39 protein-coding genes and 2 pseudogenes (1 of these 41 only partly in view) are annotated in these 49,331 nt (G+C 61.9%); 23 read left to right on the forward strand and 18 right to left on the reverse strand.

Annotated features, from left to right (window positions below; genetic code table 11):
• The 3 genes and pseudogenes from mapR to ACK59H_RS02700 all read left to right on the forward strand — a co-directional run.
• Positions 1–682, forward strand: a pseudogene (gene mapR, locus ACK59H_RS02690) (GntR family transcriptional regulator MpaR); it begins 728 nt to the left of the window's first position.
• A gap of 55 nt (positions 683–737) precedes the next feature.
• On the forward strand, positions 738–2,330 hold the full coding sequence (locus ACK59H_RS02695; protein WP_060476631.1) for an ATP-binding protein: 1,593 nt from the start codon (positions 738–740) through the stop codon (positions 2,328–2,330).
• 63 nt (positions 2,331–2,393) lie between these two features.
• The gene (locus tag ACK59H_RS02700; RefSeq protein WP_060476617.1) at positions 2,394–4,457 is read left to right on the forward strand and encodes a PAS domain-containing protein; all 2,064 of its coding nucleotides are present in this window, start codon (positions 2,394–2,396) and stop codon (positions 4,455–4,457) included.
• A gap of 9 nt (positions 4,458–4,466) precedes the next feature.
• Here ACK59H_RS02700 and ACK59H_RS02705 read toward each other — a convergent pair whose 3' ends face one another.
• From ACK59H_RS02705 to ACK59H_RS02720, 4 genes are all read right to left on the reverse strand, one after another.
• Entirely contained in the window at positions 4,467–5,213 is a 747-nt protein-coding gene (locus tag ACK59H_RS02705; RefSeq protein ID WP_207868986.1) for an SDR family oxidoreductase, read from the reverse strand.
• 627 nt (positions 5,214–5,840) lie between these two features.
• Positions 5,841–7,376, reverse strand: coding sequence for a DHA2 family efflux MFS transporter permease subunit (locus ACK59H_RS02710; protein ID WP_060479099.1), 1,536 nt, complete (start codon positions 7,374–7,376; stop codon positions 5,841–5,843).
• A complete protein-coding gene (locus ACK59H_RS02715; RefSeq protein ID WP_060479100.1) occupies positions 7,373–8,566 on the reverse strand; it encodes an HlyD family efflux transporter periplasmic adaptor subunit in 1,194 nt (397 codons plus the stop codon). The genes ACK59H_RS02710 and ACK59H_RS02715 overlap by 4 nt, the downstream gene beginning before the upstream one ends.
• Positions 8,567–8,596: 30 nt before the next feature.
• On the reverse strand, positions 8,597–9,070 hold the full coding sequence (locus ACK59H_RS02720; protein WP_409264235.1) for a MarR family winged helix-turn-helix transcriptional regulator: 474 nt from the start codon (positions 9,068–9,070) through the stop codon (positions 8,597–8,599).
• Between the two features lie 243 nt (positions 9,071–9,313).
• Between ACK59H_RS02720 and ACK59H_RS02725 the strand changes: the two genes are divergently transcribed.
• Positions 9,314–10,321: a FecR family protein gene (locus ACK59H_RS02725; RefSeq protein WP_060479102.1), complete on the forward strand. Its 1,008-nt coding sequence runs from the start codon at positions 9,314–9,316 to the stop codon at positions 10,319–10,321.
• Positions 10,322–10,325: 4 nt separating this feature from the next.
• Here the strand turns inward: ACK59H_RS02725 and ACK59H_RS02730 are convergent, their stop codons facing one another.
• A complete protein-coding gene (locus tag ACK59H_RS02730) occupies positions 10,326–11,645 on the reverse strand; it encodes a Na+/H+ antiporter NhaC family protein (RefSeq protein ID WP_060479103.1) in 1,320 nt (439 codons plus the stop codon).
• A 589-nt stretch (positions 11,646–12,234) separates the two neighbouring features.
• Between ACK59H_RS02730 and ACK59H_RS02735 the strand changes: the two are divergent.
• Positions 12,235–13,200 (forward strand): annotated as a pseudogene (locus ACK59H_RS02735) (HAMP domain-containing protein); the annotation flags it as partial.
• Between the two features lie 102 nt (positions 13,201–13,302).
• Entirely contained in the window at positions 13,303–14,058 is a 756-nt protein-coding gene (locus ACK59H_RS02740; RefSeq protein WP_371326779.1) for a methyl-accepting chemotaxis protein, read from the forward strand.
• Here ACK59H_RS02740 and ACK59H_RS02745 read toward each other — a convergent pair.
• Positions 14,055–15,995 carry a S8 family serine peptidase gene (locus tag ACK59H_RS02745; protein WP_409264236.1) on the reverse strand — a complete coding sequence of 647 codons (1,941 nt, stop codon included), beginning with the start codon at positions 15,993–15,995 and terminating at the stop codon, positions 14,055–14,057. The two genes, ACK59H_RS02740 and ACK59H_RS02745, sit on opposite strands and share 4 nt — an antisense overlap.
• A 161-nt stretch (positions 15,996–16,156) precedes the next feature.
• Between ACK59H_RS02745 and ACK59H_RS02750 the strand changes: the two genes are divergently transcribed.
• The 3 genes from ACK59H_RS02750 to msuE all read left to right on the forward strand — a co-directional run bounded on the left by ACK59H_RS02750 (position 16,157) and on the right by msuE (position 18,877).
• The gene (locus ACK59H_RS02750) at positions 16,157–17,173 is read left to right on the forward strand and encodes an ABC transporter substrate-binding protein (RefSeq protein ID WP_060479106.1); all 1,017 of its coding nucleotides are present in this window, start codon (positions 16,157–16,159) and stop codon (positions 17,171–17,173) included.
• On the forward strand, positions 17,170–18,018 hold the full coding sequence (locus ACK59H_RS02755; protein ID WP_060479107.1) for a proline/glycine betaine ABC transporter permease: 849 nt from the start codon (positions 17,170–17,172) through the stop codon (positions 18,016–18,018). The genes ACK59H_RS02750 and ACK59H_RS02755 overlap by 4 nt, the downstream gene beginning before the upstream one ends.
• A gap of 298 nt (positions 18,019–18,316) precedes the next feature.
• A complete protein-coding gene (gene msuE / locus ACK59H_RS02760; protein WP_060479108.1) occupies positions 18,317–18,877 on the forward strand; it encodes an FMN reductase in 561 nt (186 codons plus the stop codon).
• A gap of 239 nt (positions 18,878–19,116) precedes the next feature.
• Here the strand turns inward: msuE and katG are convergent, their stop codons facing one another.
• Complete coding sequence (gene katG, locus ACK59H_RS02765) at positions 19,117–21,372, reverse strand: catalase/peroxidase HPI (protein WP_261745399.1); 2,256 nt, start codon at positions 21,370–21,372, stop codon at positions 19,117–19,119.
• A gap of 300 nt (positions 21,373–21,672) precedes the next feature.
• Here katG and ACK59H_RS02770 point away from each other — a divergent pair, with 300 nt between their 5' ends.
• The 8 genes from ACK59H_RS02770 to ACK59H_RS02805 all read left to right on the forward strand — a co-directional run bounded on the left by ACK59H_RS02770 (position 21,673) and on the right by ACK59H_RS02805 (position 29,673).
• Positions 21,673–22,581, forward strand: coding sequence for a LysR family transcriptional regulator (locus tag ACK59H_RS02770; protein WP_060479110.1), 909 nt, complete (start codon positions 21,673–21,675; stop codon positions 22,579–22,581).
• 101 nt (positions 22,582–22,682) lie between these two features.
• Positions 22,683–23,282, forward strand: a complete 600-nt coding sequence (locus tag ACK59H_RS02775; protein WP_060479111.1) for a hypothetical protein — start codon at positions 22,683–22,685, stop codon at positions 23,280–23,282.
• 100 nt (positions 23,283–23,382) lie between these two features.
• The gene (locus ACK59H_RS02780) at positions 23,383–23,700 is read left to right on the forward strand and encodes a DUF2388 domain-containing protein (protein WP_060479112.1); all 318 of its coding nucleotides are present in this window, start codon (positions 23,383–23,385) and stop codon (positions 23,698–23,700) included.
• Positions 23,701–23,901: 201 nt separating this feature from the next.
• On the forward strand, positions 23,902–25,401 hold the full coding sequence (gene glcD, locus ACK59H_RS02785; protein ID WP_060479113.1) for a glycolate oxidase subunit GlcD: 1,500 nt from the start codon (positions 23,902–23,904) through the stop codon (positions 25,399–25,401).
• Entirely contained in the window at positions 25,401–26,453 is a 1,053-nt protein-coding gene (gene glcE, locus ACK59H_RS02790; protein WP_060479114.1) for a glycolate oxidase subunit GlcE, read from the forward strand. Before glcD ends, glcE begins: the two co-directional genes overlap by 1 nt.
• A 10-nt stretch (positions 26,454–26,463) precedes the next feature.
• On the forward strand, positions 26,464–27,699 hold the full coding sequence (gene glcF, locus ACK59H_RS02795; RefSeq protein WP_060479115.1) for a glycolate oxidase subunit GlcF: 1,236 nt from the start codon (positions 26,464–26,466) through the stop codon (positions 27,697–27,699).
• 163 nt (positions 27,700–27,862) lie between these two features.
• The gene (locus ACK59H_RS02800) at positions 27,863–28,201 is read left to right on the forward strand and encodes a hypothetical protein (RefSeq protein ID WP_060479116.1); all 339 of its coding nucleotides are present in this window, start codon (positions 27,863–27,865) and stop codon (positions 28,199–28,201) included.
• Between the two features lie 38 nt (positions 28,202–28,239).
• Positions 28,240–29,673, forward strand: a complete 1,434-nt coding sequence (locus tag ACK59H_RS02805) for a PLP-dependent aminotransferase family protein (protein ID WP_409264237.1) — start codon at positions 28,240–28,242, stop codon at positions 29,671–29,673.
• Position 29,674: 1 nt separating this feature from the next.
• Here the strand turns inward: ACK59H_RS02805 and ACK59H_RS02810 are convergent, their stop codons facing one another.
• Positions 29,675–30,862 carry a CynX/NimT family MFS transporter gene (locus ACK59H_RS02810; RefSeq protein ID WP_060479117.1) on the reverse strand — a complete coding sequence of 396 codons (1,188 nt, stop codon included), beginning with the start codon at positions 30,860–30,862 and terminating at the stop codon, positions 29,675–29,677.
• Positions 30,863–31,058: 196 nt separating this feature from the next.
• Here ACK59H_RS02810 and ACK59H_RS02815 point away from each other — a divergent pair, with 196 nt between their 5' ends.
• Positions 31,059–31,496, forward strand: a complete 438-nt coding sequence (locus tag ACK59H_RS02815) for a carboxymuconolactone decarboxylase family protein (RefSeq protein ID WP_060479118.1) — start codon at positions 31,059–31,061, stop codon at positions 31,494–31,496.
• A 63-nt stretch (positions 31,497–31,559) separates the two neighbouring features.
• On the opposite strand, the gene ACK59H_RS02820 is transcribed toward ACK59H_RS02815, so the two are convergent.
• From ACK59H_RS02820 to tam, 5 genes are all read right to left on the reverse strand, one after another.
• On the reverse strand, positions 31,560–32,285 hold the full coding sequence (locus ACK59H_RS02820; RefSeq protein WP_060479119.1) for a hypothetical protein: 726 nt from the start codon (positions 32,283–32,285) through the stop codon (positions 31,560–31,562).
• A gap of 185 nt (positions 32,286–32,470) precedes the next feature.
• Positions 32,471–34,867 carry a TonB-dependent receptor gene (locus tag ACK59H_RS02825; RefSeq protein WP_060479120.1) on the reverse strand — a complete coding sequence of 799 codons (2,397 nt, stop codon included), beginning with the start codon at positions 34,865–34,867 and terminating at the stop codon, positions 32,471–32,473.
• Positions 34,868–34,930: 63 nt separating this feature from the next.
• On the reverse strand, positions 34,931–35,875 hold the full coding sequence (locus ACK59H_RS02830; RefSeq protein WP_060479121.1) for a FecR domain-containing protein: 945 nt from the start codon (positions 35,873–35,875) through the stop codon (positions 34,931–34,933).
• On the reverse strand, positions 35,875–36,384 hold the full coding sequence (locus ACK59H_RS02835) for a sigma-70 family RNA polymerase sigma factor (protein WP_060479122.1): 510 nt from the start codon (positions 36,382–36,384) through the stop codon (positions 35,875–35,877). The genes ACK59H_RS02830 and ACK59H_RS02835 overlap by 1 nt, the downstream gene beginning before the upstream one ends.
• A gap of 90 nt (positions 36,385–36,474) precedes the next feature.
• On the reverse strand, positions 36,475–37,251 hold the full coding sequence (gene tam, locus ACK59H_RS02840; RefSeq protein WP_409264238.1) for a trans-aconitate 2-methyltransferase: 777 nt from the start codon (positions 37,249–37,251) through the stop codon (positions 36,475–36,477).
• A 95-nt stretch (positions 37,252–37,346) separates the two neighbouring features.
• Between tam and ACK59H_RS02845 the strand changes: the two genes are divergently transcribed.
• Positions 37,347–37,526 carry a hypothetical protein gene (locus ACK59H_RS02845; protein ID WP_060479124.1) on the forward strand — a complete coding sequence of 60 codons (180 nt, stop codon included), beginning with the start codon at positions 37,347–37,349 and terminating at the stop codon, positions 37,524–37,526.
• Positions 37,527–37,529: 3 nt separating this feature from the next.
• On the opposite strand, the gene ACK59H_RS02850 is transcribed toward ACK59H_RS02845, so the two are convergent.
• Positions 37,530–38,942, reverse strand: a complete 1,413-nt coding sequence (locus tag ACK59H_RS02850) for an amino acid permease (protein WP_060479125.1) — start codon at positions 38,940–38,942, stop codon at positions 37,530–37,532.
• 323 nt (positions 38,943–39,265) lie between these two features.
• Here ACK59H_RS02850 and ACK59H_RS02855 point away from each other — a divergent pair, with 323 nt between their 5' ends.
• On the forward strand, positions 39,266–40,693 hold the full coding sequence (locus tag ACK59H_RS02855) for a PLP-dependent aminotransferase family protein (RefSeq protein ID WP_060479126.1): 1,428 nt from the start codon (positions 39,266–39,268) through the stop codon (positions 40,691–40,693).
• Between the two features lie 115 nt (positions 40,694–40,808).
• Here ACK59H_RS02855 and ACK59H_RS02860 read toward each other — a convergent pair whose 3' ends face one another.
• From ACK59H_RS02860 to ACK59H_RS02870, 3 genes are read right to left on the reverse strand one after another with little or no spacing between them, the layout of a single operon-like run.
• Complete coding sequence (locus ACK59H_RS02860; RefSeq protein WP_060479127.1) at positions 40,809–41,831, reverse strand: histone deacetylase family protein; 1,023 nt, start codon at positions 41,829–41,831, stop codon at positions 40,809–40,811.
• On the reverse strand, positions 41,831–43,072 hold the full coding sequence (locus ACK59H_RS02865; RefSeq protein WP_060479128.1) for a Zn-dependent hydrolase: 1,242 nt from the start codon (positions 43,070–43,072) through the stop codon (positions 41,831–41,833). The genes ACK59H_RS02860 and ACK59H_RS02865 overlap by 1 nt, the downstream gene beginning before the upstream one ends.
• Before the next feature lie 30 nt (positions 43,073–43,102).
• Positions 43,103–44,407: an MFS transporter gene (locus ACK59H_RS02870; protein WP_060479129.1), complete on the reverse strand. Its 1,305-nt coding sequence runs from the start codon at positions 44,405–44,407 to the stop codon at positions 43,103–43,105.
• 260 nt (positions 44,408–44,667) lie between these two features.
• On the opposite strand from ACK59H_RS02870, the gene ACK59H_RS02875 reads away from it, so the two are divergent.
• From ACK59H_RS02875 to ACK59H_RS02885, 3 genes are all read left to right on the forward strand, one after another.
• On the forward strand, positions 44,668–45,588 hold the full coding sequence (locus ACK59H_RS02875; protein ID WP_060479130.1) for a LysR family transcriptional regulator: 921 nt from the start codon (positions 44,668–44,670) through the stop codon (positions 45,586–45,588).
• Positions 45,589–45,719: 131 nt separating this feature from the next.
• Positions 45,720–46,262 carry a WYL domain-containing protein gene (locus ACK59H_RS02880; RefSeq protein ID WP_060479131.1) on the forward strand — a complete coding sequence of 181 codons (543 nt, stop codon included), beginning with the start codon at positions 45,720–45,722 and terminating at the stop codon, positions 46,260–46,262.
• A 144-nt stretch (positions 46,263–46,406) separates the two neighbouring features.
• Positions 46,407–47,930: a catalase gene (locus ACK59H_RS02885; RefSeq protein WP_081016672.1), complete on the forward strand. Its 1,524-nt coding sequence runs from the start codon at positions 46,407–46,409 to the stop codon at positions 47,928–47,930.
• Here the strand turns inward: ACK59H_RS02885 and ACK59H_RS02890 are convergent.
• Complete coding sequence (locus ACK59H_RS02890) at positions 47,899–48,945, reverse strand: AraC family transcriptional regulator (RefSeq protein WP_060479132.1); 1,047 nt, start codon at positions 48,943–48,945, stop codon at positions 47,899–47,901. The genes ACK59H_RS02885 and ACK59H_RS02890 overlap by 32 nt on opposite strands.
• Positions 48,946–49,331: the final 386 nt, after the last annotated feature.

Genomic DNA, 49,331 nt, shown 5'->3' on the forward strand with positions numbered 1-49,331 from the left:
GGCGGTGTGGTGCATGACCAACTTCCAAAACCCAGTGGGCGCAAGCATGCCTGAGGCGAAGAAACAGGCATTGGTCGAACTGCTCAATCGCCATCAGGTACCTCTGATCGAGGACGATGTCTACGCCGAACTGTACTACTCACAGCAAGCCCCCAAACCTGCCAAGGCATTCGACACCCAAGGCCTGGTCATGCACTGCGGCTCTTTCGCCAAAAGCCTGGCACCCGGTTATCGGATCGGCTGAGTAGCCGCTGGCCGCTTCGCTCAGAAGATCGAGCGGCTGAAGCTGATGACCTCACTCTGCGCCTCGATGCCGGCCCAGGCAGCCATCGCAGACTACCTGCAACACGGAGGCTACGATCGCCACTTGCGCAAGTTGCGCTACGCCCTGGAGGGCCAGCAGGCCAGCATGCTGGCCGCCATTGTCCGTCACTTTCCGTCGCAGACCCGTGTCAGCCAACCTTGCGGCGGCTACTTCCTGTGGCTGGAGCTGCCTGAACAAATCGATGCCTTGAAGTTATTTCACATGGCTCTGGCTCAAGGTATCAGCATCGCTCCGGGGCCGATCTTTTCGCCGACCCGGCGTTTTGGCAACTGCATAAGGCTGAACTATGGCTCACCTTGGAACGAGGCGGCTGAGAACGCAATGGTCACGCTAGGCCAGATCATTCGATCATTTTGAACCTGCATCCAGCTATGGGTGGCTATAGTTGTTGGACGAACAGCGAGCCAGCACCATGCCATCTGATGATCCGACCTCCTGCACCGCCACACAAGGTGCACGCCAATGCAGCGACTCCTCCCAGGCCACCAGCAAGCTGCTAGCGGAGTTGATCGACCACAGCTTGGCCAATGTATTCGCCTTTGACCGCGATTTCCGACTGTTGGCAATCAACCGCACGGCCCAGCAAACCTTCCAGCGAGTACGCAGTATGGTGCCGCAGGTCGGGGATAACCTCCTGCAGTGGATCACGCGACACCCTGACCTTGCCGCTTTGATGCAGCCCTTCATACCCCGCATGGTGGCGGGTCAGCCATTTACCGAGAGCATCGCACTCGGCCCTGCCGATGACCTGCGCCATTACCAGATCATCTATAACGCATTGAGTGATCCTGAGCATGGAATGCTGGGCGGGTCGCTGTTTGCCTATGACATCAGTGAGCGCGTTGCCGAGCAGGCGCGTATGCGCAAGATCGAAGAAGCGCTATATCAGTCGCAAAAGATGGAAGCGGTCGGCCAATTGACTGGCGGTATCGCTCACGATTTCAACAATCTGCTCGGCGGAATTCTCGGTGCTCTGGAAATGGCCGAGCAGCACCAAGACGAGCAACGTTACCTGGATACCACCCGGCTGCTGGGCGTCGCCCGGCAGAACGCGCTACGCGCGGCTTCTCTGGTGCAACGCCTGCTGGCGTTCTCGCGCCAGCAGACCCTTGCACCTCAGCTGGTGAACGTACACCAACTGGTCGCCGGCATGCATGAGCTGATTGCCAGCTCGCTGGGAACACGCATCACGTTCATCGACCAGACCCAGCAGGAGCATTGGCCGGTCCTGATAGATCCCAATCAACTGGAGAACACGCTGCTCAATTTGTGCATCAATGCTCGCGATGCCATGCCATCTGGGGGCACTGTGCTTCTGGCCAGTGATAACACCTTGCTCGATCAGGCGCAGGCTCAGGCGCTGGAACTGCCAAGCGGCTCGTATCTTCACGTTAGCGTCAGCGACAGTGGTACCGGCATGCCTGCAGAGGTCTTGCAACGAGCATTCGACCCCTTCTTCACCACCAAACCTGCTGGCCAGGGCTCTGGCCTTGGGCTGTCGATCGTCTATGGATTCGTCCGTCAATCCGGGGGGCAAGTACGTATCACTAGCAACCCCGAGCAGGGCACCTGCGTTCACCTGTACCTACCACGGGCTGCCAGCCAGGCAAGCGCGCACACCGATGGGCAGCCACAAACGGTCATGGTCGTCGAGGGCCAGGCCGTGCAGCGGATGCTGATCTGTGAAGTATTGGAGGAGCAAGGGCATCAGGTGCACAGCTTCAGCGATGGCTATAGCGCACTGCAAGCGCTACGCGGCGGCTTGCGTCCTGACCTGTTGATCACCGACATCAGCCTGCCCGGCGGTATCGATGGTTACCAGGTTGCAGCGGCCTGCCAAAAAAGGCCTGAGTGTGTACTGGTGCTGTTCATCACCAGCTCTGCCAGCAGTCGAGTCAACGTACGCCCCGATCCCTACTGTGACGTGCTTTATAAACCGTTCGAACTGGCTGCGCTGAGCCAGCATGTTGAAAAGTTGCTGAAAAAACGATACCTGCCCCGGTAGGTTGCTAGGCGGCTGCCCACTAGGCAGGTAAAGTCTACTCACTTTCATCTGTCGGACGTCGACATGCCTCACCGCGACTTGATCGCTCTGCGCCAAGAAATCGAAACCCTGAGCCTGCGTAACCAGCAATTGGAAAGTCAGCTGCGACAACATCAGGATCACGATCTTGCCATCTATCGGTTTCTGTTCGACACCATGGATGAAGGGTTTTGCATCATCGAGTTCTTCGATGGCCCCCATGGCCCGCTGAGCGATTACGTCCACGTGATGGCAAACGCCGCTTATGCCAAGCATGCCGGCATTCCCAATGTGGTCGGGCAGAAACTGCGCGAGATGGTTCCCGAAGAGGCCGATGACTGGGTCGCCCGCTACGGTGCGGTACTGCGCACAGGCCAGCCTTTGCAGTTCGAACAGGAACTGGTGGCCACCGGGCGTGTGCTGTCGATCACCACGTTTCGCGTGGAGCCGGCCCAGCGGCGCCAGGTTGCGGTGCTGTTCAAGGACGTGACCGAGCGCCGCAAGGCGGAGCTTGCACTGCGCCAGCTCAACGATGAGCTTGAGCAACGGATCAGCGCAGCACTGGCTGAACGCCGCCTGTTCGCCGAATTGATAGACCACGGCACCATCAATGTCTATGTGATCGATATGCAGATGCGCTGGCTGGCGATCAACCGCCAGGCCCGGCAGGATTTTCAAACGATGTACGGCAGTGTGCCTGAAGTTGGCGATTCGCTGCCGGCTTTCTTGAATGACCACCCGGACGAACGCGACTTGGTGCTGCCGCTATGGCAGAGGGCGTTGGCTGGTGAGCAATTCATCGAAACCGGCACTTTCGCTCAACGCCCCTACGAACTGCATTTCAACGCATTGCGTGACCATGACGGTAACGTGCAGGGCGCCTACCTGTTCGCCTATGACATCACTGAGCGGGTCAAGGAGCAGCAACGCTTGGCCAATGCAGAGCAGGCATTGCGGCAGGCGCAGAAAATGGAAGCCGTAGGCCAGCTCAGCGGCGGCATCGCACATGACTTCAACAACCTGCTTGGCGGCATCATCAACGCCCAGGAGCTGATGCAGCGGCGCCTCGATCAGCAACGCTACGCAGCCCTAACGCCCCTGCTAGAACTTTCCTGCCAGTCGGCACAACGTGCGTCTGCGCTGGTGCACCGATTGCTGGCTTTCTCTCGCCAGCAGACCTTGCAACCGCTTGCGACCGACATTGCCGTTCTGGTCAATAGCATGCAAGCGTTGGTGCGGCCGGTTATCAGCCATGCGATCTCCTTGCGCAGTGAATTCGTCGACGATTTGTGGCCGACCTATATCGACCCCCCACAACTGGAAAGCGCTTTACTGAACCTTTGCATCAACGCCCGCGACGCCATGCCAGCGGGCGGGACCATTGATATTCGCGGCGATAACATCAGTCTGGACAGCGAGCAGGCTCAACCGCTGGGGATGCCCGCTGGCGATTACGTGCGGCTTAGCGTGGCCGACACCGGTCACGGGATGAGCGAAGCGGTAGCAGCGCGTGCAATCGACCCGTTCTTCTCCACCAAACCACCAGGCCGGGGCACCGGCCTTGGGTTGTCGATGACCTATGGGTTCGTGCGTCAATCGGGTGGCCAGTTACGCCTGCTCTCCTCCCCCGGCCAGGGCACGCGTGTCGAATTGTATCTACCGCGCCACCACGAGCAGCCAGCAGCGCCTGTCCGACCGAATCCTGGCAAGACGGCGGCCAACAGCCACCCTAGCGGCCAACGGATCGTGCTGGTAGAGGACCAGGCGGCATTGCGCTTGGTCGTCGGGGAAGCGCTGAAGGAGTTGGGTTATGAGGTCGAAGCCTTCGAAAATGGCGCTGCCGCGCTGGCGCATATGCACAAGTGCGAGCAACCTGACCTGCTGCTTAGCGATATCGGCCTGCCCGAAGGCCTCAATGGCCACCAGGTTGCCGAGCGCTGCCGGCAAATCTTTCCGCAACTCAAGGTGCTTTTCATCACCGGCTACGATGAAAGTGCAGCGCTGGGTGACGGCCAACTGCTGCCGGGCACCAGCATACTGACCAAGCCTTTCGAGCTTCATGCGCTAGCTGAGCGTGTGGGCGATTTGCTGGAAAACGGAGTGTGCTGACGGTGGCAATCAACGCCCGCCGCCCAGGTCGATAAAACTGCCGGTGGAATAAGAGGCCTTGTCCGACAGCAACCAGAGGATTGCCTCGGCGACTTCCTCAGCGCGGCCGCCGCGCCCCATGGGCAGGCTCGCTTCAAGCTTGCTGACGCGCTCAGCATCACCGGACAATGCGTGAAAGCCGGTATGGATGTAACCCGGCCGCACGCCATTGACGCGCACGCCCTCGCCCGCCACTTCCTTGGCCAGGCCCAAGGTGAAGGTGTCCAGCGCGCCTTTGGAGGCAGCATAATCGACATACTCGTTGGGTGAGCCCAGGCGCGCGGCAACCGACGACACATTGACGATGGCACCGCCGTGCCCGCCGTGGCGCCGGGCCATGCGCAACAAGGCGTGCTTGGCACACAGCATCGGCCCGACGACATTGGTCTTCATCACCTCAAGCAGCCTGAACTCGGACATGCCTTCAAGCCGGCTCTGCTGGCCGATGGTGCCAGCATTGTTGACCAACGCGGTCACAGGCCCCAGTGCTTGGTCGACGCGCTGGAACAGATGCACCACTTCGTCCTCGACGCAGGCGTTGGCGCGCACGGCGATGGCCACGGCCCCCAGTGCGCGCACCTGAGCGAGGGTATGTTCGGCAGCCTTTTCGTCAGCATGGTAGTTGATGCAGACGCGATAGCCCTCGCGGGCGGCTTGCAAGGCAGTGGCGGCGCCGATGCCGCGACTGGCACCGGTGATGACGATGACGTTGTGCATAGTGGTTTGGAGTGGTTCAAGAACGGTGATTCGACAATAGGTCAAAAGCCGCGCCAATGGAATGAGCGATCCGGTTAGACAAACCATTGCGCGCAGTTGTGGGTTTGATTGCGAACAGGTGCTGGGATGCTTTGCGCAAGGTATTCAACCTAGGGTGTAGGCCTGGATTGAATTAACGAACCTCATTGCACCAGCGACAGCCGGATGATCAGGCCCACAAAGCCGCGCTGCCTGACGCTTTGCACCACAACATTCATCTCTTGCTCTTGCTCTTGCTCTTGCTCTTGCTCTTGCTCTTGCTCTTGCTCTAGCTCTTGCTTTGGCTTCTAAGCGCGCGATAGCTCAGGCAACGCGAAAGGCGACTTCAGGAGGCCGAGCGCAGGCGTCTGGAGGGCCAGGGTGCGTAGCACCCCTTCGGCTACGCCGAAGGGGTGCTACGCACCCTGGCCCTCCAGACGCCTGCGTTCGGCCTCCTGAAGTCGCACTCTGTGTCGCCTGAACTATCGCGCGCTTAGAAGCCAAAGCAAAAGCAACAGCAACAGCAACAGCAACAGCAACAGCAACAGCAACAGCAACAGCAACAGCAAAATCAACAACGAGCGCTAGAGCGAGAGGACAGCTACCTCATCAATGCCCCGCCGAAGCCGGCCCTGCCTTGGCCGTAAACGGCGGCTTGGCCAGCCATACCAGCAAGATCAACCCAGCAAACACCCACGTCATCAAGGTGAAATAATCCACCGTCGACATCATGTATGCCTGGGCATTGACGATCTGCTCAAGCTGCGCGTAGTTCTGCGTGCTGGCCCCGCCCAGTTGCTCAAGCGTATGCCTCGTCGCCGGGTCAAACTGGCTGATGTGCTCGCTCAGGTAGGCATGATGCTGATCCGCCCGGCGAATCCAGATCCAAGTCGTCAACGACGCAGCAAAGCTGCCGCCCAACGTACGCAGGAAGGTCGCCAGTCCCGACCCATCGGCAATCTGCTGCGGCGGCAGGTCCGACAGCAGGATGCTCAAGGTCGGCATGAAAAACAGCGCCACACCAATACCCATGAACAACTGCACCAGGGCAATGTGCTGGAAGTCCACCTCGCTGGTGAACCCCGCCCGCATGAAGCAACTGGTGCCAATGGCCAGAAACGCCAGCCCTGCCAGTACCCGCAGGTCGAAGCGGTGCGCATACTTGCCTACGAAAGGCGACATGATCACCGGCAGCACACCAATCGGCGCCACCGCCAACCCCGCCCAGGTTGCTGTATAGCCCATCTGTGTCTGCAGCCACTGAGGCAAAATCAGGTTGATACCGAAAAAACCCGCGTAGCCCCCCACCAGTACGATGGTGCCGACCCGAAAGTTGCGGTGCACGAACAGGCGCAGATTGACCACCGGGTGACGGTCGGTGAGCTCCCAAATGACGAAAATCGCCAGAAAGACCACCGAAATCAGGCTGCCAATAATGATGAACGACGACTCGAACCAGTCCAGGTCATTACCCTTGTCCAGCACCACTTGCAGCGCGCCCACACCCACGATCAACGTCAACAGGCCGATGTAGTCCATCGGCTGGCGGCTGGTGACCACTGGCCGGGCGCGCATCTGCTGGCGCACCACGGCAGCTGCGAACAGGCCGATCGGTACGTTGATGAAGAAGATCCACGGCCAGCTGTAACTGTCGGTGATCCAGCCGCCCAATATGGGACCCGCGATCGGCGCCACCACCGTAACCATCGCCAGCAATGCCAGGGCCATACCGCGCTTGGCGGGTGGGTAAACCGCAATCAGCAGAGTCTGGGTCATGGGATACAAGGGCCCTGCCACAACACCTTGCAACACCCGAAAGCCCACCAGCTCCGGCATCGACTGGGCGATGCCGCACAGAAACGAGGCCAGCACGAATAACAACGTCGCCCAGATGAACAGCTTGACCTCGCCAAAGCGCCGACTCAGCCAACCAGTCAGCGGCAAGGCGATGGCATTACTGACTGCAAACGAAGTGATGACCCAGGTGCCCTGCTCGTAGCTCACACCCAAGTTGCCGGAAATGGTCGGCAGCGCCACGTTGGCAATGGTGGTATCGAGCACCTGCATGAAGGTCGCCAGCGACAGGCCAATGGTGGTCAGCAGCAGGCTCGGCGGGGTGAACTGGGCCGGCGCGTCGTTGCTCATCGCTCGACCGTCTTGCCGGCGGCACTGTTCTGGTGAATCAGCCTGGCAATCAGCTGGTCTGCCTCGTCCAACTGGCGGTCATACACCTGCGTGGTGTAGCTGGCCTGCTGTGGAGGCTGCTGAGCCAGGGTCGGGCCACTCTGATCATGCAGGTCCACGTCGACGACGGTGGACAGGCCAATGCGCAGCGGGTGGTCCTTGAGTTGGTCGGGGCTCAGGTGAATGCGCACCGGCACCCGCTGGACGATCTTGATCCAGTTGCCGGTGGCGTTCTGCGCAGGCAGCAGCGCGAAGGCGCTCCCGGTGCCGGCGCCTAGGCTGTCGACCGTACCGCTGTACTTGACCGAGCTGCCGTACAAGTCAGCGCTGACCTCGACCGGCTGACCGATGCGCATGTCGCGCAACTGCGTTTCCTTGAAGTTGGCGTCGATCCACACCTCATCCAGCGGGATCACTGCCATGGTAGCGGTCCCCGGCTGCAGGCGCTGGCCAAGCTGCACGGTACGCTTGGCGACATAGCCGGTTACCGGCGCAACCAAGGTGGTGCGGGCGTGATCGAGGTAGGCCTGGCGCAAATCAGCGGCAGCCGCCATCACTTCAGGGTGCGAGGACACCACGGTGTCGTCGACCAGTGCGCTGCTGGTGTTCAGTTGCTGGCGCGCACTGTTGACTGCGGCCTGGGCGACGGTCAGGTCGTCACGGGCATGGGACAGCTCTTCCGCTGCGATCGCGCCACTGGCGGCCAATACCTTGCGCCGGTTGAAGTCCTGCTGAGCTTTCTGCAACTCGGCCTGTCGCGTTTGCAGCTGAGCTTTGAGCGAGTCGACATTGCTGTACAAACCACGGACCTGTCGCACTGTCCGCGCGAGCTTGGCCTCGGCAGCCTGCTGCGCCACTTCACTGTCCGAAGGGTCGAACTGCAACAGCACCTGGCCAGCATGCACCAGGTCGCCATCGTCGGCGCCAATGCTGATCACGGTACCGGTCACCAATGGCGTGATCTCCACCACGTTGCCGTTGACGTAGGCGTCGTCGGTGCTCTCATACCAGCGCCCGACCAGGCTGTACCAAGCCCAGGTACCGGCGCCGACCAGCAGCACCAACACCAACAGGCCGAGCAGCCAGGCCTTGCGTTTACCCGGCGCTGGCGCGTCGGTCGGAGGGTTTGCAGTGTCTGCGGAAGTGGCCATGACAGTACCTTGAAATATTCGAAACAGGGATCAACGATCAGCGAAGCGGCGGATCGTCAGAGGGTCGCCGGCACTGAGCAGTACCTTGGCCAACAGGCTTTCCAGAGCCTTGAGCTCGTCTGCTTGCAGCGCGCCGACCAATTCGTTCATTGCCGCCGCGCCGATCTCTGGCAGGCGGTCGGCCAGGCGCTGCCCCTCGCTGGTCAACGCCAGGCGCACCTGGCGGCGATCATCGGCGCAGCGGTTGCGCATGATCAGGCCCTTGTGCTCAAGGCGGTCGAGCATGCGGGTCATAGAGCCACTGTCCAGCCCCAGGTAACGGCACAGTTCAGCGGGGGTATCCACCTCGTACTGGGTCACGATGATCAACACCTTGAACTGCGCTGCCGTCACACCCTCAGATTCCAGGTGCCAATCGAGAATACGGTCCTTGAGGATCGCTGCGCGGCCCAACAACATGCCGATGGCACAGGTCTGGAAATTTTCCGGCGTGAAATAGGACATGGGTATCGGCTCGAGCATTTGTTTAAAAATATTACTGCCTAGGCAGTAAATGTCAAAGCCTTCGTTAGCTGCCTATGTAAATAGCGACGAAGGGTTCGCCTACAGCGCTTGCCGCGAAGCATTCTCAAACATCGGAAATTCGTCACGAAATCCAGGAAAACCCGCACAACTGATAGTCATTCGCCATTAGCTCGTTTTCGGCCCCCCCTGTGCAGGGTAGAATGGGCAAAACCCGGAGCCCTGATGAACCAAGACCGCCTCTACCCTAGCCCAGACGACGCCATCACCGACGCTGCCGCGCATTGGTGCATGCGCCTGCACGCCGAAGATTGCACAGCGCTCGAGCATGAAACGTTCGCCCGCTGGCTGGCGGCTGACCCGCGGCATGAAGAGGAATACCGGGCGATGCTGGAGATTTGGCAAACTGCCGATCACCTCCCGCGCACAGCCACGGTCATCGACTTCAACCAAACGGTGCAGCAAGCGCCACAGGTACGCAACTGGCGGCCGCTGGCGTCGGCGGCGGCGCTGGCCCTGCTGGCCTTGCCGCTGGCAGCATGGCTAGGTTGGACCCAGGGCTGGCTGCCCAATGACTATCAGCACTTTGAAACCGGCGATCAACGGCGCACCGTGCAGTTGAGCGACGGCAGCCAGGTCGAACTCAACCTGCACAGCGAACTGACCTACCTCAACTACAAGGACCAGCGCCAGGTCACGCTCAAACGCGGCGAGGCTTACTTCACGGTGCAGCACGACAGCAAGCACCCGTTCATCGTCCGCGCCGGCAGTGGTCAGGCACGGGTCACCGGCACGCAATTCAATGTTTGGAAGTACCAGGACCAGGTCAAGGTCACCCTGGTGCAGGGGTCGGTGCTGGTCAGCAGCGAGGGCAGCACCGGCGGCTACCGCCTTGGCCCTGGCATGCAGGCCAGCTACCACAGCGGTGACTTCGAGCCACAACTGGCCGAAAGCGACGACTATGGCAACAGCCTGGCCTGGCGCCAGGGCAAATTGGTGCTCGACAACCTGAGCCTTGAGCAGGCGCTGCCAGTGATCAACCGCTACCTCGATGCGCCGCTGCAGTTGGCTGACCCTGCAACCGGGCGCATCCGCATCAGCGGCATCTACAGCACCCGCGAAGTCAGGCGATTGGTCGACAGCCTGCCCAAGGTGCTGCCGATCTACCTGACCCGCAGCAAGGACGGCAGCACCGTCATCAACAGCATCCTGCCGCCGCCGAACAAGGGCTGAGGCTTTACAGCGTCATCGCCGCCAACCAACCGAACGCCAGTAACGGTAGGTTGTAGTGAAGGAAGGTCGGCACAACAGTGTCCCAGATATGATGATGCTGTCCGTCCACGTTCAGGCCTGAAGTCGGCCCAAGGGTCGAGTCCGAGGCCGGCGAGCCAGCGTCACCCAACGCGCCTGCGGTACCGACGATGCACACGGTCGCCAGTGGGTCGAAGCCCAGCTGCATGCACAATGGCACGAAGATCGCTGCCAGGATCGGCACCGTGGAGAACGATGAGCCGATGCCCATGGTCACCAGCAGCCCCACCAGCAGCATCAGCAAGGCGCCGACGCCTTTGCTGTGATCGATCCACTGCGCCGACGCCTCGACCAAGGTGTTGACCTCACCGGTTGCTTTCATCACCTCGGCAAATCCGGAGGCTGCGATCATGATGAAGCCGATCATGGCCATCATCTTCATGCCCTCGGTGAACAGCCCGTCGGTTTCCTTCCAGCGAACGATGCCCGACAGCGAGAAGATCAAAAAGCCCACCATGGCGCCGATGATCATCGACTCCAGCCACAACTGCACAATGAACGCCGCAGCGATTGCCAGCGCGGCAACCAGCAAGGTGAGCGGGTTGTACTGCACGCTGACCTGCTCGACCTGCTCGATGCGTGCCAGGTCGTAGTCGCGCTTGTTGCGGTAGCTGACGAACACAGCCAACAAAAGGCCGACGAACATGCCCGCCGCAGGGATAGCCATGGCGTGGGTCACATTGACCCCGCTGACGTCGACCCCTGCCCGCGCGACATTGGCCAGCAGAATCTCGTTCAGAAAGATGTTGCCAAAGCCAATCGGCAGAAACATGTAAGGGGTGATCAGGCCGAAGGTGATCACACAGGCGACCAACCGACGATCGATGCGCAGCCGCGTCAGCACATACAGCAGCGGCGGCACCAGTAGCGGGATGAAGGCGATGTGAATGGGCAGAATATTCTGCGATGACACCGCTACCACCAGCATGAGCCCGATCAGCAGCCATTTGACCTTGCCACCACTGGCGTGGCCCTGGCGGTCGATCATGCTGAGCGCGCGGTCGGCCAGGGCGTGAGCCAGGCCAGACTTGGCAATAGCCACCGCGAACGCACCGAGCAACGCGTAGGACAGTGCCACCGTGGCGCCGCCTCCCAGGCCACCATTGAAAGCCTTGAGCGTACCCTCGACCCCCAGCCCCCCGATCAAACCACCGGCCAAAGCGCCGATGATCAGGGCGATGACCACGTGCACGCGGGACAGGCTCAATATCAGCATGATGCCCACCGCGGCGATCACTGCATTCATGGTTTGGCTTTCCTCTACCAACAGACAAAAAGCGCGCACTCTGAAGCAGTGCAAGGCAGATGTCAAAAGCGCCATGACAGGACGTAATCGTCCAGCACTTTAAATTGAATGTTTGAATAAAGAAAAAACCCAGCGGGTCGATAAAGCGGGAGGCTGGAGGGCGAATTGCGCCTACCGACACTTGCGAAGCCGAGCGGTGGCGCCCTTCGAGGCAACTTCCTCCTGCCCTACTACCAAAACCCTTACTGCTAAAAAGGGATTGCACCCCATGCCTTTGCGACAACTTTCCATCCAGTGGAAAATCACCCTGCTCGCCGGCCTGTGCCTTGCCAGCATCGTCACCCTGCTCGTCGGCCTATCGCTGTACCGCATGGACCACAGCTCGGACCTGGTCAAGGCCAGCAGCATGCAGATGCTTACCGAGGCTGCCCAGGCGCGTATCGAGTCGCAAGGTGAAGTTCAGGCGCTGAACATTCGCCGCCAGTTCATGGACGCCTATCAGTACGGCGCAGGCTTCTCGCGCCAGGTGCTGTTCCTGCGTGAGCAGGCGGAAAAACGTTTTCTGGACGCTTTCGACCTGCGCGAAGACATGACCCGCCAGGTGCATGCCGCACTGCAGGCCAACCCTGACCTGCTCGGCCTCTCGCTGGTGTTCGAGCCCAATGCGCTGGACAACAAGGACAGCCTGTTTGCCGGCAAAGCCGAGCTGGGCAGCAACGAAACCGGGCGCTTCGCCTTGTACTGGTCGCAGCCCCGGGCCGGTCAGCTGACCGCAATGGCTTTGCCCGAACATGATATGACCAACACCGAGATAGGCCCCAGTGGACAGCCAGCCAATACGTGGTGGACCTGCCCGCGCAGCACCGGCAAGGTCTGCGTGGTGGAACCCTACTTCTATGATATCGATGGTCAGCGCGTGTTGATGACCAGCATCGTCTTCCCGCTGACGGTCAACGGTAAGATCATTGCTACGCTCTCGATCGACATCAACCTCAATAGCTTGCAGGCCCTGAGCCAGGATGCCAGCCGCAACCTGTACGAAGGCCGCGCCACGGTTGGCATCCTCAGCCCGGTCGGCCTGCTGGCCGGCTATAGCGCTGATGCCAGCAAGCTGGCTCAGCGCTTCGACCAGGTCGACCCTCGCCAAGGCGCGGAGCTGGTACGCAAGATGGCCAGCGGCAAACTCAGCATCCTCCACGACCAGGCGCGCCTGAAAGTGCTCGCGGCGTTCGAGCCAATCCCAGGTGCCAAACCCTGGGGGGTGATGCTGGATGTCCCGGAAAACGCCCTGACCGGCCCTGCCGAAGCCCTCAAGCAAGAGCTCGACACCCTCAACACCAGCGGTACGCTGTTGGAGCTGGGCCTGGGCTTAGGTGCCGCAGTCGCCGGCTTGCTGCTGGTGTGGCTGATGGCCCGAGGTGTGACCAAGCCGATCCTTGGCGTGGCGGCGATGCTTGAGGACATCGCCAGCGGTGAAGGCGACTTGACCCGCCGTCTGACCTACGACAAGCGTGACGAACTCGGCGAGCTGGCCGGCTGGTTCAACCGCTTCCTGGACAAGCTGCAACCGACCATCGCCGAGGTCAAGCGCTCGGTGCAGGCTGCCCGTGGCACCGCGGACCAATCCTCGTCCATCGCGACCCAAACCAGCGCTGGCATGGAGCAGCAGTACCGCCAGGTGGACCAAGTGGCCACCGCCTCCCATGAAATGAGTGCCACCGCCCAGGACGTCGCCCGCAGCGCCGCCCAGGCCGCGCAGGCTGCCCGTGACGCAGACCAAGCCACCCGCGAAGGCCTGGCAGTGATCGACCGCACCACCAGCAGCATCGACGCCTTGGCAGACAACATGAGCCAGGCCATGGCCGAAGTCCAAGGGCTGGCCCAGAACAGCGAGAAAATCGGTTCGGTACTGGAGGTGATCCGCTCGATCGCCGAACAGACCAATCTGCTCGCCCTCAATGCTGCCATTGAGGCGGCCCGTGCCGGTGAAGCCGGCCGCGGATTTGCCGTGGTCGCCGACGAAGTGCGCAACCTGGCGCAGCGTACTCAGCAGTCGGTGGAAGAGACCCGCCAGGTTATCGAAGACCTGCAGACCGGCACGCGCGATGTGGTCGGCAGTATGGACCACAGCCATCGCCAGGCCCAGGGCGGCGTCGAGCAGGTGAGCCAGGCGGTGACTGCGTTGCAGCGCATCGGCCAGGCGGTGAGCGTGATCACTGACATGAACCTGCAAATCGCTTCGGCCGCCGAAGAGCAAAGTGCGGTGGCCGAGGAGATCAATAGCAACGTTGCGACCATCCGCGATGTGACCGAATCGCTCTCGGGCCAGGCCAATGAATCGGCGCGGGTCAGCCAGTCGCTGAACAGCCTGGCCAACCAGCAACAGGCGCTGATGGATCAGTTCCGCGTCTAGCCCTGGGCCGTGCAGTCATCGGTGCTGCAGTAGCCCTGGTCTGGCAGGTAGAAGCGCCCTGCCTGGACGATGCGATCGAGCAACGCCATGGCGCCCAGCACGTTCGGGCGGGCGCCCATTGGCAGCGTATCGGTCAGAGGCAGCGTGGCATCCTTGTACCCCGACTCCATGATCAGCAGATGCATCTGGTCGGCATTGAGGTAGAGGTGATGCTCTTCGATGGCGTAGGCCTGGATAAGCGCCAAGGCCCCGGTTACCAGGGGTGTAGCACTGGAGGTGCCGCTGTAGCTGTCGGTGTAATCCCGGTCGTGCTCATTCCTATCCTGCAGATCGCCGTAGCCCGTGGTGGCTACGCTGTCGCCCCAGGCATTGAGCATGCGGTAGCGATAGTTGTAGTTTGAATACTGATGCGGCTTGCCATCCCATGAATGGCTGGCGCCTACCAGAATCGCATCAGCATCGCCAAAATCCTCGAAATAGCTGAACCGTGCCAGGTCAACACCATAACCTTTAGTGGTAGCTATCCTGGGGTCACCCTGCCAAGTGCCATTGCACGCCGCATTGAGTACCACTGCGCCTCGCTCTGTCAGCGCGCGGGTGACGTCCCACCAAGCCTGATCATGCAGCGACGGCAGGAACGTACCCAGCGCATTGATATTGGCTGTCTGCCGATTGACCGCAACGATGTCTCCCGGATTCACATAGGCCAGCATTTTTTTCAGGGTCTGGGAAAGACCCTCGGCGTCCTTGGCCCGGTTGTCGTAAACGAACAGCTCTGCGCCGTGGCAGATGCCTGTCATGCCAAAGCCGTTGTCGCGGGCAACCAGGATGCCCACCGAAGCGGTGCCGTGCTTCTGATCGCTGTTATCGGCCGGCGGTATCAGTTTGAGTTTTGGGTTGTCGCGCAGGTCCTCATGGTTGAAATACAGGCCTGCGTCCGAGAAATGCACGCGCGCGCCCCTGCCATTGACACCCGCCTCCCAGGCTTTACGAATGTTCAGCCCCTTCTGCTGGGCGTCCGGTGCGTTCAGGTAGCGCTGCAGTGCGGTGAAGTCCGGAGTCGGCTGCGCCTCGCTGTGCGCCCTGTTGCCGGCGACGAAGGCGGCGCCCGTCAGTAAGGTGGCGAACACCGCCGAAGCCCCCAGAGCAAACAAATTACCAGGCACTACCTGCGGTGGCACAAAGGCTGCCTGCTCCACGTAATCCAATGCCTCCAGGCTCTGGATCAGTGCGACGAAGGTGGCGTTGGACATGCTCGCAGGCTGTTCCAGCCAATAATGGTTGGCCAGCACCGCAAAGCGCTCATCGTTGCGCTCTTGTGCGTTCAAGAAGGGTTGTACATCGATCATCCGGGCAAGCCCCGGCCAGTGGCGTTGCAGAAGCGACGCCGAGTCAGGCTGCAGGTCGGCCATCAAACGGGCGAAACCTCCCTGCTGAAAAACCAGGAGCAACGGCGGGTAGCGCTGGCCCTCTGGCTGGTAAGGGAACCTGACCGGCATAGGGTCAGACACTTGGCGCTTGCGACGCCCTGCCTGAGCAGGCAATGGCACGCGATCAAGGATGCGCCGGGTCAACTCACTCTCGGCAACCTGCACGACGAACGACGCCAGGCGCAAGATACCGTTGTCCAGCAGTGCAGGGTCCAGTTCCAGCGCCGCGCTATCGATCAAACGCACTTTGGGGGTTATCAGGTAGTGGCCGGCACGCACATCGCAGCTCAGAGTCGCAGGGCAGCCATAGTTGGCGACTTTGGCGCTAGTGGTTTGGGAAGGCACGGTAACGCCGTCCAGGTGAACGATGTTGCCCTCAGGGGTTTTGCGCTCCAGCAGATAGTGGATGGACTTGACCTTGGGCAAGTCGTCACCGATGCAGCGCATGTGAAACTTCCCATCGAAGGTGAAATTACGGTAGTACACGAAATCCAGCTCAAGGCTCATGAGTAGCTCCTGTAGACCACGGCCCGGTTGGGCGCGGCTTGCCAGTCTCATGAATCTGCAGCCGAGCACGCAGGCTGAAGTCGTTCCAGCGCTTGGCCTGGGCAACACGAGGGCGTTGGCTACACTTGCCCGATCCGCACGGCAATACTTGAGAGGTTCGAATGAGGAAGTTTCCAGCGTTGCTGGCCAGCCTGATGCTTGCCATGGGCCTGGCCAGCACGGGCAGCGCCGCAACGGCAGAGCCGGTAAAACCTATCCACTTTGGCGCCATCGGCTGGGAAAGCGGCGCTTTGACCACGGAAATACTGCGCCATATCGTCGAGCACGGTTTCGGCTACCCCACCGACACCCTGCCCGGCAGCACCGTGAGTATGGAAGTGGCCCTGGCGCGCAACGACCTGCAAGTGATCGCCGAAGAATGGGCCGGGCGCAGCCCTGCTTGGGTCAAAGCCGAACAGGCCGGGCAGGTCTTTGCCTTGGGCGACACAGTAAAAAACGCCGAAGAAGGCTGGTGGGTACCGGCCTATGTGATCAAGGGCGACCCGGCCCGTGGTTTGAAGCCACTGGCACCGACTTTGCGCAGCGTCGAAGACCTCAAAGACTACCCGCAAGTGTTCCGCGACCCTGAAATGCCAGACAAAGGCCGCTTTCTCAACAGCCCTAGCGGCTGGACCTCGGAAACGGTCAACTCGCAGAAGCTCAAGGCCTATGGTCTGGATGGGCTGTATAACAATTTCCGCAGCGGCTCGGGCGCAGCGCTGGACGCGGAAATCAATTCGGCCATCCGCCGTGGGCAACCGGTGTTGTTCTATTACTGGAGCCCGACGCCGTTGATTGGCCGCTACGACCTGGTGCGCCTGCAGGAGCCAGCTTTCAATGCGGCGGCTTGGGCGACCCTGACGGACGCCAAGAACCCTGATCCCAAAGGTAGCCAGTCATTGCCGGCCAAGTTGTCGATCGGTGTTTCCAAGGCATTTCGCGACAGCTACCCGGATTTGGTAGCGGTTTTCGAGAAAGTCGACCTGCCGATCGACCGGCTGAACAAGGCACTGGCCGAAATGAGCGACAAACGCCAGAAGCCCACCGATGCTGCGATCGCTTTCCTGCGCGCCAACCCTGATGTGTGGAAGCCCTGGCTGCCCGCCGATGCCGCCAGCAAGGTCGAGGCCAGCCTATGAGCGCAGGCTTCCCCGAAGCCCTTCAGGTGTCGTTCGCCGACGCAATCAACCGCCTGGTCGACTGGCTCGTGGTGCACTATGGCGACCAGTTACGCAGCATTTCAGATCAGCTGCTGCAGCTTTTGGTGGGGCTTGAGAACCTGCTGCGCCTGATTCCCTGGTGGCTGCTGCTGGTATTGGTCGGCCTTATGGCCTGGCATGCCAGCCGCAGCTTGCTGCGCAGCGTAGTGATGGTCGGGTTACTAGCGTTCATCGGCATGCTCGGGTTGTGGGACAAGCTGCTGCAGACCCTGGCCTTGGTGCTGGTCAGTACCGGCCTGTGCGTGCTGGTTGGTGTGCCGCTGGGCATCTTGCTGGCCACCCGCCCGCTGGCCAGGCGGCTGTTGATGCCGGTACTGGATGTGATGCAAACGCTACCCGCTTTCGTCTACCTGATCCCGGTCCTGATGTTGTTCGGCCTAGGCAAGGTGCCAGCGATATTCGCCACGCTCGTCTATGCTTTGCCGCCGCTGGTACGCCTGACAGAACTGGGTTTGAGCCAAATCGACCCGTCGTTGCTGCAGGCCGCGCATGGTTTGGGGGCTAGCCGCTGGCAGCGCTTGCGACGGATTGCCCTGCCACTGGCCTTGCCCAGCATCATGGCCGGCCTCAATCAATCAGTGATGATGGCGTTGTCGATGGTGGTGGTGGCGTCGATGATCGGCGCCCGGGGGCTGGGTGAGGACGTGCTGGCAGGCATTCAAACGCTCAATGTCGGCCAGGGCATCGAAGCCGGGTTGGCCATTGTTGCGCTGGCGATGGTCATCGACCGGATCAGCCAGGCGTATGGTCGCAAAGCACGATAACGTTGGTGATTGGCGCGCAGTTGCCACGCAGACGAAACGAAAAAACAGGAAGGAATAAGAATATGAATTCTTATTTCTTCTTAACGCTGCCTAGCCGCGTTATAACGTCGACCAACTGCGCAGCTGCCTCATGGGCCAACTGCCCGCAGCGCAATACCTCATCAACCGTGATCACGCACTCATAACACCCAGTCCCGGCTACTGAAGGCCAAGCGGTTGATGCTCATAGTTTTATACCCCGGTACGACGATTGCTCGAGCAAAGTCCCCCACACTCTAACCGAACTGGAGACATGCCGATGAGCACCCCACTGAACGTCGTCGCCCTTTCCGGCGGCACCAGCCGCCCTTCACGCACGCTGGCCCTCACGGAGGCCATCCTTGAGGAGTTGGGCCAGCACTTGCACATCAAGCCCCATCTCATCGAGCTAGGCGACATCGCTCGACCGCTGGGTGCCGCATTATGGCGTAGTGAATTGCCGGATACTGTCGAGCAACAGTTGCGCCAGGTGGAAAGGGCCGATTTGCTGGTAGTTGCCACACCGGTCTACCGTGGGAGCTTCCCAGGCCATTTCAAGCATTTGTTCGACCTGATCGGCCAAGACGCTCTGATCGACACCCCAGTGCTGCTCGCCGCGACCGGCGGCAGCGAACGTCACGCACTGGTGCTCGACCACCAACTACGCCCGCTGTTCAGCTTCCTTCAGGCCTTGACCCTGCCGATTGGCGTCTACGCAAGCCAAGCTGAGCTTGCCGAATACAAGGTGGCCAGCGACGCACTTGGGGCACGTATCCGGTTGGCTGCCGAGCGCGCTGTACCGCTATTCGCGAGTCACCACGCACTGCGTCGCAGCGCCTGAGAAGCCGCCTTGCAGGCACCTTGAACGGACTTGGCAGGCACTGTCAGTGGACCTTGCCGTACAGCCAGCTCAGTGCAGTGGACCGTGACCGATACGGCGCTAGGCCCGATACCGAACGCGGCGCTCTGCGCAGCAGCGGCTTGATATAGCTGCTGACTCTATGGGCACTTGGCGCCAAGCGCCCTGCCCCGTCGTGATCCCCTCAAAAAGCAGATGGGGCGCAAGCGCCCCACTGGTGTTTACTTCAGGTCGAATCGATCGAGCTCCATCACCTTCACCCAGGCCGCAACGAAGTCGCTGACGAACTTGTCATTCCCGTCGCTACTGCCATACACCTCACTCAAAGCCCGCAACTGCGCATGGGACCCGAATACCAGGTCAACGCGGCTAGCGGTCCATTTCACTTGCCCGCTCTTGCGGTCACGGCCCTCGAAGCTTTCGTTGTCCGCCGAAGTTGGCTTCCACTCCACGCCCATATCCAGCAGGTTGCGGAAAAAGTCGTTACTCAAAGTGCCAGGCTTGTCAGTGAATACCCCTTGCTTGTTATCGCCATGGTTGGCACCGAGCACCCGAAGGCCACCGATCAAAACCGTCAGCTCAGGGGCCGTGAGCGTCAGTAGCTGGGCTTTATCCAGCAGCAGCTTTTCGGCCTTGACGCTATAACGGGCCTTGGTGAAGTTACGCAAACCGTCGGCCAAAGGCTCCAGCACAGCGAACGACTCGACATCGGTCTGCGCCTGGGAGGCATCGACCCTGCCTGGGCGAAATGCCACAGTGCCGCTGAACCCAGCATCCTTGGCTGCCTTCTCGACCGCCGCAGTGCCCGCCAGCACGATCAGGTCGGCCAAGGACACCTTCTTGCCGCCGCTGTTGAACGCGCTCTGGATTTGCTCCAGCACCCCCAGCACCTTCGCCGTACCCGCATTCGCCGCCCAGTCTTTTTGCGGCGCAAGGCGCAGGCGCCCGCCGTTTGCACCACCGCGCTTGTCCGAACCGCGGAATGTCGAGGCTGCCGCCCAGGCGGTGGAAACCAGCTCGCCAACGCTCAGGCCCGAAGCCAGTACCTTGGCCTTGAGGCCGGCGACATCCTGCTCGTCCACCAGAGGGTGGTCGACTTTTGGCAGCGGGTCTTGCCAGAGCAGCTCCTCGTTGGGCATTTCAGGGCCCAAGTAACGTGACAACGGGCCCATGTCACGGTGAATCAGCTTGTACCAGGCGCGGGCGAAGGCATCGGCCAGCTGGTCGGGGTTATCTTTGAAACGCCGGGCGATCGGCTCGTAGATCGGGTCAAAGCGCAAGGCTAGGTCGGAGGTGAGCATGGACGGGGCGTGTTTCTTGGCCGGGTCATGGGCATCCGGCACGGTCCCAGCGCCCCCTCCGTCTTTGGGTCGCCATTGATGGGCACCGGCCGGGCTTTTGGTCAGCTCCCACTCGAAGTTGAACAGGTTGTTGAGGTATTCATTGCTCCACTTGGTAGGCGTGGACGTCCAGGTTACTTCCAGGCCGCTGGTGATGGTATCTGCGCCTTTGCCGCTGCCGAACTTGTTGGCCCAGCCCAGCCCCTGAAGCTCCAGCGCTGCTGCTTCCGGTTCGGGGCCGACGTTATCGGCCGGGCCTGCACCGTGCGTCTTACCGAACGCGTGGCCGCCTGCGATCAGCGCCACCGTTTCTTCATCGTTCATGGCCATGCGGCCAAATGTCTCGCGGATATCCTTGCCGGACTTGACCGGGTCAGGCTCGCCTTCCGGGCCTTCCGGATTGACATAGATCAGGCCCATCTGCACAGCGGCCAAGGGGTTTTCAAGGTTGCGCTCTGCCGACAGATCACGGCTTTGTTCTTCAGCATGTTTGGCAGGTTCGGCCACCAGGTCACCTTGGCCGGGTGGCTGCGCCTTGACCTGCTCTTTGCCATAGCGCGTATCACCGCCCAGCCAGACTTTTTCCGACCCCCAATACACGTCTTCGTCCGGCTCCCATACATCGGCGCGCCCGCCGGAAAAACCGAAGGTCTTAAAGCCCATGGACTCCAGGGCGACGTTACCGGTCAGAACAATCAGGTCAGCCCAGGAGATCTTGTTGCCATATTTCTGCTTGATTGGCCACAACAGGCGCCGAGCCTTGTCGAGGCTAACGTTGTCCGGCCAGCTGTTGAGCGGGGCGAAGCGCTGTTGGCCAGACCCGGCACCGCCACGGCCATCACCGATGCGGTAGGTACCGGCGCTGTGCCAGGCCATGCGCACGAACAGCGGGCCATAGTGGCCGAAGTCGGCTGGCCACCAGTCCTGGGAGTCGGTCATCAAAGCCCTGAGGTCGGCTTTGAGGGCTTGGAAATCAAGGCTCTTGAAGGCCTTGGCATAGTCGAAGTCCGGGTCAGGGCTGGACTTGGACGAGTGCTGATGAAGAATCCTGAGGTTGAGCTGGTCAGGCCACCAGTCACGGTTGGTGGTGCCGCCACCTGCGGTTTGATGGAACGGGCATTTCGATTCGTTCGACATCTGCTGTTACCTTTGGGTCGGTTATCCAGATTTACCGGTGTAGGCGAGGCAGTGTTGGAGTCCTGCTCAAGGCTTTTTGCCTACCCCTCATCAGGTCAGGTCGGCCACGCGCCGAGACGGCTTGCGAAGTGCTCAATCGGTGATTTCGCAGGGCCAGAACAAAGACTAGCCGAGCTTGGGCAGAGGTCTAATAGAGTGGCTCTAGCAGGCTGATAGCCGCGACGCATTCATCTTCTGCACAACGGCCGCCGACGTGCTTCAATACACAGCCAACCCCTCTGCCCCGGTGAGCCAAGCCCCATGAACCGCAACGACCTGCGCCGTGTCGACATGAACCTGCTGGTGCTGTTCGAAGCCTTGATGATCGAGCGCAACCTGACCCGCGTCGGCGAAAAGCTGTTCATTACGCAATCCACCGTCAGCGCTGCGCTGGCCCGGCTGCGCGAACTGTTCGACGACCCGCTATTGATCCGCAGCGGCCGCGCCATGGAGCCGACGCCGCGGGCCCTGCAAATTTTCGCTGAATTGGGGCCAGCGATGGATGTGATTTCTTCTGCCATCAGCCGCGCCCGCGACTTCGACCCGCGCAGCAGCTGCAATCAGTTCCGTCTGGGCCTGTCGGATGACGCCGAGTTCGGCCTGTTCCCCGCCCTGCTGCAAGCCTTGCGCGAAGAGGCACCGGGCATCAGTGTGGTAGTGCGCCGCGCCAACTTTCTGTTGATGCCAGGCCTGTTGGCCAGCGGCGAGATTTCGGTGGGCATCAGCTACACCACCGATCTGCCGGCCACTGCCAAACGGCGCAAATTGCGCGATATCGGCGTGAGAGTACTGCGTGCTGACGACCGCCCCGGCCCATTGACGCTCGACGAGTACTGCGCCCGCCCCCACGTGATGGTGTCGTTCTCCGGTGACATGAGTGGCAACATCGACCTGGATTTGGCGCGGATAGGCCGCTGCCGCAAGGTAGTGCTGGCTGTGCCGCAGTTCGGCAGCCTGCGCGCCCTGCTGTGCAATACCGAAATGATCGCCACCGTGCCCGACTACGCCGCCTGCGCACTGGCCGACGATGGCAATCTGCGGGCAGACCCCGCCCCGTTCGAGATCTCCGAGGCCGAGTTGTCGATGGTGTGGAGTGGTGCCCAAGACAACGACCCTGCCGAGCGCTGGCTGCGCGAGCGCATCCTGCAATATATGGCCAGCCCAAGCTGATCCATCGACCTCGTCGATAGCCACCATGAATGCCATCGAGTTCCGCTGCTGGGACGACCGGCGCAAGATGGCGGCATCCACGGATCGATGAGACGCTACCCATGAAAACCGGCATGCTGGCTGCCTTGCTCGCTTTGTTCGCTGCCCTGGCGGGGTGCACCACCTCGGCCAGCCCTTCGGGCGCCGAGCCTGAAGGGCATTTCTATTCAGCCACCGCCCTTTCCAGCCTCGCCTTGGCGCCAGGGCAACATGTGGCCGTGCTGTTGGGGCGCGACACGCAAACTACCCTTGGCTATCTGCAACAGCACCGAGGGCAGGCGCAGACTGCAGCGCCGCCGCGCAGTATTGCAGTGGCCACCCTGCGCGGGGGTAGCCAAGCCTACGACTGGCTAGCGCATTCGCTGGCGCAACAGTTCGCCGAGGTTAGGTTCTATGAAGACCTCGACAGCCTGCTGGCTGACCAGCCGGACGTGATCGTGCTGCTGGACAGCGAAAGCCGCCTGGCCACAGCCGACGTCGAGAGCCGTGTGGTGGCGCGCTTTTTCGACAGCCAACTGACCTACATCGGCCGCGCCGAAGGGCGAGCACGCAAAAATGTCGACAGCACGGCACGGCTACTGGAAAACGAAGCAGCGGCCAAAGCCGACGCCCTGCGCGATTTCGATCAGTCCCTGCAACGTTTGCTGAGCGGCAAGGTGTAACGACAACCGGGGTCCTGCACAGGGAACTCCCGCCAGTGCGGCGCTATCCTATGGGTGAGTGGTTTCTTCCCTAATGCTTGCTGCTACTGGAGAACTCGACATGCGCCACCTACTCATTGCCCCTGCGCTGCTGCTTCTGTTGCCTGCCGGTGCTGCCCTGGCCCGCGTTGATGCGGGCGACGTGGCAACTTCGGCAGGTGTTTCCGCATCGCTGTATTCCACCTTCAAAGACGATAAACGCATCATCCCTGCACGCGACGAGCTTTCTGCGTTCGTGGCCAGCGGTGGTAGCATCCGTGGCGCCTATGTCGAGTCCGCGCTGGAGCAGGTGCGTAAGGACAACCCAGGCTTGCAAGCCAGTGATGAAGAGTTGGCTAAAGCCATTCTTTCCCAGGATGACCCACTGGCCCATCACTGATATTCATCCGTACGCCTGACCCTCGACATCTTGGTTGCCAAACGATAAGCACCCAAGGTGTCGAGCCTTCCCTGCAGCGCCTGCGCTAATTCAAACCGGTCTTCTATACTCAGTCGTTCGCCCCGCTCTGCCCTGCAGCGCGCAACCTTGGCAGGGACTGGTCGGCTTGCCAATAAAAACAAAAGCCATCGAGTGAAGCCCATGAACATCCTCTACGACCCGCGTGTCGATGGAGCGTTGCCCAACGTTGATCAGCACGCGTTGCTGCAAGCTTTGCGTGATGCCTTGCCCGACCTGCATATCCTGCACCGCACTGAAGAACTCAAACCCTACGAATGTGATGGCCTTTCGGCTTACCGAACCGTGCCGCTGCTGGTGGTGCTGCCCGAGCGCTTCGAACAGGTGCAGGTCTTGCTCAAGCTTTGTCATCAGCGTGGCGTGCCGGTGGTGGCACGCGGCGCCGGCACCGGTCTGTCAGGCGGTGCACTGCCGCTGGCTCAAGGGATTCTGCTGGTGATGGCACGGTTGAACCGCATCCTTGAAGTCAACCCAGAAGGCCGCTTCGCCCGTGTGCAGCCTGGGGTACGCAACCTCGCCATCTCGCAAGCCGCTGCGCCCCATGGCCTGTACTACGCACCCGATCCGTCGTCGCAGATCGCTTGCTCGATCGGCGGTAACGTCGCGGAGAATGCAGGCGGTGTGCACTGCTTGAAATACGGCTTGACCGTGCACAATCTGCTCAAGGTCGAGGTGCTCACCATCGAAGGCGAACGCCTGACGCTAGGCAGTGACGCCCTGGACAGCCCGGGTTTCGATTTACTGGCACTGTTCACCGGCTCCGAGGGCATGCTCGGCATCGTCACCGAAGTCACCGTCAAGCTACTGCCCAGGCCTCAGGTGGCCCGGGTGCTGCTTGCCAGCTTCGATTGCGTCGAGGACGCGGGCCGCGCGGTGGCTCAAATCATTGCTGCCGGCATCATCCCCGGGGGCTTGGAGATGATGGACAACCTGGCGATCCGCGCGGCCGAAGCATTCATCCATGCCGGTTACCCCGTGGAGGCAGCCGCCATTCTGTTGTGCGAACTCGACGGCGTGGAAGCCGACGTGCAGGAGGACTGCGAGCGCGTGGGCGAGGTACTCAAGCAAGCCGGCGCCCGGGATGTGCGCCTGGCCTGCGACGAAGAGGAACGTGTGCGCTTCTGGGCCGGTCGCAAGAATGCTTTCCCAGCGGTGGGACGGCTTGCGCCGGATTACTACTGCATGGACGGCACCATCCCGCGCCGGGAACTGCCGCGAGTACTCAAAGGCATCAGTGAACTTAGCGAAACCTACGGCTTGCGTGTGGCCAACGTGTTCCATGCCGGCGACGGCAACATGCATCCGTTGATCCTGTTCGATGCCAATCAGCCGGGGGAACTGGAGCGCGCCGAGGCAATCGGCGGGCGCATCCTGGAGCTGTGCGTGGCGGTAGGCGGCAGCATCACCGGTGAGCATGGGGTCGGTCGCGAGAAGATCAACCAGATGTGCGCGCAGTTCAACAGCGACGAGATCACCCTGTTTCACGCCGTGAAAGCGGCTTTCGACCCACAAGGGCTGCTCAATCCAGGCAAAAACATCCCCACGTTGCAGCGCTGCGCTGAATTTGGCGCTTTGCATGTGCACCACGGGCAATTGCCCTTCCCCGATCTGGAGCGTTTCTGATGAGCATGGACTGCGATGTCAGCCAGGACTGGCTGGATCAGGTCAATCAGGCCCTCAAGCACGGCACGGCGCTGCGCATCCAGGGGGGCAACAGTAAAGCCATGCTTGGCCGTAGGGTGGAGGGCGAGGTGCTCGATACCCGCTGCCACCGCGGCCTGGTCAGTTACGACCCGACCGAATTGGTGCTCACCGCCCGAGCCGGCACCCCGCTGGTGGAAATCGAAGCAGCGCTGCACGAGGCTGGGCAGATGCTGCCGTGCGAGCCACCCCACCTGAGCGATGAGGCGACCCTTGGCGGCATGGTCGCGGCCGGGTTGTCCGGGCCGCGCCGCCCTTGGGCAGGAGCGGTAAGAGACTACGTACTCGGTACACGGGTGATCACCGGCCACGGCAAACTCCTGCGCTTTGGCGGCGAGGTGATGAAAAACGTAGCAGGCTATGACGTGTCACGCTTGCTGGCTGGCAGCTTCGGCTGCTTGGGGCTGGTCACGGAGGTATCGTTGAAAGTGCTGCCGCGCCCGCGCCAATGCTTGAGCCTGCGCATGCCGATGAGCCGCCATCAGGCGCTGGCCGAGCTGGCCACGTGGGGCCAGCAACCATTGCCGATCAGCGCCGCCTGCCATGAAGGCGAAACCTTGTATCTACGCCTGGAGGGGGGTGAAGGTTCAGTGCAGTCGGCCTATCGGCGCCTGGGTGGCGAGCTGCTCGATAGCCTGTTCTGGAGCGATCTGCGGGAGCAGCGCCTGGCATTCTTTGATGACCCCGCCCCCCTATGGCGGCTGTCGCTGCCGACCGCCACCGCAGAAGTCGACCTGCCAGGGCCGCAACTGATCGACTGGGGCGGCGCACAACGCTGGCTCAAGTCCAGCGCGCCAGCCGAGCTGATTCGTCAGCAGCTCGCCACGGTCGGTGGTCACGCCACCGGCTATTTCCCAGGTGATGACAGCACGGCACCGCTGCCCGCAGCACTGATGCGCTACCACCGCGCCCTCAAGCAGCAACTCGACCCCCAGGGTGTATTCAACCCTGGCCGTTTGTACCCCGATTTGTGAGCAGCCACCCATGCAAACCCACCTGAGCGATAGCGCCAAGCAGCTGGCCCGTGGCGACGAGGCCGAAAGCATTCTGCGCTCGTGCGTACACTGCGGCTTCTGCACGGCCACCTGCCCGACCTATCAACTGCTCGGCGACGAGCTCGATGGCCCGCGGGGGCGTATCTATCTGATCAAACAAGTACTGGAGGGTGAACCAGCCACCGCCAGTACCCAACTGCATCTGGACCGCTGCCTGAGCTGTCGCAGCTGTGAAACCACCTGCCCATCAGGGGTGCAGTATCACCACTTGCTGGATATCGGCCGCGCCGTGCTGATGCAAAAAGTGCCGCGCCCGCTCGGTCAGCGCCTGCTGCGCTTGGGCCTGCGCGCAGTCGTGCCGCATCCTGCGCTGTTCAAAGCGCTGACCCGCACTGGCCAAGCCTTGCGGCCGCTGCTGCCGGCCAGCCTCAGGTGCAAGCTGCCAGCTCGGGTAGCACCTGCCGGCGAACGGCCAGCGCCCCGTCACGCCCGGCGTGTGCTGTTGCTCGAAGGCTGCGTACAGGCGGCCTTCTCACCCAACACCAATGCCGCCACCGCGCGGCTGCTGGATCGCTTGGGCATCAGCGTGGAGCCAGCCTACCAAGCCGGTTGCTGCGGCGCCGTGGACTACCACCTCGATGCCCACCAACAAGGCCTGCAACGCGCTCGGCGCAACATCGATGCGTGGTGGCCGGCAGTCGAGGCCGGGGCTGAGGCCATCGTGCAAACTGCCAGCGGCTGCGGTGCGTTCGTGCGCGATTATGGCCACCTGCTCAAACAAGACCCGCACTACGCGGCCAAGGCTGCACGGGTCAGCGCACTGTCACGGGACCTGGTCGAAGTGCTTGGCAACGAGCCGCTCGAAAGGCTCGGCCTGTGCCCCGAGCAGCGCGTGGCCTTTCACTGCCCATGCACCCTGCAGCATGCCCTCAAGCTTGGCGGCCAAGTAGAAAGCCTGCTGTCACGCTTGGGCTTCACGCTCACTCCCGTAGCCGATGGGCACTTGTGCTGTGGCTCGGCCGGTACCTACTCGCTGACCCAGCCTGAGCTGTCGCGACAACTTCGCGACAACCGGCTCAATGCGTTGCAAAGCGGCAGACCCCAGGTCATCGTCACCGCCAACATCGGTTGCCAGATCCACCTGCACGCGGCCGCGCGCACGCCGGTCCAGCACTGGATAGAAGTCGTCGAGGCTGCCCTGCAACCGGACATCGATCCCGCTTAGCCAGGCGGTGATCGTCCGCAGGCACCGCGCAGGCTGGATCGCTCGGCCCTCCTCCAACGCCCATCGCCCTCAGAACTTTCCTACAGAAGATGCGGATGTGCCTTACTTGCGGCTGTCAGCCAGTAAAAACATGCTTCAGCCATCGAACCCGAGGAGGCTGCGCATGCACCCAGACACCCGCACCACCGCCGAACTGCGCAGTGCCCTGCGCGAATTGCTGGCTCACGACATCAGCAACCCCGACGACGACCCTCACCTCTCAGGCGTGCTGTTTTTCTGCGCCACCGACGAGCGCACTCGGCAATTGGTCGAACGCATCGAACTACTGGCCAGCGAGATCTTCTTCGACCCCTGCGGGCGGGCCGTCAGCTTCCAGATGCGCGCTGTTGGGGTCAAAGGAGTGTGCATCAAGCAAAAACGCAAGGTCCTGGCAGATGAGACGGTGATACGCATCGCGCTGGGCGCCAAAGGGTACATCACGGTAAGCACCACACGCTTGTGATCCGCTATTCTGAGCGCTCTTGCGCTTGGAAACCGATCATGGAATTGCATATCCGCCTGGACGGCCGCAAAGGCCTGGCCGACCAGCTCTACCAACAGCTACGCGCCGGCATCGATAGCGGCCATCTGGCCGCAGGCACACAACTGCCGCCGACCCGGCTGCTGGCAGCGCAACTGGGAGTGTCGCGCAAAACCGTGGCTGAAGCCTATTCCAGGCTGACCTACGACAACCTGCTCAGCGGTGTGGTCGGCCGCGGCACGTTCATCACGCCTCGCGTACCGCTGCCAAGCGGCGAAGCACGCACGGTGCCACTTGCGGCAGCGGCGACGCTGCAACGCTGGCAGCAACGGGCCACGGTGCTCGCCGGGCGTGGGCAGGAGGCGCCGTCGCGCTACGACTTCGTCGGTGGCGCTTCAAGTAAAGCGCAGTTTCCCTTCGACCAATGGCGTAGCTGCCTGAATTACGCCCTGCGCCGCAGCCAGCGCCATCCTGAGCGGCAGTTCGCTGCCCAGGGTTTGCCCGAACTGCGTGAGGCCATCGCCCACCATATCGCCTATGCGCGCGGAGTACATTGCAGTGCGGCAGACATATTGGTCAGCAATGGCGCACAGCAGGCCCTGGACCTGATTGCCCGTGTGCTGGTCGAGCCAGGTTGCCAAGTGGCCATGGAAGACCCTGGCTACCCACCGGCGCGGCAACTGTTCCTGGCGCAGGGCGCGAAGGTGCAATCCGTACCCGTGGACGATCAGGGCATGTGCGTTTCGCACATTGCCGATGGCACCCGCTTGATCTACGTAACACCCTCGCACCAGTTCCCGCTCGGCATGCCGATGAGCGAGCCTCGCCGCCATGCTCTGTTGGCGCGGGCCGCAGAACTCGGCGCGGTGATCATCGAGGATGATTACGACTGCGAGTTTCGCTACCAGGGCCCGCCAGCCGATGCCCTGCAGCGGCTGGACCGGCACGGGCTGGTGGCCTATGTCGGGACCTTTTCCAAGACCTTGCTGCCAGAACTGCGCCTGGGTTACGCGGTGCTCCCCCCAGCGGTGCTTGGCGCCGCCAGCGTGGCCAAACACCTGAGTGACTGGCATAGCCCGACATTGTTGCAGTGGGCGCTGGCGCGCTTCATAGCCGAAGGCCACCTGAACAAACACATTCGCCGCTGCCACGATATCTACAGCGCCCGCCGGGCACGAATCCTGGCGCGGCTGGACGACGACTTGTCGCCTTGGTTGAGCGCGGTGCCGGCCAGTGCCGGGTTCCACCTGAGCGCCCTTGCCCAGCCAGGTGTAGATATCGGGTTGCTGACCAAACTGGCCCGCAATGTACAGGTTGGCCTGTATTCTCTGGCACCTTTCTTCAGCCAAGCACCGGTACGCCCAGGGCTGCTGATGGGGTTTGGCGCCATCGAATTGCTGGACATCGACCCGGCGTTGGATCGGGTCCGCGACACCCTGCAGATGCTCAGTTGACCTAGGCCACTCGGTCATCCGGCGCGGGTCGCGCCAGCGCCGCTGCGTAGCCACGCGGGGTGAAACGCGCGGTTACCAGCAACATCGCCAGCACCGTGAAGGTCAACAGCGTCCAGGATGCCTGGAAGTCGCCGCTCATATCGCGCAACCAACCGGCAATATAGGGCACGATCCCAGTGATGATGAACCCGATGCCCTGCACGAACGCCGCGAGGCTACCGGCCTCGGCGGGTGCCTTGAGGTGCTCCAGAGTCAAGGTCAAGCTGAGGCTGAAGCAGGCACCCAAGCCGAAACCAATCATCGCCACCCATAGTCCCGTGGCCATGGTCGGCGCCAGCAGTAGCCCAACAAAGCCTGCAAGCTGTACCCCCAGAGCCAGCCAAAGACCTGGGCGGCGGTCGGTGACGCCGCGCAGCAACAAGGGTAAACCCAAGGCACCGCAAACCTGGAACAGGGTCATCAGCCCGACCAGGTCGCCGCCACCTTGCGCTGTACCGCCGTGTTCCAGATGAAAAGCTGGCAGCCAGGCGACCATACTGGTGTAGCCGCCGTTGATCAGGCCGAAATACAGCGCCAGCAACCAGGCCCTTGGAAAGCTGAACCAATGCCCGCTGCGGGCACTGCTGAGCATCGGCACGGGTGACCGAGGGCGCAGCACGGCCCAGGCGAGTATCGCCAGCACCGCTGGAATCGCCCACAGACCAAGCCCGGCCTGCCAATGGCCGAAGTGCTCGCTGACCCGCGGCCCCAGCATCGCTGCCAGACCTCCGCCACTCATCAGCGCCGCCGAGTACAGGCCCATGCACCCAGCCAAACGGGTGGGGAACCAGCGATTGACCAACCCGGGCATCATGCCCTGTACCACCGCCACGCCGACTCCAGCCAGTACCGCGCTGGCAACCAGTGCCCAGGCACTGTCCAACTGCAGCCGCCACAGGCAAGCCAGGGCAATGGCGCTGAGGCCGGCCAGCATACCGCCATGTTCGCTGACCCAGCGTCTTAGCCAAGGTTGCAGCAACGGTATCAGGCCCATGCACAGCACTGGCAGCGCAGTAAGCAGCGCCGCTTGCTGGTAGCCCAAGCCGGTACTGGCACGCATCGGCCCAAGCAACGGCCCGATACTGGTGAGGATCGGCCTCAGGTTCACTGCCAGCACGATCATCAGCAACAGGTTCAACGCCACTCTCATCACACATCCACTCCGCACAAGACCGCCTGATTATCCTGTCTGGGAGGTCAGGGTAGAAATGAAGAGATTGGATGCAGGTCAGTGGCCAGCTGAATAACCCGATTGGCCTCCCGGCAAACCGCGCGATTGGCTATGGGGCATGCAGGCGACGGCGGCTAATGTAGGGCCATGTCCACAACTGACCCCTGGAGCACGTATGAACGACCGTATCGAATGGGCCAAACACTCGCCGCAAGCCTACAAAGCCATGGTCGGGCTCGAGCAGGCTTTGGCCCAGAGCGGGCTGGAAAACACCCTACTGGAACTGGTGCGCCTGCGTGCCTCGCAAATCAATGGCTGCGCCTACTGTGTGAACGTGCATGCCAATGATGCGCGCAAGGCCGGTGAGACCGAGGCGCGCTTGCAAACATTGTGCGTCTGGCAGGAAACCCCTTACTTCAGCGCCCGTGAACGTGCCGCATTGGCATGGCTGGAATGCCTGACCCGGCTGCCCGAGCGTGGTGCGCCACAAGCCGAATACCAGGCATTGCACGCTCACTTCGAACCCACTGAAGTGGTCAACCTGACCTTTGCCATTGCCACTATCAATGCCTGGAACCGCTTCGGCGTAGGGTTCGCGATGGCCCCGGCCTGAGCCGAACCTGAAACCGGCCGTGGGATCGAGGCGCTGCCTTGCAGCGTTCGGCCCCACGAGCGCTCAGGCAAGGGTGCGTCGGCGGCTCAGGCAGGCGTAACCCATCATCAGCACACACAGCAAGGTAACCGCCAACAACCCCACCAGCTCCCGGCTGTAGCGCGCAACCAGCGCAGGGAAACCGGTGAACTCCCGATAGACTCGGATATCCGCTTCGCCCCCGGCGAAGCTCACGCCTATGCCACCTTGACGGATCTGCGAGTAGTCGGCGTCGAAGTACACCCAGACCTTGCACGCGCCGCCCTTTTCGATCAGAGGTATCAGCACCTGGGCTGTGGCCGCTTCGTACAATGTGTCGTTGCCAGCTGCATCACGTACCTGCACCAGGCCTTTGGCTGGTAGACGTACTTTTACCTCACGCACATCGCTGTCACCCAGGTTCTGCAGGTCGATGAGCAATCCGGTGCGATGATCGACCAGGCCGGCTTCGAAGGGCTTGGCAAACAGTTGCGCATAAGGGGCCTGGGCCATTTCGATCAACTTGTCGATCTGGTATTGATTCAACGCGCCGCCACTGATGCTATTGATCCGTGGCTGCAACTGCTCGTACTTGAGCTGGTCATTGGCCTTGCTGATGCGCTCGCTGAACTGGCTGGGATAGGTCAGGTAGGCGTAGGTCAGCGTCGCCTCGAGCCTTGGCTGGTTTGTGACCAGCACATAGGCCACCAGCAAGACCATCAGGCCAAGCAACATGGCAACCAGGGTTTTGCCGATTTTTTCCCAGCTCAAAAGCGTGCTTCCTTCTGTCACGGCATGAACAATCGATCCGGCGCAAAGGGTGACAAGTTCAACGCCGCCAGGCAAGCCCTCGAAGCCACGCTGCCTGCCGACGTGAAACCGCAAATGTGACTGACCTGCCCCAAGCGCCGCCGTAGCCGACGGTTGCCGCGCGCTGCCCGGTGTCTGCTGGCGAATCAGAAGCCGAGTGTTGCCGATAGCAGGTAAGTACGCGGGGTGGCCAGGGTCAAGCCAGGCTCGCTATCGTCCGGCGCGCCCGCCGATGCCCAGTAACGTTTGTCCATCAGATTCTCGACATTGGCGCGCAGGGTGACCTCAGTGCTGTCGAGCTTCAACGCATACCGCGCGCCCACGTCGAATCGTTCCCAGCCGTCGATCCGCTTGCTATTGGCCTGGTCCAGGTACTGGGAGCTGGAATGAATGCCCCGCCCTGTCAGGGTCAAACCGTTGACCCCAGGCACATCCCATTCCACGCCCAGGTTAACGTTGTATCGCGGAGTTGCCGGGGCGCGGTTGCCGTCAAAAGCGCCGTTGACCGTACCGGTCAGCTCGCTGTCGATGAACATCACGCCCCCGAGCACGCGGATACCGTCAAGCGGCTCGCCGAATACACTCAGTTCCACTCCACGATTTTCACGCTTACCGTTGGGGCCGAATACCCGAGACGTGGCATTGGTTTCGTACGCTGGCTGGCGGATGCGGAAGGCACTGGCAGTGAAAGCGACGCGGCCAAGATCATATTTGGCGCCGACTTCGATCTGACGGCTGATGAACGGTGGGAAGATCTGGTCCTCGTTGATCGAAGTCGACGGCGCAATCTTGCCTTGGCTCAAGCCCTCCATATAGTTGGCATAGAGCGAAAGCTGGTCGGTGACCTTGAGCAGCAGGCCAGCGGAAGGCGAAACCTTCTCTTCGTCATACGCTGTAGCGCCCTTGACCCCATCGCTCCAGTCGTCCACCTGCACCCGTTGCCAGCGAGCGCCCAGGGTCAGTAGCAGTCGATCGTCGACAAAGCCAAGTGTGTCGGCCAGCGCAATCCCGGAGAACCGATTTTCGGTGTAAGCCTGACCATCGCTGCGGGTTGGGGTGACCGGTGTTGGGGTAGCGACGGGGTTGTACAGGTTGCTCAGGGCCGTGGCATAGCGTGCGCCGCCGTTGGTGAAGTCCATGTAGAAGTAGCTGGCGGCCAGATTGACTTCATGGCTGACGGGGCCTGTTTGAAACCAGTTGCGCACCCCGGCCATGGCGGTGCGCACCGACTCGTCACGGGTGAAGTCGCGGGGCTGCACGCTGAAGTCACCGGCGTTGTTGATGATCGACACGTTATGGCGCAGGAAATCGTGGTGGCTCTCGCGAGCGCCGACTGCACCGTAGGCCATCAGTGAGTCGCTGATATCGTACTCGGCATTGAATGTGCCGAAGGTGTCGTTGGTGTGCGCCTGGCTCCAGCGCTGCGCATAGTTGTGGCGTACATCGCTGGCACTGGGCACCCTGGCATTGGCCCCGACCAAAACCCGCTCCTGGGGGGCGTCGGTGTCACGCTCAGTGTGGCCCAGGTCTGCCGACAGCCGCAGGCGCTCGCCCCTGAAGTCCAGGCCAAGCACGGCCATTTCGCGGTCCACGCGCTGCTGGCCCCACTCGGTATCGCCGCCCTGCTTCACCCCATTGAAGCGCAGGCCGAACTGCTCACCCTCACCGAATCGGCGGCCAACATCCACTGCACCGCCAACTTGGCTATTGGAAGCGTAGTTACCGGTGAACTCGGTGATCGGCTTGTCGCCAGCGCGCTTGGGGACCACGTTGATGGCGCCACCCACGCTGCCCCGCGGCGAAATGCCATTGATCAGCTGGCTTGGGCCTTTGAGAATGTCGACGCGGTCGGCCATCTCCATGTCGATTGAATAGGTCGGCAGGATGCCGTAGAGGCCATTGTAGGACACATCGCTATTGAACAGGCTCAAGCCACGGATGGTGAACTGTTCGAAGCGGCCGCCCGCCGGGTTGGTCGCACGCACCGAGGGGTCGCTGGCCACTACATCGCTCAAAGTGCGAGCCTGTTGGTTCTTCACCAACTCATGGGTGTAGGTGGTCATACTGAAGGGTGTGTCCATGAAGTCGCGCGCACCGAGCACGCCCTGCGAGCCCTTGCGCGCCACTTGCCCGCCCGCATAAGGCTGGCCGTCGTTGAGCTGGAGCTGGCCGCCGCTGATGTTGGTGGGTGCAATCTCCAGCACACTCGCGTCCTGGGGGGCCGGCACCAGGGTGAACGCCCCCTCGCCTACCGGCTGCAACAGCAGGCCCGTGCCGCGCAGCAATTGCAGGAAGCCTTCGTCGAGGGTGTAACGGCCAGACAGACCTAGGCTTTGCTGGCCACTGACCAAAGTTGGGTCAAGCGACAGGCTCACCCCAGCCTGGTCGGCGAAGCGTGTAAGCGCAGCGCCCAGGCTGCCAGCAGGTACTTCGTAGGTGCGCAGCGCTCGGTCTGCGGCCCATAGTGGTGTGCTGAGCAACAGGCTCATGGCGAACCCGGCACGCAGCAAGTAGCGCGTGGAAAGTGGCATTACAGCAGGCATCGAGAAGGCTCCCTAGTGTTCTTCTACCGGTAATGACCGGTGAGAAGAATAAAGGGGACAGCCTTAGCCACGAATTTCTCGCGCCGTCAGGCTTACCCAGTAACGGGTGTGGGTCTGCACATGCAGTGGAAGGCTGGCAGCCAACAGGGCCAACACCCGGTCGGTATCATCCAGGCGGAAAGTGCCTGTTACCCGCAACCGTTCCAACTCAAGATCCCAACGCAGCACACCTGGGCGATACCGGCGCAGCTCGTTGAGCAGGTCGCCCAATGGCCGATCGTTCAAGCGCAGCACGCCCTCGCGCCAGCCCAGCAGCAAATCGTCTAGGGCCGCAACCCGGCCAGGGCCGTCGGCCCCCACATCGGTTTGCTGGCCCGCTTGCAGCACCACGGCACCGCCACCTAGCGGGTACACCGTGGCCTGGCCTTTGACTACCGAGACTCGGCATGCCTGTTCGAACAGGTGCAGGCAAACGTCAGCGCCACTGATAATTACTTGCCCATAAGGCTGCTGCAGTACTTGGTTGCGCCCCTCGGGCACTGCCAAAGCTACCTCGCCACGCAGCAGTTTCACGCTCGCACCTTCAAGGTTCAGATCGACCGCACTATCGGTGTTCAGTTGCAACACCGCACCGTCACTTAGAACCAGCCGCCTGCGCTCGCCGACCGCCGTGTGCACATCGGCGGTCCATGCCTCTAACGGCAATTGCCGGCTCAGCAACCAGGCCGCGGGCGCCAGGGCGGCTAGGCCCAATGCCTGCTTGAGCAAGGCGCGGCGACTGGCCTGGGGGCGGTCTAGGGTAGCCATGGCCAACTCGGGGGGCAATTGCGAAAAGCGCTGGCGCAACTGCTGCGCTTTTTGCCAGGCCTGTTCATGTTCGCTGCTGCTGCCTCGCCATTGCGCCAGGCGCTCGAGGTCGCTCGGGCTAGCCCGACCGGATTCGAGCAATGCCAGCCAGCAGGCAGCTGCGCGTAGGGCCTCGCGCGTCTGGTTCGAATGCGTGTGCATCACAGCTGAGCCAATAGGCAGTGCTCGTAGGCCTGCGCCATGTAACGTTTGACCGTGCGCTCAGAAACACCCAGACGCTCGGCGATTTCGCAGTAGCCCAGGCCTTCGAGCTGACTCCAGAGAAAAGCCCTGCGCACTGCTGGCTTGAGGCCATCGAGCAGTTCATCCAACGCTTGCAGGGTTTCGAGCAGTATCCAGCGCTGCTCGGGCGACGGCAGACTCTGCTCCGGCAAATGTGCCAGTGCCTCGAGGTAGGCCTTCTCGAGGTTACGCCTTGTGTGAAAGTTGCTGAGCAGCCGTTTGCCTACGGTAAGAAGATAGGCACGGGGTTCGCGAAGCTCGGCCAGGGGCTGAGCGCTAGCGAGCAAGCGCAGGAAGGTGTCCTGGCTGAGGTCTGCGGCATCCCAGGCGTTGCCCATACGTCGGCGCAGCCAGGCCTCCAGCCAACTGCGATGTTCACGGTAAAGATCAGGCAGGCTGTGCTGGGAAGGCGGCGCGGCGTCGACCATGATGAAGCTCGGCAATTGAAGTAAATGGTAGTGATTCTAATTTACTTTAATCGCCGAGCCAATACTGAGCGCAGGTGGGGTATGCCGACCTTAACGGGTCGCCACGACGAATAAGCGTGGGAATGGGAGCAATACCTTGCCGTCGGTCGATAGCGGATAGTCACGCTGCATGGCCTGCAGGTACATCTGCAGAAAATCCACCTGCTCGTCAGCCTCGAGTTTGCTCAAGTACGGCCGCAACGCCGAGCCCTTGAACCACTCCACCACTGCCTCGGCGCCACCCTGCAGCGGATGATGATAGGTGGTGCGCCACACGTCGACCCGTGTGCACAGTGGGCTGAGCAGGTCGTAGTAAAAAGCAGCATTGTGCCGCGGTGGAAGGCTGAAATCGCTGAACTTGCCCGCCCAGGGGCCACGCCCGGCCATCTCGCGCAGCTGCCGATGTGCCGGTTCATCAAGGTTGTCCGGGGTTTGCACGGCCAGGCTGCCGCCTTCGTTCAGCTGGCGCACCAGGTGCGGGTACAGCGAGCCGTGGTCGGGCACCCATTGCAGCGAGGCATTGGCCAGAATGAGGTCCTGAGGCTCTGGGGCGGCCCAGCCAGCGATGTCGGCGATCTCGCAGCGCACCCGCGGAATCAGCAAGCGCTTGCGCTGGCGTGCCTTCTCGATCATGTCGGGGTCGCTGTCCAGCGCGACCACCAGCGCATCTGGACAATGCTGCAACAGCACTTCGGTGGAATTGCCCGGCCCGCAGCCCAGATCGGTGGCATGGCGCACCGGCCTTGGCGGCACGGCGGCCAGCAGGTCGCGCACAGCGCGCGTACGTTCATCTTCGAACAGCGAGTACTGGGTGGCGGACCAGGCCATGGGCGGCTCCTTCTGAGGGCGATGCTGTGAGCATACGCCATGTAGCCAAGCCAATGGGCCTGAACTGTGCGTCTATGCTTGTAGTCATTCCCTGTATGCGCATGCCGATGAAAATCTTTCTGGCTCTGGCCATCGTGGCATTGATTGCCGCCGCCGCACTGCTCGGCTCACCCTGGATGAACCAGCGCTTTCACATGCCGGCAGAAAAACACCAGGCCCAGCAACGCGAAACGGCCGGGTCCACGAGGGAGCCGGCCGCTTCCAACAGCGAGTAAGGCTTAGTGCTGCTGCTTGCCAGAGCGGATCTGGTGGACCACGCCCATCGCTACCACCAGAGCAGCGGCGATGCCGGTAGAGATCACCAGAATCTGGTAGTCAGGCATGAAAGCCATGGTCACCAGGGCAGCGATGATGAAAGCGATCACCAGATAAGTCAGCCATGGGAACAGCCACATCTTAAGGCGCACTTCCTTGCCTTCGGCGATCAGCTTGCGGCGCATGCGCAGTTGCGAGAAGGCGATGACCAGGTACACCAACAGGGCAATCATACCGGTGGTGTTCATCAGGGTTTCCAGCACGTCTTTGGGGCGCAGGGTCTCACTGAAGTTGATCAGCGCGCAGACCACCGCCACCATGCAGGAGCCGATGATGGCGTATACCGGCACACCGGTACCGGCGCGGGTGATCTTGAAGAACGATGGCGCATCACCTCGCTGGGCCAGGGAGAACAGCATGCGCGAAGCAGTGTAATGGCCCGAGATCAGGCAACTGCTCACCGACGTCAGCACCACGAAGTTCATCAGCAGTTCTGCGTGCGGCACACCCAACAGCTCCAGGGTGCGGCGGTACGCGCCGTAGCCGGAAACGCCCAGTTGCGGGTCGTTCCATGGCACCAGGCAGACGATCAGGAAGATCGAGCCCACGTAGAACAGGCACACTCGCCATACCACCGAGTTGGTGGCTTTGACGATCTGGGTAGCAGGGTCCTTGGCTTCGGATGCGGCGATGGTGACGATCTCGGCACCCAGGAAGGCGAACATCACCCCAAGCAACGCACCGATCACGGTGGTGATGCCATTGGGCATGAACCCCTCGGCGGTCAGGTGGGTGATGCCCCGCACCTCACCGAACTGCCAGATGTTCATCACTGCGGCGGTACACACCACCAGGAAGCAGACGATCGCCACGACCTTGATCAGCGCAAACCAGAATTCGAACTCACCGTAGTGCTTGACGTTGAAGAAGTTGACGGTGATCAGCAGCAGTGTGGTGGCCAGCACGAACACGTTGACGCTGACGTCGGGGAAGAAGCCATGGAGGATCTTGCCTGCCACGTACGCTTCCCAGGCCATCAGGATGACCCAGTACCACCAGTACAGCCAGCCGATGGTGAAGCCGGCCCAACGGCCGATGGCACGGTCAGCATAGGTAGAGAACGAGCCGGTGTCGGGCGAGGATGTCGCCATTTCGCCGAGCATGCGCATGATCAGCACCACCAGGATGCCCCCGGCCAGGTAGGCCAGTACGGCCGCTGGGCCGGCGCTGTGGATCACGCTGCCAGAGCCGACGAACAAGGCGCCGCCGATCACCCCAGCGATCGACATCATCGTCAGGTGGCGCGACTTGAGCGAGGCACTGAGCTTGCTCTCGTGCTCGCCTTTGGCGGAGGTGGTTGTGGATGTTGCGTCCATCAGTTGTGTACCCCGTGCTTCTTTTTATCCAAGGAAAACTGTGAAACCCCGATGGCTCTCGGTTTCACCTGTACATCAGTGCTAATGCGGGCAGGATGGTGTGCATAGACACACGCAGGCCTTCCGTGGCGGCCTGCTGACGCGCCCCAGGTGGCACCTGAGGCGAACTGAACATGCTTTGTGTGGCGCTATCTGCAACCTAATGTAAAAATGTCCGGCGTAGAGAGCCATGCACAGTGGCATGAATCTCGCACTGCACTGTACAGGCCGCCAATGCAATACACCCCATTGGCGCCTGGCGTTCCGCACCCTGAAGGCCCCTAATGTTCGAACTACATCCAGACGCTTCCACGCCGTTGGTCAATCAGATCATTGACGGCCTGCGCGAGCTGATCGATAACCAGACCCTCAAGCCCGGCGCCAAGGTGCCATCTATCCGGGCGTTCGCTGCGAGCTACTCGGTGAGTACCTTTACCGTGGTAGAGGCGTACGACCGGCTGGTGGCTCAAGGTCTGCTGGTGAGCAAGGGCAATGCTGGGTTCTTTGTCAATCGGGCCGCAGCGGAACTGCTGGACACTCACAGCGCCGAGGCCGACGCCACTCGACCATCGTTCAACTCCGAATGGTACCTGCAGCAGATCTTCGAAACCCGCCAGCTGCCGTTCAAACCTGGTTGTGGCTGGCTGCCCAATGAATGGATGTACGAGGAAGGTTTGCGCCGCGGCCTGCGTCAGGTGGCCGGCAGCCCGCTGGAACTTTCAGGCTACGGCGACCCGATGGGCCTTCCAGAGCTACGGGCGCTGACGGCGCAGAACCTGCAGCAGGAGCTGTCGATCGTCTGCAACCCGGCGCAGCTGATGTTGACCCACGGTGCCAGCCAGGCACTGGACCTGGCCGTGCGCACCTTGGTAAGGCCGGGTGATGTGGTGCTGGTGGACGACCCAGGCTACCCCAATCTGATGAGCATCTTGCGTACCCAAGGGGCAACACTGGTCGGCGTGCCACGCACCCCGAACGGCTATGACCTCAATCAGCTGGAACAGCTGCTGACGCACCACCGCCCTACCGCGTTCTTCACTCAGCCGCACCTGCATAGCCCGACCTGCTCACGCACCCCGCTGCCACAGCTGCACCGCTTGCTGCAGTTGGCCAGCCAACACGGCTTCCGCCTGGTGGAAAACAACCTGTATGCCGACATGGTCGCCGAGCCGCAACCCTGCCTGGCCAGCCTCGACCATCTGCAGCAGGTGGTGTACGTGGGCAGCTACTCAAAGAGTATTTCGCCCAATGTCCGGGTCGGCTATTTGCTGGCCAACCCGCAGTTGTCACAAAACTTGCTGCACCTGAAGATGCGCTCGGGGCTGACCACCTCCCAAGTGATGGAGCGCGTGGTGTATGCCGCGATCATCGACGGGCGTTGGCGCAAGCACCTCAAGCGTCTGCGCCAGCGGCTGGCCGACGCGCATCAGGCCGTTGGCCGGCATTTGCATCGGTTGGGCTTCGAGCTGTTCACCGAATCGGATGAAGGCATGTACATCTGGACCCGGCATCCGGCCATTTTGGACAGTGCTGCTTTGCTGGACGATGCCTTGGAGAAAGGCATCATGCTCGGGCCCGGGCAGTTGTTCATGGTCGATGCCCAGGCCACCGGGTGGATGCGGTTCAATGTGGCGTTCAGTACGGATCCGGCGATGTGGGAGCTTTTGGAGAAAGTGCTGGTCAAGCATGTGAGGCGCGGTGGGGCAAGGTAGCAGCCTTTGCCAAATGGTGCCCACAGCCAGTTGAGCTGTTCAGCCGAAACCAGCAAAAAGGGCGGCACTGCCGCCCAGTAATCAGCAAATGTTTCAGGAGCTGTTAGGTTGCCGATTATCGCCAGTCAGCCTTTTGCGCAAAGAACGCCCGCGCATTCGCCTCCAAACTCTCCAGGTGATACCCCCCCTCCTGCACAATCACACATGGCAAACCCAACGCCCGAATCCGCTCACCCAATGCCGCAAACCCCTGCGTCGTCACCGCCACCTTGCTCTGCGGATCCAGCTCATAGATATCGAACCCAAGTGACAACACCAGCACCTGGGCACCAAAATCCTTCACCGCATCCAGCGCAATCTGCAACTGCCCCATGAAGTCTGCCTCGCTAGCCCCGTGCGCCATCGGCAGGTTGAGGTTGTATCCCGTCCCCGCCCCCCTGCCGCGCTCGTCCTCGAACCCGGCAACTGCAGGGTAGAAGTTGGTCGGGTCACCATGGGTCGACACGTACAGCACATCGTCGCGTTCGTAGAAGATCTCTTGAATCCCCTGCCCGTGGTGCATGTCGGTATCGAGTATCGCTACGCGGCTGTAGCGGCTGCGCAGGGCCTGGGCCGCCACGGCAGCATTGTTGATGTAGCAGAATCCACCCGCCGCATCCAACCGCGCATGGTGCCCTGGTGGCCGGCACAAGGCATAGGCCGCCGGCTCACCATCGAGAATGGCCTTGGCGGCAGCCACTGCGCTCTGCGCCGACCAGTAGGCCGAACGCCAGGTATTTTCCCCTATCGGGCAGCTGCCATCCGCCAGATAGCGCCCAGCCTGGGCGAGGATGCCGCGCAGGGCGTTGGGCTCGCGCACGAAGATGTTGGACATCACCTCTTCGCCCCAGTCCTCGGGCACTTCCTTCCAGCGCGCATGGGCCTGTTCGAGAAACGCCAGGTAGGCCTGGCCATGGACTGCCTTCAGCGGCTTGAGGCCTGCGTCTTCGGGCTGGCGGATGTCAAAATCCAGGTTCTTGACGGCGTGGAGCAGATGCCGGGCACGGTCGGGGACTTCCTGTGGGGTACGCATGGCGCCGCGCGAGTAGTAGCTGCGCGGATGGTGCAACAGCTGTTCGGGGTGAAAGTAGCAACGCATCAGGCTTCTCCTTGTGCGACCTGGCCGGCGCGGGCCAGCACGGCATTGAGCAGCACGTCGACACCCTGGCGGGCATGCTCGGGCAAGACGTCTTCGGCTTCGTTGTGGCTCAAGCCGCCGACGCAGGGGATGAACACCATCGCCGTCGGGCAATAGCGGGCCAGCAGGATGGCGTCGTGGCCCGCACCGCTGACGATGGTCTGTTGCGCGTAGCCCAGGCCGTCCACCGCCTGCTGCACGGCGGCCACGCAGTCAGGGTCGAACGGGGTGGCCGGGCTGGCCCAGTGGCGCTCGATACGAACCTGCAAGCCGCGCTGGCTGGCGATGGCCTGTAGCTTCAAGGCCAGGTCGCGCTCCATGGCCTCGATGGCGTCATCGCGGTGGTGGCGCAGGTCGACGGTAAAGCGCAGCACACCGGGGATGGTATTGCGCGAGGACTTGGCGATCGTCAGTTCACCCACGGTGGTCAGGCCGTGCGGCGCATGATCAGCCGCCAACCGCTCGACCGCTTGGATCATCTGCGCAGCACCGTAGAGAGCGTCCTTTCGCAGCGGCATCGGTGTGGTACCGGCGTGAGCGGCCATGCCTTGGACTGTGACGTCCAGCCAGCGGATAGCCTGTCCACCACTGACCACACCGATGGCCTTGGCATTGTCTTCAAGGATCGGGCCTTGTTCGATATGTGCCTCGAAGTAGGCATCGACCTGGCCGCCCAGCGGGCGCTGACCGGCATAGCCGGTGCGCTGCAACTCGTCGGCGACGCTGATACCATCGGCATCACGTATGGCCAGCGCCTCCTCCAGGGCCAGGGTGCCGGTGAACACCGCCGAGCCGAACATGGCCGGGGTGAAGCGGGCGCCCTCTTCGTTGGTCCACACTGCGATTTCCAGCGGCTTGCGGGTGTGGATGTTCAGGTCGTTGAGGCGGCGCACCACCTCAAGGCCAGCCAGCACCCCATAGACACCATCGAAACGGCCGCCTTCGGGTTGGGTGTCGAGGTGGCTGCCCATCATCACCGGCGCGGCGCCCGGGTCGCTACCGGCGCGACGCGCGAACAGGTTGCCGATGGCATCCACCGACAGCGTCAGGCCCGCCTCGCGGCACCAGTGGCTGAACAGTTCGCGACCGGCTTTGTCTTCGTCGCTCAGGGCCAGGCGGCAGCTGCCGCCACGGGCCGTGGCGCCGATTTCGGCCATGGCCATCAGGCTAGCCCACAGGCGTTCGCCATTGCTTTTCAACATGTGCGGGTACTCCAGAATCAGGTGGATCGATCAGACCAGCCCTAGGCGCTGGCTACGGGCGTACTGACGCGCCAGGGCGAGCACGCAGACCAGCGAAAGGGTGGCGATCAGCGTGTAGAACACGGCCATCGGCCACCATTGGCCAGTGAAACTGTGGGCCAGCCAGGTACCGATCACCGGGGTCAGGCCACCGGCAAGGGCACCGCATACCTGGTAGGCCAGTGAAATCGCGGTATAGCGCACCCGGGTTTCGAACATGCCGCTGACATAGCCGGCGATCACCGCGTAGAACGACGCCATGCACGCTGCAGCCAAGGCGATGCCGAGCACGATCAGCGGGCCTTGGCCGGTGCTGACCAGCACGAACATCGGGTACGGCGAGGCCATTGCCAATCCTGCGACCAAGGCCAGGAAGCGGGTGGCACCAAGCTTTTCCGACAGCCAGGCGGCCAGCGGCTGCACGCAGAACTGGATGACGGCCACGAAGAACAGGCATTCGAGGATCAGCGAGCGCTCAAGGTGCAGTTGCTGGGTGGTGTAGCTGATCATGAAGGTGTTGGTGAAATAGACCCCAGCGATACCCAAGGTATTGGCACCCATGCAAAGCAGCAGTGGGCGCCAGGCGGTGCGCAGCACCTCCAGTACTGGCGCCTGCTCGGCGAGTTTGGCTCGGGCCGCCTGCTCGCGGCTGGCGATGAATTCTGGCGACTCGTTGACCCCTAGGCGAATCGCCAGGCCCACCAGCAGCAACAGAGCGCTGGCCAGAAACGGCACACGCCAGCCCCAACTCATCAATTCTGCTTCTGGCAGGCGAGTCACCGCACCAAATGCCAGCAGCGACAAGATCAGGCCTGCCGGGCTGCCCAGCTGGGCGAACGAGGCGAAGAAATTACGCCGGCCCGTCGGCGCATGTTCGCCAGCCATCAACACCGCCCCGCCCCACTCGCCGCCCACGGCGATGCCTTGGACCACGCGCAGGATGATCAGCAGCACCGGAGCGGCAGCGCCGATCTGCGCATAGGTCGGCAACAGGCCGATGCACACGGTGACGATGCCCATCATCAACAGGGTGATGACCAGCGACTTCTTGCGGCCAATGCGGTCGCCCATGTGGCCGAACACGATGCCGCCCAGTGGCCGGGCAAAGAAGCCCACGGCGAAGGTGCCGAACGCGGCCATGGTGCTGAACAGGCTGTTATCGGAGGGGAAAAACAAGGCACCGAACACCAGGGCGGCAGCGGTGGCGTAAATGTAAAAGTCGTACCACTCGATCATGGTACCGATGAATGCGGCGGCGGCAGCACGGCGCGGTTGGGGCGAAGCGGCGGGCTTCATGGGGGGCTCCTTTGCTTGTTTTTTTGGCAGGAGTTGACGGGGGTCACGGTGACGCTCTGGTGGCGCTTGGGCTTGCGGCCGGTGTTGGGTGCTTTCGGGGTGAGCTCGCTTGCGCTACAGCGGGCTCGGGGCTGACTCGCGAAGCATCCAACACCAAGGCCACAGGCCTGAATGACTATGATTTATCGTGCTGAGGCTATGATTAGTCAATTTTCTATTTATTATTCGCATTATTAGCCCTGTTTATCATCGAGTCTGCCATGCCCGACCGTCTACTCAACGACCGTCTCGATTGGAACCTGCTGCGCACCTTTCGCGTCATCGGCCAAGAGCTGTCCATCAGCCGTGCCGCCGCGCGCCTGCACCTGACTCAACCTGCCGTCAGCCAGGCGCTCAAACGCCTTGAAGAGCAGCTTGGGCGCCAGCTTATCGCTCGCCGAGGCCCACGCTTTGTATTGACCGAAGTGGGCGAGCAGCTTTTTCAACTGGCCGGCGAGGTCTACGGCCAAATGTCACAAATCGGCGGCCTGCTGGAGCAGCCGGCCGATGAACTGGTGGGCAGGGTGCGCTTGCTGATGATCAGCCGCATCGTCAGCGCGCGCTTCGATGACATGCTTGCGGATTTCCACCGCCAGCACCCCAGGGTCGATCTGGAAATCGATGTGATGCGCAGCTCCGACATCGTCGCTGCCCTACAGGAGAAGACCGCCACCGCCGGGCTGAGCCTCTATCGCCGACCGCAGCCACGGCTGGAGCAGCGGCTATTCCTGCGCCAGCGTTATGCGTTTTTCTGCGGCAAGCATCACGCGTTGTTCGGCCAGCCTGAGGGCAACCTGCAGCGGGAGAATTTCGTTAGTTTCACCAGCGACCAGATCGGCGGGATGCTGTCGCCGCTCGCCATCTTCCGCGATCAGCAGGGCTTTTCCGGGCGGATCGTGGCGTCTTCGCCAAGCCTTGAAGAAGTGCGGCGGCTGGTGATTGCCGGGTTCGGCATCGGTTGCCTGCCTGAGCATGTGGTGGCAGCGGATGTAGCGGCTGGTTTGCTGTGGAAACTACCACCGGTGGAGGGCATCGCCGATGTGGATATCCACTTGTTGTGGAACAAAGACCAAAGGTTGAGCCGCGCCGAAGTGCTGTTCATCGAGGCGCTGCAGCACAGCCTGATAGAAGCCAATCCTTGAGCCATCCGCAACACTGCACACCGCCAATCCGGCTGAACTTGGATCCACTTGGTCAAAAGAGTATGCTGGCGAAGTAGCCAATTGCCATCATCCAGTTACCCGTCGTAGCTGGTGTTCAAGGACGAAGCTCTGTGCCCAGCCATCCAACCCGCCACACCATCGCCAGACAATGGCAGCTGCTCAAACTGCTCCCCGACCGCCATCCCGGAATGAGCTCCACGCAGTTGCAGGCCGCGCTGGCACGGGCTGGGCACAAGACCAGCAAGCGCACCGTGGAGCGCGACCTCAACGAGCTGGCAATGCTGTTCCCGCTGCACTGCAATAGCAAAGGCATGCCTTACGGCTGGTATTGGCAGCCCGGCCTTAGCTTGAACGGCGCAGAGCAGCTACAGCCGGACGCGCTTTGCCCATCCCAGCAGATCGAGCTGCATGCCTGGGTCGATGATGGCTTGGCCCGTCGCCTGGAAGGCCAGCCGCTGTCCGCTGACATGCATCTTGACCACCAAGATGAAGGCGGAGCAATGCTCGCGGCCACGGTCCAAGACAGCCGAGCGCTGATGGGCTGGCTGCTCTCCCAGGCCAGCTCGATCAAGGTGAAAGCGCCAGAAACGCTGCGCCTGTCATTGATCGCACAGCTTCGCCAGAGCCTGGCCCTGAACGACGAAGGGCATTGAGCGCTTGGGTTGCCCCCAGGTGCTACTGCTCGGCCAGCGCAGTGAAATGTCATACAGCACGAACCGTACACCCTTACGGTGAGGGGCTAGCGGCATCACTAGCATTGGCACTCCTTCGATCAAGCGAGTGCCATTTCCATGTTCATGAACCCTTCCCGCTACCCCGCGCTGACGCTGTTGTGCGCCAGCGTGTTTGCAAGCCCAGCACTGCTGGCCATGCCCCTGACCCGCGATAACGGCGCGGCGGTGGGTGAGAATCAGCATTCCCTGACCGCAGGTGCCGCCGGCCCGACCTTGCTGCAGGATGTGCAACTTATCCAGAAGCTGCAACGATTCGACCGCGAACGGATACCCGAGCGTGTGGTGCATGCCCGTGGTACGGGGGCCCATGGCGAGTTCACCGCCACTGAAGACCTGTCTGCACTGACCACAGCGCCGTTATTTACCCCAGGTGAAAAAACGCCAGTGTTCGTGCGCTTTTCGTCGGTAGTACACGGCCTGCACTCGCCGGAAACCCTGCGCGACCCGCGCGGTTTTGCCACCCGCTTCTACACTTCGGCGGGCAACTGGGACCTGGTTGGCAACAACTTTCCAACGTTCTTTATCCGCGACGCCATCAAATTCCCGGACATGGTCCATGCCTTCAAGCCAGACCCGCGCAATAACCTGGGCAACGATGCCCGGCGCTTCGACCTGTTCTCGCACATGCCAGAGGCCACTCGCACCCTGACTTTGCTGTACTCCAACGAAGGCACACCGAAAAGCTACCGATACATGGATGGCAACAGCGTCCATGCCTACAAGTTCGTCAACGCCCAGGGCGAGCCCACCTACGTGAAGTTTCGCTGGAAGAGCCTGCAAGGCCGGGAAAACCTCGACCCCAAGGCTGTTGAACAGATCCAAGGCAAGAACTTCAGTCACATGACCGAAGACTTGGTGGGCGCCATTGCCACTGGCGACTACCCCAAGTGGGACCTGTACATCCAGACACTGCGCCCCGAGCAGCTGGGCGATTTCGATTTCGACCCGCTGGATGCCACCAAGATCTGGCCTGACGTGCCCGAGCGTCGGGTTGGGCAGATGGTGCTCAACCGTAATGTCGGAAACTTTTTCCAGGAAACCGAGCAGGTCGCACTGGCACCTTCGAACCTGATCAAGGGCATCGAGCCCTCCGAAGACCGGTTGTTGCAGGGCCGGCTTTTCGCCTATGCCGACACCCAGATGTACCGTGTAGGTGCCAACGCCGGTAGCCTGCCGATCAACCAGCCACGGGTGCGGGTCAACAATGGCAATCAGGACGGTGCGCTGAACCCCAATCGGACCCGCGACATGGTCAACTACCAGCCCAGCCGCCTACAGCCGCGCAGCACAAGCGACTCGGCGCGCCACAGCCAACTGGCCTTGAGCGGCAGCACTCAGCAACAGGGGATCAGCCGCGAGCAGAACTTCAAGCAGGCCGGTGAGCTTTACCGCGCCTATTCGAAAAGCGAGCAACGCGACCTGGTCAACAGCTTTGGCCAATCGCTGATGGCTGCCGATGACCAGAGCAAGCACATCATCCTGTCATTCCTGTACAAAGCCGATGCCGACTATGGTGCTCGGGTAGCGAAGGTAGCTGGCGGCGACTTGAAGCGGGTCAAGATGTTGGCAGCAGACCTGCAGGACTGAGCTCAGCAGCCCCTGCCAAACGGGTCCGGTAACTGCCGGGACTGTACCCGGTCCACTTCTTGAACGCTCGGTGGAACGCGCTGGGCTCCTGAAAACCTGCCTGCTCGGCAATTTCAGCGATGCTCAGCGTACCGTCGCGCAGGCGCTCGAAAGCCATTGCGCGGCGCACTTCATCCTTGATCTGCTGATAGGAGCGCCCTTCTCGCTCGAGCTGGCGGCGGAAGGTGCTGGCACTGACCCCTTGCTGCTCGGCCATGACTGCCAATGTCGGCCATTGCCCATAGTGCCGGGCGCGCAAGTGCCGGTAGACCTTGGCTACCAGGCCACTGTTATTGCGAAAACGAATGACCAGGCCTTGTGGCGCACTGCGCAAGAAGGTCTTCAACGCTGGTAGGTCTTGTATCACGGGCAGGCGCAGCCATGCACTGTCGAACTCGACCTCGGTGCGCCCACTGCCCAGGCGCAGGTCCGGCCCCCACAGCAGCGCGTCATCGTCCTGGGGCGGGCGCGCCACTGCCAGCTCGGTGCGGTCGATGCTGATGCGCCGCCCGGCCAGCCAGCACAACAGCCCGATCACCAGCACCAGATAGGTTTCCTCGGCGTACACCCGGGTCAGCGGGTCGGTGATCTGCGATTGCACACTGATCACCGCGCGCCCTGCGCGCAGCGTCAGGCTGCCACGCAGGTCGCGAAGGAACAGGGCAAAGCCGCTCATGCACTGGCGCAAGGCCTTTTCCAGGTTCGGCTCATGAATCAAACCACGGCAGATCAGGGCAAAGCTGCCCAGCGGCATGCCGTGGCTATCCAAGCGAAAGAACTCGTCGCCCAGCAGCTCGATCATTTCCAACCACAGGCGAGCGAAAGCCTTGGCCGGCACCCGCCCTTGTGGCTGGCCAAGCACGGCAGGGTCGATGCCCACATCCCGCAGGCGGGCCTGGAGCAGTTCAGGTTGGTCGCGCAAGGCGTGCAGCATGGCATTGAGAAAATACACCGCGACCGTATCGCTATCGCGCATCGCGCAATTCCCTGTCTATGCTGAGTGGCAAAAAATGCCAGGTTGACTGAACAGATCCGGCATAGGCCGCGACGCAGCCTTTGCCTAGACTCGGACCCACCTCGGGGGCCGCCGGCCATTCTCGCAGAGCCTGGCCCACCCCCGCCATGCCTTCGCAATCGGAGCTTCTATGAGTAGCGCAGAAATCTACGTCGTCAGTGCCGTGCGAACCGCCATCGGCGGTTTCGGTGGTAGCCTCAAGGAACCCGCGGTTGGCGGGGCTGGCCCCGCCGCAAGCCCCCGCCCCCGTGGGGGGTGGGGGGGCGGGGCCGCGCGGAGCCGGGCCGTCGTAAATGGCACAGCCAGTCCCCCGCGCCCCCCCCGCGCCGCTCCGTCCCGGGGGGGGG

The sequence above is a fragment of the Pseudomonas sp. KCJK9000 genome (genome assembly GCF_046230725.1).
In the GTDB taxonomy this organism is placed as follows: Bacteria; Pseudomonadota; Gammaproteobacteria; order Pseudomonadales; family Pseudomonadaceae; genus Aquipseudomonas; species Aquipseudomonas promysalinigenes.

What these genes read in the sequence shown, in the direction of transcription:
- ACK59H_RS02705 (WP_207868986.1), bottom strand. Translation starts at nt 5,213, where the DNA reads ATGCACAACGTCATCGTCATCACCGGTGCCAGTCGCGGCATCGGCGCC.
- ACK59H_RS02695 (WP_060476631.1), top strand. Translation starts at nt 738, where the DNA reads ATGCCATCTGATGATCCGACCTCCTGCACCGCCACACAAGGTGCACGC.
- ACK59H_RS02775 (WP_060479111.1), top strand. Translation starts at nt 22,683, where the DNA reads ATGAAAACCGGCATGCTGGCTGCCTTGCTCGCTTTGTTCGCTGCCCTG.
- ACK59H_RS02755 (WP_060479107.1), top strand. Translation starts at nt 17,170, where the DNA reads ATGAGCGCAGGCTTCCCCGAAGCCCTTCAGGTGTCGTTCGCCGACGCA.
- katG (WP_261745399.1), bottom strand. Translation starts at nt 21,372, where the DNA reads ATGTCGAACGAATCGAAATGCCCGTTCCATCAAACCGCAGGTGGCGGC.
- ACK59H_RS02865 (WP_060479128.1), bottom strand. Translation starts at nt 43,072, where the DNA reads ATGTTGAAAAGCAATGGCGAACGCCTGTGGGCTAGCCTGATGGCCATG.
- ACK59H_RS02855 (WP_060479126.1), top strand. Translation starts at nt 39,266, where the DNA reads ATGTTCGAACTACATCCAGACGCTTCCACGCCGTTGGTCAATCAGATC.
- ACK59H_RS02730 (WP_060479103.1), bottom strand. Translation starts at nt 11,645, where the DNA reads ATGAATGCAGTGATCGCCGCGGTGGGCATCATGCTGATATTGAGCCTG.
- ACK59H_RS02870 (WP_060479129.1), bottom strand. Translation starts at nt 44,407, where the DNA reads ATGAAGCCCGCCGCTTCGCCCCAACCGCGCCGTGCTGCCGCCGCCGCA.
- ACK59H_RS02825 (WP_060479120.1), bottom strand. Translation starts at nt 34,867, where the DNA reads ATGCCTGCTGTAATGCCACTTTCCACGCGCTACTTGCTGCGTGCCGGG.
- ACK59H_RS02750 (WP_060479106.1), top strand. Translation starts at nt 16,157, where the DNA reads ATGAGGAAGTTTCCAGCGTTGCTGGCCAGCCTGATGCTTGCCATGGGC.
- ACK59H_RS02845 (WP_060479124.1), top strand. Translation starts at nt 37,347, where the DNA reads ATGCGCATGCCGATGAAAATCTTTCTGGCTCTGGCCATCGTGGCATTG.
- ACK59H_RS02815 (WP_060479118.1), top strand. Translation starts at nt 31,059, where the DNA reads ATGAACGACCGTATCGAATGGGCCAAACACTCGCCGCAAGCCTACAAA.
- ACK59H_RS02770 (WP_060479110.1), top strand. Translation starts at nt 21,673, where the DNA reads ATGAACCGCAACGACCTGCGCCGTGTCGACATGAACCTGCTGGTGCTG.
- ACK59H_RS02805 (WP_409264237.1), top strand. Translation starts at nt 28,240, where the DNA reads ATGGAATTGCATATCCGCCTGGACGGCCGCAAAGGCCTGGCCGACCAG.
- msuE (WP_060479108.1), top strand. Translation starts at nt 18,317, where the DNA reads ATGAGCACCCCACTGAACGTCGTCGCCCTTTCCGGCGGCACCAGCCGC.
- ACK59H_RS02700 (WP_060476617.1), top strand. Translation starts at nt 2,394, where the DNA reads ATGCCTCACCGCGACTTGATCGCTCTGCGCCAAGAAATCGAAACCCTG.
- ACK59H_RS02715 (WP_060479100.1), bottom strand. Translation starts at nt 8,566, where the DNA reads ATGGCCACTTCCGCAGACACTGCAAACCCTCCGACCGACGCGCCAGCG.
- ACK59H_RS02875 (WP_060479130.1), top strand. Translation starts at nt 44,668, where the DNA reads ATGCCCGACCGTCTACTCAACGACCGTCTCGATTGGAACCTGCTGCGC.
- ACK59H_RS02725 (WP_060479102.1), top strand. Translation starts at nt 9,314, where the DNA reads ATGAACCAAGACCGCCTCTACCCTAGCCCAGACGACGCCATCACCGAC.
- ACK59H_RS02850 (WP_060479125.1), bottom strand. Translation starts at nt 38,942, where the DNA reads ATGGACGCAACATCCACAACCACCTCCGCCAAAGGCGAGCACGAGAGC.
- ACK59H_RS02710 (WP_060479099.1), bottom strand. Translation starts at nt 7,376, where the DNA reads ATGAGCAACGACGCGCCGGCCCAGTTCACCCCGCCGAGCCTGCTGCTG.
- ACK59H_RS02800 (WP_060479116.1), top strand. Translation starts at nt 27,863, where the DNA reads ATGCACCCAGACACCCGCACCACCGCCGAACTGCGCAGTGCCCTGCGC.
- ACK59H_RS02830 (WP_060479121.1), bottom strand. Translation starts at nt 35,875, where the DNA reads ATGCACACGCATTCGAACCAGACGCGCGAGGCCCTACGCGCAGCTGCC.
- ACK59H_RS02860 (WP_060479127.1), bottom strand. Translation starts at nt 41,831, where the DNA reads ATGCGTTGCTACTTTCACCCCGAACAGCTGTTGCACCATCCGCGCAGC.
- ACK59H_RS02740 (WP_371326779.1), top strand. Translation starts at nt 13,303, where the DNA reads ATGGAGCAGCAGTACCGCCAGGTGGACCAAGTGGCCACCGCCTCCCAT.
- glcE (WP_060479114.1), top strand. Translation starts at nt 25,401, where the DNA reads ATGAGCATGGACTGCGATGTCAGCCAGGACTGGCTGGATCAGGTCAAT.
- ACK59H_RS02810 (WP_060479117.1), bottom strand. Translation starts at nt 30,862, where the DNA reads ATGAGAGTGGCGTTGAACCTGTTGCTGATGATCGTGCTGGCAGTGAAC.
- ACK59H_RS02890 (WP_060479132.1), bottom strand. Translation starts at nt 48,945, where the DNA reads ATGCGCGATAGCGATACGGTCGCGGTGTATTTTCTCAATGCCATGCTG.
- tam (WP_409264238.1), bottom strand. Translation starts at nt 37,251, where the DNA reads ATGGCCTGGTCCGCCACCCAGTACTCGCTGTTCGAAGATGAACGTACG.
- glcF (WP_060479115.1), top strand. Translation starts at nt 26,464, where the DNA reads ATGCAAACCCACCTGAGCGATAGCGCCAAGCAGCTGGCCCGTGGCGAC.
- ACK59H_RS02720 (WP_409264235.1), bottom strand. Translation starts at nt 9,070, where the DNA reads ATGTCCTATTTCACGCCGGAAAATTTCCAGACCTGTGCCATCGGCATG.
- ACK59H_RS02745 (WP_409264236.1), bottom strand. Translation starts at nt 15,995, where the DNA reads ATGAGCCTTGAGCTGGATTTCGTGTACTACCGTAATTTCACCTTCGAT.
- glcD (WP_060479113.1), top strand. Translation starts at nt 23,902, where the DNA reads ATGAACATCCTCTACGACCCGCGTGTCGATGGAGCGTTGCCCAACGTT.
- ACK59H_RS02885 (WP_081016672.1), top strand. Translation starts at nt 46,407, where the DNA reads ATGAACCCTTCCCGCTACCCCGCGCTGACGCTGTTGTGCGCCAGCGTG.
- ACK59H_RS02780 (WP_060479112.1), top strand. Translation starts at nt 23,383, where the DNA reads ATGCGCCACCTACTCATTGCCCCTGCGCTGCTGCTTCTGTTGCCTGCC.
- ACK59H_RS02835 (WP_060479122.1), bottom strand. Translation starts at nt 36,384, where the DNA reads ATGGTCGACGCCGCGCCGCCTTCCCAGCACAGCCTGCCTGATCTTTAC.